Source organism: Rhizobium sp. BG4 (genome assembly GCF_016864575.1).
Taxonomy (GTDB): domain Bacteria; phylum Pseudomonadota; class Alphaproteobacteria; order Rhizobiales; family Rhizobiaceae; genus Rhizobium.
This window is the reverse complement of sequence record NZ_CP044127.1, coordinates 569305-626136: the sequence shown is the minus strand read 5'-3', so window position 1 is coordinate 626136 and position 56832 is coordinate 569305. Positions and strand designations below refer to the sequence as shown.

General features: G+C 58.6%; 48 protein-coding genes and 8 pseudogenes (2 of these 56 cut by a window edge). 30 read left to right on the top strand and 26 right to left on the bottom strand.

Annotation, left to right across the window (positions count from 1 at the left end):
- Window positions 1-90 (bottom strand): annotated as a pseudogene (locus F2982_RS30645) (hypothetical protein) (its annotated part extends 369 nt beyond the left edge of the window); the annotation flags it as partial.
- 808 nt (window positions 91-898) lie between these two features.
- On the opposite strand from F2982_RS30645, the gene F2982_RS30635 reads away from it, so the two are divergent.
- Window positions 899-1315 (top strand): low affinity iron permease family protein, encoded by a 417-nt coding sequence (locus F2982_RS30635; RefSeq protein WP_112716942.1) that lies wholly within the window; start codon window positions 899-901, stop codon window positions 1313-1315.
- 272 nt (window positions 1316-1587) lie between these two features.
- Here the strand turns inward: F2982_RS30635 and F2982_RS30630 are convergent, their stop codons facing one another.
- Together F2982_RS30630 and F2982_RS30625 are read right to left on the bottom strand one after the other, a co-directional pair.
- The gene (locus F2982_RS30630; protein WP_203431305.1) at window positions 1588-2400 is read right to left on the bottom strand and encodes a Ku protein; all 813 of its coding nucleotides are present in this window, start codon (window positions 2398-2400) and stop codon (window positions 1588-1590) included.
- Between the two features lie 11 nt (window positions 2401-2411).
- On the bottom strand, window positions 2412-3329 hold the full coding sequence (locus tag F2982_RS30625) for a Ku protein (RefSeq protein ID WP_203431641.1): 918 nt from the start codon (window positions 3327-3329) through the stop codon (window positions 2412-2414).
- 562 nt (window positions 3330-3891) lie between these two features.
- Here F2982_RS30625 and F2982_RS30620 point away from each other — a divergent pair.
- Window positions 3892-4122 (top strand): annotated as a pseudogene (locus tag F2982_RS30620) (hypothetical protein); the annotation flags it as partial.
- A 1426-nt stretch (window positions 4123-5548) separates the two neighbouring features.
- On the opposite strand, the gene F2982_RS30615 reads toward F2982_RS30620, so the two are convergent.
- Together F2982_RS30615 and F2982_RS30610 are read right to left on the bottom strand one after the other, a co-directional pair.
- Complete coding sequence (locus F2982_RS30615) at window positions 5549-6325, bottom strand: SOS response-associated peptidase (RefSeq protein WP_203431640.1); 777 nt, start codon at window positions 6323-6325, stop codon at window positions 5549-5551.
- A gap of 1428 nt (window positions 6326-7753) precedes the next feature.
- Window positions 7754-7921, bottom strand: coding sequence for a hypothetical protein (locus F2982_RS30610; protein ID WP_203431304.1), 168 nt, complete (start codon window positions 7919-7921; stop codon window positions 7754-7756).
- A gap of 1193 nt (window positions 7922-9114) precedes the next feature.
- On the opposite strand from F2982_RS30610, the gene F2982_RS31950 reads away from it, so the two are divergent.
- The 4 genes and pseudogenes from F2982_RS31950 (at window position 9115) to ligD (ending at window position 11593) form a co-directional block, all read left to right on the top strand.
- Entirely contained in the window at window positions 9115-9378 is a 264-nt protein-coding gene (locus tag F2982_RS31950) for an IS110 family transposase (RefSeq protein WP_246777688.1), read from the top strand.
- Between the two features lie 65 nt (window positions 9379-9443).
- A pseudogene (locus F2982_RS32265) lies at window positions 9444-9581 on the top strand (IS110 family transposase); the annotation flags it as partial.
- A 104-nt stretch (window positions 9582-9685) separates the two neighbouring features.
- Window positions 9686-9859 carry a hypothetical protein gene (locus tag F2982_RS31940; protein WP_246777772.1) on the top strand — a complete coding sequence of 58 codons (174 nt, stop codon included), beginning with the start codon at window positions 9686-9688 and terminating at the stop codon, window positions 9857-9859.
- Window positions 9860-10555: 696 nt separating this feature from the next.
- Window positions 10556-11593, top strand: coding sequence for a non-homologous end-joining DNA ligase (ligD, locus tag F2982_RS30600; protein ID WP_203431303.1), 1038 nt, complete (start codon window positions 10556-10558; stop codon window positions 11591-11593).
- 456 nt (window positions 11594-12049) lie between these two features.
- On the opposite strand, the gene F2982_RS30595 is transcribed toward ligD, so the two are convergent.
- Window positions 12050-13750 carry an adenylate/guanylate cyclase domain-containing protein gene (locus tag F2982_RS30595; RefSeq protein WP_203431302.1) on the bottom strand — a complete coding sequence of 567 codons (1701 nt, stop codon included), beginning with the start codon at window positions 13748-13750 and terminating at the stop codon, window positions 12050-12052.
- A gap of 850 nt (window positions 13751-14600) precedes the next feature.
- Between F2982_RS30595 and F2982_RS30585 the strand changes: the two genes are divergently transcribed.
- The 6 genes from F2982_RS30585 (at window position 14601) to F2982_RS30560 (ending at window position 21555) form a co-directional block, all read left to right on the top strand.
- Complete coding sequence (locus F2982_RS30585) at window positions 14601-15650, top strand: FecR domain-containing protein (protein ID WP_203431300.1); 1050 nt, start codon at window positions 14601-14603, stop codon at window positions 15648-15650.
- A 1091-nt stretch (window positions 15651-16741) separates the two neighbouring features.
- Window positions 16742-17569 carry a transporter substrate-binding domain-containing protein gene (locus tag F2982_RS30580; protein WP_203431299.1) on the top strand — a complete coding sequence of 276 codons (828 nt, stop codon included), beginning with the start codon at window positions 16742-16744 and terminating at the stop codon, window positions 17567-17569.
- Window positions 17570-17638: 69 nt separating this feature from the next.
- The gene (locus tag F2982_RS30575; protein ID WP_112720126.1) at window positions 17639-18919 is read left to right on the top strand and encodes an FAD-binding oxidoreductase; all 1281 of its coding nucleotides are present in this window, start codon (window positions 17639-17641) and stop codon (window positions 18917-18919) included.
- Between the two features lie 26 nt (window positions 18920-18945).
- Entirely contained in the window at window positions 18946-19917 is a 972-nt protein-coding gene (locus F2982_RS30570; RefSeq protein ID WP_112720125.1) for an amino acid ABC transporter permease, read from the top strand.
- Window positions 19907-20791 carry a DMT family transporter gene (locus tag F2982_RS30565; RefSeq protein WP_203431298.1) on the top strand — a complete coding sequence of 295 codons (885 nt, stop codon included), beginning with the start codon at window positions 19907-19909 and terminating at the stop codon, window positions 20789-20791. The genes F2982_RS30570 and F2982_RS30565 overlap by 11 nt, the downstream gene beginning before the upstream one ends.
- A gap of 17 nt (window positions 20792-20808) precedes the next feature.
- Complete coding sequence (locus F2982_RS30560) at window positions 20809-21555, top strand: amino acid ABC transporter ATP-binding protein (RefSeq protein WP_130279657.1); 747 nt, start codon at window positions 20809-20811, stop codon at window positions 21553-21555.
- Between the two features lie 66 nt (window positions 21556-21621).
- Here the strand turns inward: F2982_RS30560 and F2982_RS30555 are convergent, their stop codons facing one another.
- Together F2982_RS30555 and F2982_RS30550 are read right to left on the bottom strand one after the other, a co-directional pair.
- Window positions 21622-22434: a PfkB family carbohydrate kinase gene (locus F2982_RS30555; protein ID WP_203431297.1), complete on the bottom strand. Its 813-nt coding sequence runs from the start codon at window positions 22432-22434 to the stop codon at window positions 21622-21624.
- 84 nt (window positions 22435-22518) lie between these two features.
- Window positions 22519-23532 carry an SIS domain-containing protein gene (locus F2982_RS30550; RefSeq protein WP_203431296.1) on the bottom strand — a complete coding sequence of 338 codons (1014 nt, stop codon included), beginning with the start codon at window positions 23530-23532 and terminating at the stop codon, window positions 22519-22521.
- Window positions 23533-23757: 225 nt separating this feature from the next.
- On the opposite strand from F2982_RS30550, the gene F2982_RS30545 reads away from it, so the two are divergent.
- A complete protein-coding gene (locus tag F2982_RS30545) occupies window positions 23758-24489 on the top strand; it encodes a GntR family transcriptional regulator (RefSeq protein WP_112720120.1) in 732 nt (243 codons plus the stop codon).
- 102 nt (window positions 24490-24591) lie between these two features.
- On the opposite strand, the gene F2982_RS30540 is transcribed toward F2982_RS30545, so the two are convergent.
- Together F2982_RS30540 and F2982_RS30535 are read right to left on the bottom strand one after the other, a co-directional pair.
- On the bottom strand, window positions 24592-24927 hold the full coding sequence (locus F2982_RS30540) for a hypothetical protein (protein ID WP_112720119.1): 336 nt from the start codon (window positions 24925-24927) through the stop codon (window positions 24592-24594).
- Complete coding sequence (locus tag F2982_RS30535; protein WP_203431295.1) at window positions 24924-25283, bottom strand: hypothetical protein; 360 nt, start codon at window positions 25281-25283, stop codon at window positions 24924-24926. The genes F2982_RS30540 and F2982_RS30535 overlap by 4 nt, the downstream gene beginning before the upstream one ends.
- Before the next feature lie 500 nt (window positions 25284-25783).
- On the opposite strand from F2982_RS30535, the gene F2982_RS30530 reads away from it, so the two are divergent.
- From F2982_RS30530 to F2982_RS30520, 4 genes and pseudogenes are all read left to right on the top strand, one after another.
- A complete protein-coding gene (locus tag F2982_RS30530; protein ID WP_348652535.1) occupies window positions 25784-26335 on the top strand; it encodes an AbiEi antitoxin N-terminal domain-containing protein in 552 nt (183 codons plus the stop codon).
- On the top strand, window positions 26227-26574 hold the full coding sequence (locus F2982_RS32260; RefSeq protein ID WP_348652534.1) for a type IV toxin-antitoxin system AbiEi family antitoxin domain-containing protein: 348 nt from the start codon (window positions 26227-26229) through the stop codon (window positions 26572-26574). The genes F2982_RS30530 and F2982_RS32260 overlap by 109 nt, the downstream gene beginning before the upstream one ends.
- Window positions 26561-27427: pseudogene (locus tag F2982_RS30525) on the top strand (nucleotidyl transferase AbiEii/AbiGii toxin family protein). Before F2982_RS32260 ends, F2982_RS30525 begins: the two are co-directional and overlap by 14 nt.
- Before the next feature lie 157 nt (window positions 27428-27584).
- A complete protein-coding gene (locus F2982_RS30520) occupies window positions 27585-27776 on the top strand; it encodes a hypothetical protein (RefSeq protein ID WP_199629809.1) in 192 nt (63 codons plus the stop codon).
- 416 nt (window positions 27777-28192) lie between these two features.
- On the opposite strand, the gene F2982_RS30515 is transcribed toward F2982_RS30520, so the two are convergent.
- The 4 genes and pseudogenes from F2982_RS30515 to F2982_RS30500 form a co-directional block, all read right to left on the bottom strand.
- Window positions 28193-29716, bottom strand: a complete 1524-nt coding sequence (locus F2982_RS30515) for an aldehyde dehydrogenase (NADP(+)) (RefSeq protein WP_203431294.1) — start codon at window positions 29714-29716, stop codon at window positions 28193-28195.
- A 130-nt stretch (window positions 29717-29846) separates the two neighbouring features.
- Window positions 29847-30397 (bottom strand): annotated as a pseudogene (locus F2982_RS30510) (transcriptional regulator).
- A gap of 251 nt (window positions 30398-30648) precedes the next feature.
- Window positions 30649-30861, bottom strand: coding sequence for a hypothetical protein (locus F2982_RS30505; protein ID WP_203431293.1), 213 nt, complete (start codon window positions 30859-30861; stop codon window positions 30649-30651).
- Between the two features lie 158 nt (window positions 30862-31019).
- Window positions 31020-31250, bottom strand: a complete 231-nt coding sequence (locus F2982_RS30500; protein ID WP_203431292.1) for a hypothetical protein — start codon at window positions 31248-31250, stop codon at window positions 31020-31022.
- A 267-nt stretch (window positions 31251-31517) separates the two neighbouring features.
- Between F2982_RS30500 and F2982_RS32255 the strand changes: the two genes are divergently transcribed.
- Complete coding sequence (locus F2982_RS32255) at window positions 31518-31712, top strand: type IV toxin-antitoxin system AbiEi family antitoxin domain-containing protein (RefSeq protein WP_348652533.1); 195 nt, start codon at window positions 31518-31520, stop codon at window positions 31710-31712.
- Window positions 31713-32438: 726 nt separating this feature from the next.
- Complete coding sequence (locus F2982_RS30490; RefSeq protein ID WP_130279647.1) at window positions 32439-32714, top strand: hypothetical protein; 276 nt, start codon at window positions 32439-32441, stop codon at window positions 32712-32714.
- A gap of 455 nt (window positions 32715-33169) precedes the next feature.
- Here F2982_RS30490 and F2982_RS30485 read toward each other — a convergent pair whose 3' ends face one another.
- Window positions 33170-34096, bottom strand: coding sequence for a LysR family transcriptional regulator (locus tag F2982_RS30485; RefSeq protein WP_203431291.1), 927 nt, complete (start codon window positions 34094-34096; stop codon window positions 33170-33172).
- Between the two features lie 114 nt (window positions 34097-34210).
- Between F2982_RS30485 and F2982_RS30480 the strand changes: the two genes are divergently transcribed.
- The 3 genes and pseudogenes from F2982_RS30480 to F2982_RS30475 form a co-directional block, all read left to right on the top strand.
- Window positions 34211-35032 carry an alpha/beta hydrolase gene (locus F2982_RS30480; protein WP_130279645.1) on the top strand — a complete coding sequence of 274 codons (822 nt, stop codon included), beginning with the start codon at window positions 34211-34213 and terminating at the stop codon, window positions 35030-35032.
- Between the two features lie 16 nt (window positions 35033-35048).
- Window positions 35049-35201, top strand: a pseudogene (locus F2982_RS31935) (AraC family transcriptional regulator); the annotation flags it as partial.
- Between the two features lie 315 nt (window positions 35202-35516).
- Window positions 35517-35795, top strand: a pseudogene (locus F2982_RS30475) (DUF1778 domain-containing protein); the annotation flags it as partial.
- Between the two features lie 647 nt (window positions 35796-36442).
- Here the strand turns inward: F2982_RS30475 and F2982_RS30465 are convergent.
- The 4 genes from F2982_RS30465 to F2982_RS30450 all read right to left on the bottom strand — a co-directional run bounded on the left by F2982_RS30465 (window position 36443) and on the right by F2982_RS30450 (window position 40088).
- Window positions 36443-38011 carry a DHA2 family efflux MFS transporter permease subunit gene (locus tag F2982_RS30465; protein WP_203431639.1) on the bottom strand — a complete coding sequence of 523 codons (1569 nt, stop codon included), beginning with the start codon at window positions 38009-38011 and terminating at the stop codon, window positions 36443-36445.
- Window positions 38001-38507, bottom strand: coding sequence for an isoprenylcysteine carboxylmethyltransferase family protein (locus F2982_RS30460; RefSeq protein WP_203431290.1), 507 nt, complete (start codon window positions 38505-38507; stop codon window positions 38001-38003). The genes F2982_RS30465 and F2982_RS30460 overlap by 11 nt, the downstream gene beginning before the upstream one ends.
- On the bottom strand, window positions 38504-39556 hold the full coding sequence (locus F2982_RS30455) for a type III polyketide synthase (protein WP_203431289.1): 1053 nt from the start codon (window positions 39554-39556) through the stop codon (window positions 38504-38506). Before F2982_RS30455 ends, F2982_RS30460 begins: the two co-directional genes overlap by 4 nt.
- 187 nt (window positions 39557-39743) lie before the next feature.
- Window positions 39744-40088, bottom strand: a complete 345-nt coding sequence (locus tag F2982_RS30450; RefSeq protein WP_148195277.1) for a DUF2147 domain-containing protein — start codon at window positions 40086-40088, stop codon at window positions 39744-39746.
- Window positions 40089-40684: 596 nt separating this feature from the next.
- Here F2982_RS30450 and F2982_RS30445 point away from each other — a divergent pair.
- Together F2982_RS30445 and F2982_RS32250 are read left to right on the top strand one after the other, a co-directional pair.
- Window positions 40685-42859, top strand: coding sequence for an EAL domain-containing protein (locus F2982_RS30445; protein ID WP_203431288.1), 2175 nt, complete (start codon window positions 40685-40687; stop codon window positions 42857-42859).
- Window positions 42860-43090: 231 nt separating this feature from the next.
- Window positions 43091-43477: pseudogene (locus F2982_RS32250) on the top strand (type II toxin-antitoxin system HipA family toxin); the annotation flags it as partial.
- Here F2982_RS32250 and F2982_RS30440 read toward each other — a convergent pair.
- The 6 genes from F2982_RS30440 to F2982_RS30415 form a co-directional block, all read right to left on the bottom strand.
- Entirely contained in the window at window positions 43466-43651 is a 186-nt protein-coding gene (locus F2982_RS30440) for a DUF3008 family protein (protein WP_203431287.1), read from the bottom strand. The pseudogene F2982_RS32250 and the gene F2982_RS30440 overlap by 12 nt on opposite strands.
- A gap of 324 nt (window positions 43652-43975) precedes the next feature.
- A complete protein-coding gene (locus tag F2982_RS30435; protein WP_203431286.1) occupies window positions 43976-45436 on the bottom strand; it encodes an aldo/keto reductase in 1461 nt (486 codons plus the stop codon).
- Between the two features lie 4 nt (window positions 45437-45440).
- The gene (locus tag F2982_RS30430) at window positions 45441-46412 is read right to left on the bottom strand and encodes a branched-chain amino acid ABC transporter permease (protein ID WP_199629780.1); all 972 of its coding nucleotides are present in this window, start codon (window positions 46410-46412) and stop codon (window positions 45441-45443) included.
- Window positions 46409-47320, bottom strand: coding sequence for a branched-chain amino acid ABC transporter permease (locus F2982_RS30425; RefSeq protein ID WP_199629779.1), 912 nt, complete (start codon window positions 47318-47320; stop codon window positions 46409-46411). The genes F2982_RS30430 and F2982_RS30425 overlap by 4 nt, the downstream gene beginning before the upstream one ends.
- Window positions 47317-48057 carry an ABC transporter ATP-binding protein gene (locus F2982_RS30420; protein ID WP_148195235.1) on the bottom strand — a complete coding sequence of 247 codons (741 nt, stop codon included), beginning with the start codon at window positions 48055-48057 and terminating at the stop codon, window positions 47317-47319. Before F2982_RS30420 ends, F2982_RS30425 begins: the two co-directional genes overlap by 4 nt.
- Window positions 48054-48830 carry an ABC transporter ATP-binding protein gene (locus F2982_RS30415; protein ID WP_246777687.1) on the bottom strand — a complete coding sequence of 259 codons (777 nt, stop codon included), beginning with the start codon at window positions 48828-48830 and terminating at the stop codon, window positions 48054-48056. The genes F2982_RS30420 and F2982_RS30415 overlap by 4 nt, the downstream gene beginning before the upstream one ends.
- Window positions 48831-48888: 58 nt before the next feature.
- Here F2982_RS30415 and F2982_RS30410 point away from each other — a divergent pair, with 58 nt between their 5' ends.
- Genes F2982_RS30410 through F2982_RS30395 form a run of 4 tightly spaced genes read left to right on the top strand, consistent with a single transcriptional unit; the run spans window position 48889 to window position 52396 of the window.
- On the top strand, window positions 48889-49734 hold the full coding sequence (locus F2982_RS30410) for a GntR family transcriptional regulator (protein WP_246777686.1): 846 nt from the start codon (window positions 48889-48891) through the stop codon (window positions 49732-49734).
- Window positions 49727-50077, top strand: a complete 351-nt coding sequence (locus F2982_RS30405) for a TIGR04076 family protein (protein WP_130279634.1) — start codon at window positions 49727-49729, stop codon at window positions 50075-50077. Before F2982_RS30410 ends, F2982_RS30405 begins: the two co-directional genes overlap by 8 nt.
- A 10-nt stretch (window positions 50078-50087) precedes the next feature.
- Window positions 50088-51140: an aldo/keto reductase gene (locus tag F2982_RS30400; protein WP_203431284.1), complete on the top strand. Its 1053-nt coding sequence runs from the start codon at window positions 50088-50090 to the stop codon at window positions 51138-51140.
- Window positions 51137-52396 carry an ABC transporter substrate-binding protein gene (locus tag F2982_RS30395; RefSeq protein WP_203431283.1) on the top strand — a complete coding sequence of 420 codons (1260 nt, stop codon included), beginning with the start codon at window positions 51137-51139 and terminating at the stop codon, window positions 52394-52396. Before F2982_RS30400 ends, F2982_RS30395 begins: the two co-directional genes overlap by 4 nt.
- A gap of 303 nt (window positions 52397-52699) precedes the next feature.
- On the opposite strand, the gene serA is transcribed toward F2982_RS30395, so the two are convergent.
- Window positions 52700-53938: a phosphoglycerate dehydrogenase gene (gene serA, locus F2982_RS30390; protein WP_203431282.1), complete on the bottom strand. Its 1239-nt coding sequence runs from the start codon at window positions 53936-53938 to the stop codon at window positions 52700-52702.
- A 2102-nt stretch (window positions 53939-56040) separates the two neighbouring features.
- Between serA and F2982_RS31925 the strand changes: the two genes are divergently transcribed.
- A complete protein-coding gene (locus tag F2982_RS31925; protein ID WP_246777685.1) occupies window positions 56041-56388 on the top strand; it encodes a hypothetical protein in 348 nt (115 codons plus the stop codon).
- Between the two features lie 294 nt (window positions 56389-56682).
- Window positions 56683-56832: the 5' portion of a hypothetical protein gene (locus F2982_RS30380; RefSeq protein WP_199629773.1), read on the top strand. Its footprint extends 138 nt past the window's final position; only the first 150 of its 288 coding nucleotides appear in the window; its start codon is at window positions 56683-56685; its stop codon lies beyond the right edge, outside the window.

The following is a 56832-nucleotide window of genomic DNA, read 5'->3' as shown; positions in this document are numbered from 1 at the left end:
GTAAGCGTCGAGGTATTTGTAGAGATCGAGCAAGTCGGGCAGGATCAGCTTGAACGGCTTCTGTGCGAAGAAGGAGGAGCCAGAGTTTTCGCGGACCCGGACTTAACCTGAAGCGCCAGATTCCAAGTGCGCCTGCGAGCTTCCCGAGGTTAAGTCCAGAGGCGACGCCGAAGTGACTGGCTCCGCCAGCACGCTTGCGGACGCGCCCATGAAGGAGACAACGGCATTTGCGAAGCGCAGTACCGACACGATGAAGAAAGCCACCGGCTTCTGGAGTGCGTGCTCGGGTTTGTGGAGCGGAGACTACTCGTGCCCAGCTTCGATATCGCCGTGTGTGACTTTCAGCGGTATGAAGCGCCTGGACGACGCCTGCGAGCGTGGCGTGAGTCACCGACAGGAAGACGGCGTACCACAGAAGAGCCCCAAGCCCGAGATAGGCCCAGATGTACTTCACGCCTGATAGGGTCAGAAACTGTCCTTCACCTTACGAAACAGGAAAAATTGAACATACCATCGCCATCATGGCACGTTCACCTTCACGGATGATTCTAAGGTCATTGCCTCTTTAAAGCAGCAGTGTAAGAAGCCGAATAAATGCGACACGCTTGAAGTTCATCTTGCCGGCAAATGCGAGCTCAAAGCCCTCCTCGTCTGCGCCGCGGGGTCGCCCGTATCGGCAGGGATGCAAAGGGCAAAGAGCTCGCAAAGTACGTCACCCTCAATTCGAGTACCGGGCAAGGGAGTGTGGGGCGTTCCATTCGACGCTGCGCTGGATACGGAGGAACGGTCTGCGACGTCGGGTGGGTCCGAACCCAGACTAAAGTCCCAAGACCTGCTCCAACTGGAACAGCTCTGCTCCTGTTTGCGTTATCATTGGCCGGGCAACAGCGAGATTTCCATGAGCGATAACGTTATATCCAGAGGCTTTTCGAAATTTGCCACCCTGATCGCGGATCTGTCTGGCAAGCCGGCAACGTTCGTACTTGCGGTCGCACTTGTTGTTGTCTGGGCCGCCTCGGGTCCGGTCTTCGACTACAGCGAAAACTGGCAGTTGGTGATCAATACGAGCACTACGATCATCACCTTCCTAATGGTGTTTGTTTTGCAGAACTCGCAGAACCGGGACGGCAAGGCTTTGCAGGCGAAGCTCGATGAATTGATCCTGACATCGCAAGCGCAGAACAAGTTCGTCGGCATCGAGAAGCTGGACGAGCAGCAGCTTAGGGAAATGAGCCAGAAGCTGGCGGAGAGGGCTCAATGCGTCGAGGAAGTCGCAGAGGACAAGGCCGAGGAGCGTGAGCGTCGGCCCGTTTAAAAGAACGGAGCTGCATCAAGAACGCCGACGCTCTCGACGGACGTTTCGCCGGGTCGCTGAGCGCCGGATTCTGGCAATGGTGATGCCAAGACCGCCGACCGTTGCTCCCGCCAGCCCGCCGGAGGCGGCGTCCAGGTCATAGAGCTGTAAGGTGATCATTCCCTCATGAGCCAGAGCAGCACATACTGCCGAGACTGCAATCTTTTGCATTTGGGCCTCCTGAAGCTCCAGAGCGATCTCAGCTCGCTTGGACGTGTTATGAACGCAGGTACCTACCCGGCTGCTTTCCTGCTCTTCAACTCCTCCGCCACCGACTTCTTCAGCGCGTCCATGATGTTGACCACGTTCGACTTCGGAGACGCCTCGGACGTCTTGCCTTTAGCAGACTTCTTCGGCCTCAGCGCCTTCTTTTTCTCCTCGATCAGTTTCAGGAGGCTTTCCTGGATCGGATCGCTGACCATGTCAGGTGACCAATGCGATGTCTGCTGCTTGATCAGCTTCTGCACCAGCGGCACCAGGTCGGGATCGCCTTCGTCTTCGATATCGTCGAAGTAGTTCTCTTCCGGGCGGACCTCATCACCGAACCGGAGCGACCAGAGGACGATGCCTTCGCCGCGCGGCTCCAGGATGACGGCACGCTCCCGGCGGCCCATTACGAGTTTGGAGACCCCGACGACGCCATCGGATTTCATGGCGTCGCGAATGACGGCGAACGCTTCGTTGCCGACCGGGTCGTCAGGCATGAGGTAATTCGGCTTCTCCAGATAGACCCATTCGATGGATTCGGCGGGTACGAACTTCTCGATATCGATCGTCTTGACCGTATCGAGCGTCACGCGGTCAAGGTCGTCGTCTGTCAGTATGACATAGTCGTTCTCGCCACGGGCGTAGCCCTTGGCTTCGTTCTCGTCCTTCACAGGCTTGCCGGTTACGCTGTCGACATACTGGGAGACGACGCGATTTCCCGTCGATTTGTTGAGCGTATGAAACCGGACTTTCTCCGATTCCGATGTCGCAGAGGTCATCGAAACCGGGCAGGTGACCAGCGAAAGCTTCAGATAACCCTTCCAACGATAAGGGGCCATGGTCGATCTCCTCAGCTTGCCTTCCGGTGCGACGTGGATCTCGATGACGGGGCGGCCTTCGAGGCCGTTCCACGGGCAGCCTTTCCGGAAGACCCCTGATTGGCATTGGCCGCCGTGCGCGTCGCCTTGCTTTTGCCGTTGGCGCCGGAGGCTAGCAATCCTGCACTCTCGCGAAGAGCCGCAAGCAGGTCGTTGGGTTTGGAGATCTCGACCTTCTTCGGCTTGGGTAGCGCCTTGCCCTCGATCTTGGCCTTGACCAGTTCGGCAAGGGCGGTTTCGTACCTATCGTTGAAAGTCGCTGGGTCGAACTCGCCTTTCTTGGTGGAGATGATGTGTTTGGCGAGATCCAGCATCTCACCCTCGATTTTCAGCTTGGGCATCTCCTCGAACGCCTTGGCGCTTGAACGCACCTCGTAGTCGTAATTCAGGGTAGTGGCGATCAGGCCCTTGCCGTGGGGACGTATGAGGACGGTCCTCATCCTTCGAAAGAGGACTGCACGCGCAACGGCCGCAACCTTCGACTTTCTCATTGCGTCACGCAGCGCGACGAAGGCGTCTCCGCCCATCTTGTCAGGCGTGAGATAGTAGGGCTTGTCGAAATAGACATCGTCGATCTCATCGCAGGGTATGAAGGCCGCGACTGATAGCGTCTTGTTGCTTTCGGGAATGGTGGCAGCGATCTCTTCCGGATCGATCTGCAAATATTGACCGTTGTCGATCTCGAAGCCCTTGACCTGGTCCTCGCGCGGCACCGGATCTTCAGTCTCGCTGTCCACATAGATGCGGTTGACCTTGTTGCCGGACGCCTTGTTGATCATGTTGAACGAGATCCTGTCCGAGGTGCTGGCCGCGGTGTACAGGGCGACGCCGCAAGAGACCTCGCCAAACTTCAGGAAACCTTTCCATTGGGCACGCTGACCACCCGCCATGACGCCATACTCCGAATCACCCAGTTGCGACTCAAGTCCGAAACGGGTGATTCGTTCCGACTCGAAACGAATCATTTTTCAAAGGCTTAGGGCGTTTCGCTCTGAGATTGATTCATTGGCCTGTCACCGTCTGACAATTTCGAAAGGCTTCCATTAGTGGCGCCTTCGAGCCTGCTTCGGCCTTCATCTCTAAAAGGCCGGCAATCCGCGCAGCTTGCGATGCATCCAGAGCGAGAGGCCAAGTAGGGGACCGAAACCAGCCGAGGACTAGGCCGCCGCCAGGCAGCCAATCGGTAGAGCCGAGCATCTGCGTGAACTGTGATGATGCACTCAGCGGCAAAAGAGGCCAAAGTTGCCGTCATCTGGATCCCGCGGTGAAATAGCCGCGCCGGCCATTCGGCCCCTGCTCGGCATAAAAGTATCGCGATAATGACTGGCGAGCGCCGGGCCCCGTTCGTCGAGCGCACGCGCTTTGTCAAGCAAGCCTGCACTGAATTGGTGGAACCAGCAAAAACTTCCTGCGTTTGCTGACAACCGCTTCACCCGTATCGACGAGGCACCCATGTCCAATGTTCCGGAAGATCACGTCCTGATCTCAAAGGCTGTTAGCGCCTGGTATCGGCACTATGGTGTCGGCTGGGACGATAATGCGTCTTCGTTCCTTTGCGACGCGGCCATCAAGCTTTACGCGAACGGTTGTCGATCCCTCGAAATGCTGGCCGCCACCCTCATCTCAGACGTCGTCGGGATTGCAGCAACCCGTGTGAATGCTACGTCGTCCTATGCCGTCCACTCACGCCTGTTGAGTGCTCGGTTAAAAGCTGCATTCGTTCACTCGCACCGTGAGGCGTTCGGCCGCCGACATCCGCCATCGCCAATAGTCAAGCCGTGATCCGGCATCGATTGCGCGGAGGAGGGATAACGCTCAACCGTTCCGAGGCTTGTTCGAGTTTCCAGACGGCATAGGGCGTCGTCTTTGCCGGCGCCTGTTCAGGGCCGGGGCTCCCTCCGACCACCAGACCGCCCCTCGCTCCCGAGCGAGACCTTTGGGGCATCGATTGTCCTTCTGGCTTCAAGCAGACGCGCCGGGTCAGTAAAGGCTTCTCTCACTTTCCTGCGTGCAGACACAAGCTCCGCCACGAGACGCTTGTGTTCACCTTCAGTCAGATCAGGTCTCGACCTCCGCCAAAGGCGGCCGCGAACGATAATGTAACGGCGGTCGGTGTGGTGAGCGCGTCATTGCTGGTTTTACCGAGCACCTCCCTTGCCGCCCGCTTCCGGTAATGGGACGAAGCATCCGCGCCTCCGTGCCCTCGGCGTACTGCGGGAGTTAAGACCTCAGTCGCCCGCGGCAATAGCCGTGAGGGATGACGGATTTCTCCCATCTGGTTTCGTGTCCGGTGGCGCGATCATGGCATGAGGTCATGGCCGCCGTGCCTAACCGACGTAGTCCCGCACACCCCGTTACCCGGAGACCCCCGGTTGTTGTTACGTCCGTCACTCGGCGCGGGTTTGCACATCAGCACGTGTTAGAAGAAGGCCTCGGAACCACCATTGCCCTAATGGCCCGAAGCCTTCTCATGCACACCATCATTTCGTGTTGTGGGTCTCTCAGGTCCACAACGAGCAAATTGCTAAAATATGAAAGCCCGTTTTGTCAACGCGGATCACAGCCGAATTTTTTGCGAGCCGGTCGAACCTGCTGCTGACATTAAAGTTAAGACGGCGAACGTTGTCGGTAACCCACCGCACGCGTTCAATCTCTTCTCCCTCGACCCATTGCAGAGATCATCAGAGCCGCGCGCCGCCCTCGCGTGGGCTTCTTCATCGCTGTGCTCTCTTAGAATCTGCTCACCGCTCCGGAAACGCGTTGATCAAGATGATGTCTTCCGCCTCACGGAGCGAGAATAAATTACGGCACGAGCCAGAAACAAATCTGTTCCTTTCATCGGTTGCGGGACATCGCATCCATCGCATAGACCGTTTGCCTGATGGTTCTTCGATATTCGCCGCGGAGAGATTCATTACCCGTTTACCCACAAGACCTTCGAGGTTGAGACGGGGTTCAGGGTTCGGCGTGCACTTCACCGCCCGCGAGGGCTTATCAAAAGATTGCTGCCCGCTTTTTCTGTCGTGACTGATCAGAGTTTACTTCGACCCGCGTCAGCAGGATCAACAGCCCATCGGTTACTCATCCTCATGAACGTCGCTCGCGTCCTCTAGCCGAAAAGATCCGGCTCCGTCAGCATTTCGCCGGCCACATCGACGATCGTCGAGCCGTATGGCTCCCTTGCCACGATGCGGATCGCGTCGTTCGGCGCGGGACGTGCCAGGTGCTGGGCTTCGTCCCAGGGTGCGCGCATCCAGACGTCGGTCTCCTCCTTAGTCAGCAGTAAGACCGGCATCGCTTTTTCATGGACTGGAGCGACCACGTTATTGGCAGCGGTTGTTAAGAAGCCGTAGAGATCATCGGTCGTCAGCCCGTCCTTTACCTTGCGAACGCTCTGCCACTGCGGGACATGAATGCCTGCAAAGAACATAAGATCCGTCGTGTCGGCGCGGCCGAACCAGGCATTCGGCGTCTTGCCTCCAGGCTCCTGGCTGATAGGGTCGGGTTCCGCAAAGGTCGTTACAGGAACGAGGCAGCGGTGCTCGGCTCCGAACCATCGCCGCCAATGCGGCAAGTTGAGCTTGCGGACATTGGTGACGCCGCGATCCGGCTCCATCCGGAGCAGTTCGTTCATGTCTACAGGCTTGCCTTTGGCAGCAAGCTTTGCTGCGCGCGTCTCAGCAGCCTTCTTCTGGACGAAGACCGGTGAGGGCAGGCCCCACCTCGCGTGGACAAGCTGCTTCCTTCCGTCGTTGGTGTTGCGGATAATCGGTCCGAGCTGATCCGGGTTCATTTGGTAGGCCGGCATGAGGTTTATCAGGCTCTCAGCATCTGCAGCCCATTTCGAAACCCAATCCCGATCTTCCATGCGATACAAATTGCACATTGCTCGCCATCCTCCTGCACGAGCGGAAACCGTAGTCCAACGGCACTGGTGTGCCAACGTTTCATTCCAACTGGCGGGGCGCAAGCCAGACGATCCCAATCCGTCTTCCGAGGACAGAGCATCAGGGAACGGACATGGTCACGGGCCCCTCCCGCACCCACCATCGATTCCCGTAAGCTCTTGTTGTCGTATCATTTCTTTGGCTTCTAAGTTCCATTTTCAAATTCGGTCTTCCAAGGTGAGATCTCTTGTTCCCGTTACGGTCCGGCATATGAAGCTCCGCGCCGTCGCCGGCAAGCTTCCTTCTTCGCGCAGCGCGGGTGTGCACATCGGCCTGCTAATTCGTCGTCCAGCCGAACCTTCAGCTGATCGCTCGTCGCGCGGTCCTCTGCGGCGATCGAGGCGCCTGCCCGTTGCGGTGTCTTCCATGGATCGTTCTTTGATTTTTGGTCGTGGCCAAAAAAAGCGGCGCCTACCGGTTACGGGAGACGCCGCTGATGGCCGGTCGCAAAGGCGATCGGAGCCTTACAAAAGCCGTACCGCTGTAAGCAGTTGGTTCCCGGCGGGGTGACTTGGAGCCGCCCCACCACCTGGATAGACCCATCCAGCTTAGGGCCCGCTGCCGTGACAGGACGCGGGCCTTTTGCGTTAGCTGTAGAGCAGCTGAACCGTCAGCGCGAGCACGGCGAACAGTCCGGAACTCACAACGCTAGTTTCGATCATGAAGATGACAATCTGCCTCGACGACAGGCCAGGAAAAGTGATTTCATCACAGCAGCTCCAATCCGAAAATTTATTCAATTCGTTGTCTTACCACAGGCTGGTTTGGAATATTTTTTTAATTAGCAAATTGAGATCAATTTAATTCACTCGCCATTGTTCCCTATGTGTGAGCTAGTACTAATCGCCCGGTGCGGCCCGTTCCTGGAGGCCGACCTTCTGAGCTTTTTGGAGCCTGCTTTGTACCCCATAGCGGGCTCCTTCTGTGTTCAACAAAAAAGGGAACCATCCTGGGCGGCCAAGGTTCGACCTCTATGCAACCTCTTGTATCATCCCGAATGATGTCTCTCCTGCGCGGTCTCGATACCCGAGGCTTTACGCACATTCCTCACGGCGTCGGCAGGAAATCAGTGAACATCGCCATGTTCAACGGATGGATTCAAGTCGAGGATCGAAGCTTCAAACCTCGCTGCAAACTCACCCCTGCCGGTGATGCTTACCGGCGAGAACATGACCGCCATCGGTCTCGAAACACGAGCTGATCCTAATCGATGATGGGGCGGCGGGGTGCCGAGATGTTCCCGTAAGGTGGGGAGCTGTTCTGAGATCGTCTGCAACCGTACGCTTTTGGCGATGATGGGGAGGTGGGGTTTTTACGCGAAAATTGGCGGCGTTTGCTCACAAATCTTCGGCGAGCAAGTCGCGTAATCATTGGTGAATAGATCTCCACCGTTCATACCGATCGATTTCCCGATCGGCCTCTAGGATATCACTCACACTGACAAAGCCTTCCCGTTCATCTTTCAGCGTTGCCAAGCGCTTGGTGATCGCCATGATACATTGGTCGACGACCGTGAGATCCAATGCCGCCCCCATTGCGGCCCCTCCAATCCTTATCGAGGAGCAATATATCACACAGGATGGAGAAAGGCAGGCGGCAGAATCAGTGACTACCACTCGACCGTTGCAACTGATTTCCAGAACTTGCCATCCATCCTCTGCCGGCTTGGAGTCATGTCCAATCAGGCCGAGCTTTTCGAGCGCGACGAGATTTGTGGAAACGTTGGGAACGCGTTACCGTTTTCTCGTATCTGCGAGCATATCGAGCAACTCAAGCTGATCCCGTGTCAAATGGATCATCGAGGCCCTTAGCCGGTGGGTCTATCAGTCGAATTCATTCGCTAATCCCTCGGAATTGTGACCACGTGATGTTGCCCGGCGGTAGTTTGGTTCCTGGGGACCGTTCCCGACTGCATCTGAGCTTTATGAGGCCCGCAAAGCAAAGCGTCTTTGCGGGCTTCATCTGCATTGGGAGGGCAGAATGAACAGAATAGACCGCATGCTGAGAGACCAGATCGCCGCAGATTTGAGATCTGGGAAGACACCGCGCGAATCGCTCCAGCGAATAGGACTGCTTCTAAGCTGGCTTGCCGCCGGACCACTTACCAGCGAAGAGGAGGCGCAAGTAAATGATCTGCTTGACCGACGTGAAAAGCGGTGATGTGGGGCCCGGCTTATATATGGCTCGCTCTATCTAGCCGGCGAACAACTGCGGTTGGAGGTCGGTATAGGAACGTGGATGGGCGGGATATTAGTGGACAGTAGATGAGTCGGGTGGACGGCCGATCTCAAATTTCGCTAGAAGTTCGATAGCCTCTAGGACCACCGTAGACGCCGCATCGCAAGTGTCATTAGCGATCTCTGCGCCATCCCGACGTAGCCTCTCGCTGAGCGCGCGCAAGACCTGCGAATCAGGGTCACCGTCGTGATTTGCAATGGAAGCAGAGAAGCTAAGTCGCTCTGATAGAGCGCTGAGTATTGCTTCTCGCTCTTCGACACTCATGTCTGCAACAGTTTTTGCGTTTGGCATTTTATGCTCCCGACAGCGGAGCTTTCCGAAAATGACCGAGAAAACGGCAAACAATCACTGTCCGAAGAGCTAAGTCTTCAGATAGCGTTCGGCACTTCACATTCAATCCCGCCGACCGCCCTGCTTAGGGGTAGCTGATGGCATAGAGCGGATCGTTTACGAACCAACCGGTGCCTACCATAAGGCATTCGAGCGTTTCATGATGGTGCAAGGAGTTGCTCTCTCCAAGGTCAATCCCCGGCTTGCCAGACGTTTTGCAGAGGCCACAGGCAGACTTGCCAAGACAGACAGGATCGATGCCGCACTGTTGGCTCGTTACGGCACGCTTCTTGAACCGCGTCTCCTGCAGGCAAGTGCGCAAATCCACAATGACCTGAAAGAGTTGCATATGGCGCGCCTTGCCCTGATCAAGGACAGGACTGCTGCAAAGAACAGGGAAAGAACCTTTCCAACCCGCTCTTGAAGCGACACAACGGCTACAGGCTCCGGCAGGTCGAGCGGCAAATCAAGGCCGTGGACGACGCCATCATGGCCCTGATTGCCGAAGACGCGAACCTGAAGGCCAGGTTCGATATCCTCGTTTCAATCCCCGGCCTGTCGCAGGTCACGGCCTTCACACTCCTTATCGAAATGCCGGAACTCGGCGAGCTGGATGAGAAGGCCGCAGCAGCCCTTGCCGGTCTTGCCCCCATGAGCCGCCAATCCGGACGATGGACCGGACGAACGCTTTCATCGCTGGCGGAAGGGCCATTGTCCGCCAGGCACTCTACATGCCGGCCCTCGTTGCCTGCCGCTTCAACCCGGATCTCAGCGTCAAATACGACCAACTCAAAACCGCAGGGAAAGCGCCAAAGGTCGCCATAACCGCGATCATGCGTAAGCTCATCGTATTGGCTAACGCACTGCTGCGAAAAAAACAGAAATGGGTCCCGAAGATGGCTTGATCAACACGGATACTCTTGTATGAGCCACTCGTAGAAGAACCAGAACCTGCGCGCCGACGCACCAGTCGGCCCCGCCTCGACGATAGACGCGATGTCGTATTGAGATACCTTCTGGAACAGCCTCTTGAGAATAAGGAGATCAATCTGCTCGTGCCTTAGAGCAAATCCAAGCTGGGCCGCCAGAGTTTGGCGCTTGCTGACGATTTGCGGGGATCCGACTCGACTTAGACCAGTCACGTCCCATGTGACTCTTTTGTATCACCGAAGGGTACTGCGTATGACCAAACCGGATCTGAAAGCCCCAGTCCGTCCGCTTCATGTCCAGATAGACGCAGGGAGGTATCGGCAGGCGTGTCGCGTCCGCGACCTCACCGCGCTCTTTCTTTGTGGCGGGTGGCCGCAAGCCGGAAGGATCGATCCGGTATTCCACGGTGCCCCGCGACCTCACTTGATACGCTGGAGCTGTATGCAGAAACGGCCCGGGGCGCCTGCGAGCGTGGCGCGCCTGCGGCTGGAATGCAGGTGCTTGCCAGCGACATGGCTAAGATGCGCAAGGCCGCTGACCCAAAACGAAGGCCCCGATTGAGCGGGGCAGTTGGAGAGTGGTCCATCCGGGAACGGACGACACTGTTTGAGTGTAGCATTGGCCGCCGCACTGGGCAAATCATGCGTAACCGCCTTCTGGTGTAGGTCCGAATGAGCAAGCGACCGCAGCCTCTCCTAGCCGACGACAAGCCGCTGAAGAGCTCGGCTCACAAGCGACGTGACCCAACGCAGCCGAGCCTGCTTCTGGACCCGATGCCGTTGCGCGTCGAACCGGCTCTGGCGCTGCTGAAGCCCAGTCCGCCTGGCGATCCGCGCTTGATCGCGGAGGTCAAGTTCGACGGCTATCGAGGCGCAATCCACATTGAACCCGGCGGCGTCCGCTTCCTCACAAGGGGAGGCCATGACTGGACTGAGCGCTTCCCGGCCGTTGCCGACGCCGCGCGCCAGCTGGGCGTTGCGAGTGCTATCCTCGACGGCGAAGCCGTTGTCCTGGACGAACAGGGACGATCTGACTTCGGCGCATTGCAGCGTTCGCTGGGCGGCAGGGGTGGCAAGCTGCCCTCGGGCAATTCCGTCTTCTACGCCTTCGACCTGCTCTACCTCGACGGGCATGACCTCCAGAAGATGGAACTGTCGAGCAGGCAGCATCTGTTGGAGGAGCTGCTCGACGGCCGGGAAGGGGCGATCCGGTTTTCCGAGCAGATTGAGGGCGACGCCGTCTCGATCTTTAACGCGGCATGCGAACACGGGCTGGAAGGCGTGATTTTCAAAGACCCGGATAGTCCGTATCGCTCCGGACGGACGGGCGACTGGATCAAGGTGAAGTGCATCCAGTCCGAGAGCTTCTTCATCGTTGGCTACGAGAAGTCGGCCGTCGCCCGTGGCGGCGTCGGAAGCCTTCTGCTGGCCGCGCACAAGGGCAACGGCCTTCAGTACGTCGGTTCGGTCGGTACGGGATTCAAATCCAAGGACGCCGCGGAACTGCGCGAGATGCTCGACAAACTGGCCATGAAGAAGCCGCCCCTCTTTTACGATGGACCACGAAAGAATGTCGCCTGGGCGCGGCCAACCCTGATAGCCGAGATCGAATACCGTTCTTGGACCAACGACGGCAAGCTTCGGCATGCCTCTTACAAAGGCCTGCGCGACGTGCAGGACAACGCAGCCGTTCTCGTGATCGAGGCGTGATCGCAAGGGGTATATGCGCGTGCGATCGACCAATTCGCTGGCAGGCGCGTGCCGTCACATTCGACACGGGTCCGACGTTATGTGGGCGAGCTGGAGGCACGACTGGTGACAGGCCGTGCTCCCGAGAGAGGCTCACCGGCGACCATGTTGCGCTGTGGATCGAAGTCAGCGAGAACCCTGTCAAACGAAGAGGAAGCCATCACGGAGGACTGGACGGTCCGTCTGCCCGACCAGCTGGAGGCATTGAAGACACGTTCGTCTTTGCCGGAGCTGGACCAGGAAGATGGACCGGTTCGGCGGCAGGTGGCTCTCGAGCCATCGGAGAATCGTGTCCGAACCCGGATGTGCGCCCGTTGGCCGTCAGCGGCTGCAGCTATTGGCGAAGCGCTTAAGCTTGGTTTCCCCCGGCATTCTTCTCCCGAGCCCGCAGTTGGGCGCCCAAGGTCAAGACAGCGGCTACTCCGGCAGCCCCGCGAGAAGAAGGCCCTGCCGCAGGTCCTCGCGGTCTTCTTCTCGCTCCAAGAGAATGGTCGAGCGCATGAAGCCGGATACGGAAAAATCCTTGTTCGCGGCACGAACCTTTGCCGCCTCGACAGCAGCTTCAGCACTTCGGCCAAGCTTGCCCAAGGACGCCGCGGCGCGGAATGACCATCCTCCCTGGTGAGGCATCTTCCGGGTCTCCGACAGGCAGCGCTCGTATCGACCGAGCGTGTAGTACGCACCGGCGATCTGGGCATGGTACCAAGGAGGATGAAATGGGTTCAGACGAACCGCCTGCTCCATAAAAGCTAGCGCCTTCTCCGCGCTTCCCCTCTGCACCAGCAGGTAGCCCAGCGACATGAGGCAGTCGGAGTCGTTCGGGTTCAACTGAACGGCGCGCATGGAGTGGTATTCGGCGAGATCGTATTGGCGGTCGTACAGGAGGACGTGACCAAGGATGCGCTGGCAGGTGGCGTCCTGCGGGCTAATTTCCAGAGCCTTGCGCGCTAGCTCGATCGCGACGCTTCGCGTCTCAGGGCTGGCGCCTCCGTAGCCTTCGAGGGCCAGCAATGCGAGTGCGAGAAATGAGTGCGGATGGGCATAGTGTGGATCGAGCGAGATAGCAGTGCGAAATAGCACCACCGCGTCCGCATTGGACGAAGCATCGTATGCGCGAAAACGGGCAAGTCCCTGTAGATGAACGTCATATGCCAGGAGGCTGGTTGGCGGCTTACGCAGCGACATCTCGGTTCGGGAGCTCTCGATCCTGCCAGCCAGCGTACCAACGAGCGTGCTGACAATTTCGTCCTGGAGCTCGAAGAGGTCGACTATCGCGCGATCATAGCGCTCGGCCCAGATCGTGGAGTCGGACGCTGCCTCCACAAGTCGGACCGAAATTCTGATCCTGTCCGACGACTTCCGAAGGCTTCCTTCGACCAGGAAGTAGACCCCGAGCTTTCGAGCGATCGCAGAGCTGCTTTCCTTGCTGTCGCGGAAGGTGAATGAAGAAGACCGACTACTGACAAATAGCGACGTGAATCGAGCCAGGCCGACAATAACGTCTTCTGTAATTCCGTCGCACATCGTCTCGTCCTCTGTGCTGCAGAGGAAGGGAAGAACAGCCACGGATGGTCGCGACGCCTGTGATGGATCATTCGCTCGCTTGGGAATGCCGCCGTGGAACCATGTACGAACCGGCTTTGGTATGTTCTTGAGCTGAATTTCGCCCCCATCTGTCCAGTCAAGGTCGAACTTGCCGGCGACGTCGTCGTGGACCCTGTCAGATATCGCGACTCCGCTTGGAGCAGCGATGCCCTCCAGTCTCACGGCGATATTGATGCTGTCCCCAAAGACGTCGCCATTTTCTTCGACGAGTTCGCCCTGGTGAACGCCGGCTCTAAACTTGATCTGCTCCGCGAGCGACCGTCCGACGTTTCTATCGCGGACCCATTCCTGAAACTGATGGGCGCAAAGCACGGCCTCCACCGTGCTCGGCACTTCTGCCAGCACGCTGTCGCCTGCGGTATTGATGATGCGACCGGATATGGCATCCAGGCCGCTCCTCAGCTTCTCGCGGCACTCCCGCAGGGAGGTCAGCGTTGCCGTCTCGGCCTCGCTAATCTTTCTGCTGTAGCCGACCACGTCCACTGCCAACACTGCTGCTAAACGACGTTCCACGGTTGCCTCCGCGGCGCTATGTTACCAACAGTGCGAGGGGCGGCAAAGAGGACCCGGTCAATTGAAGCTGCCGTGCAGGCCCCAGGCCTGCGAGCGATCCAAGACTAAAGGCCGATAGGCCGCTCATAAGTCGTGTCAACCGGATTGAGGACGTTTGAATGACGCGGCCGCGGAGGTTACTGTGTTCCCACCGTCAGCCTCCTAGTGAGGCGGCGTTTTTAACAGAAGCGCGTCGTGAGATCGCCATGGAGCAAAACGACATAAGTGGGCGCTGCCTCTGCGGAACAGTGAGGTTCAAGTCGAGCGGACAGGTTCTGGCGCGTCGATCATGCTGGTGCCGGGATTGCCAGTATCTCGCGTGCGGGAATGCGTCCGTCAACATCATCGTCGAAGCGGTTGGTATTGCGGTCGAAGGTGATCTTGCCACCTACGAGAGCAGAAGCGACAGTGGAAACGTGATCCGGCGTAGTTTCTGTCCAAACTGCGGGACGCCCATGTTTTGCGAAGCCGTTGGAGAGCCAGATTATCGGGTCATCCGCGTCGGGGCGCTCGATGATCGGGATAATTTGGGCTCAAACATCGTGATATGGACAGCGTCTGCGCCTTCGTGGGCTTTATTTGGCCATGATGCCGAAATCTTTGTCGGGCAGCCTTAGAGTTTGCAGCTTTTCCGTCATCGAGGACTGGGTGAGCGCCTGGGCTGTCGTCGATGTTTCGGCTGACCGCGGCTCTCGCCTATGCTCTGTCTGGTATCGTACCAAGGGTCAACATTCCTCCAAATGACATGGCGATTTAAAACCATTCTTAAGTTCGGTCGTGATTAGGTACCCTTAATATCTGGGGGGTCTCCATGTCTTTCTTCGCTCGAATGCTACTCTTCGTCTTTCTTCTGGCACCGTTTGGCGCCCATGCGTCCGGGGATGACTGGCAGGTTGCCAAGGCCACGAGCCAGGTTCGGTATACCATTGACCAGAAACAGTGGACCGACCTGCGTGCTGGTGATGTGGTGCCGAATAAAGCTTGGATCTCCACAGGCCCCCGCGGGCGTGCTCAGCTCGTGCGTGGGGTCGAGAGTATCGGGTTCCAGCCGAACTCAATGGCTGCGATCACGACCAAGCCGGGCGGCTTCCTGTCACCTCGTAAAACCGAGATCTTCCAGCAGGTCGGCGCGCTCGATCTTGAGATTGAAAAGCGGAGCCAGCCGCATACAACAGTTCAGACGCCATACCTGGCTGCCGTCGTGAAGGGTACGATCTTCCATGTCACGGTTGGCAAGAGCAAGGCATCGGTCGCCGTCGACCGCGGGCTTGTACAGGTCACGTCTTTCGCAAGCGGCCAACAAGCCAATGTTGGACCCCGACAGAGCGCGACTGTGGACAGGAAAGCCGGTATGGACGTCGCGGGAGCGGTATCGAAGCCATCCATAACGTCCGTCGCGCCATCCGTTGCGGTTGTCCCAGCTATCGGGGCCACGAAGCTGTCCGGCCAACCGGATGCCGCGCCTGACGACAAGGGCAAATCGAAAAAGGGCGCTGACGACACCAGTGCAAACACTGCCGATGACAGCAAGGGCAAGGGCAATTCTGGCAAGGGTGGCAACTCCAACGGGAATGGAGATGGCGGCGGAAACGGCAACGGCGGTGGAAAAGGAAACGGCGGTGGAAACGGGAATGGTGGTGGCAAGGGCAATGGCGGTGGAAACGGCAATGGCGGTGGAAACGGCAACGGCGGCGGAAATGGGAATGGCGGCGGAAATGGCAATGGTGGTGGCAAGGGCAATGGCGGTGGAAATGGCAACGGTGGTGGCAATGGTAACGGCGGCAATGGCGGTGGTAACGGGAACGGGGAAAGGGTGGCGGTAAGTAACGCCCAGGCAGGCTACGCTGCTATTGCCGCATGAAGACCGCGAACTCTAACACGGCTCCGATAGACGTTGCTTTCTGGCTCCACTGTCGCGCGGCGAATTTGGCTTCCGGAGACGGTCGATGCCTTGTGACGGCACAATGTGGCGCTGGCGTCGCGACAGTATCCGAGGACCTGGCCGAGAAGCAGCGCCTGAGGACGGCGAGGTTCAGGTTGCTGAGAATGTCGATAAGAACGAGACTGTAATCGGGTTCGTTTTATCGTCGCCCCGATGAAATGACGGCATCGCAGTTGTTCGCCGGTCAAGCGCATACGAAGGCCGCGTTTCTTGGGTGGTAGCCGTATTTCGGGTGGTGATCGCTGCCTCGTTATCAAGCCTGCGCAGTTAGCCGGCGGGTTCTCAAAAAATGCGGCGCAGTTCTATGGCTCAAAAAAACCCCACGTGAGGGTCAAGCGTACGCGCCAACCTGCAGCAGAACCGGCTCAGACCTTCTCGAATGGGCCCACCTCATATCGACGATTTGCCGGGCATCGTCATAAACGGCTGGCCCCCTGAAAGGCGCCAAGCACACCGACCGCGTCACCGTACACGGACACACTCTCGGAGGACAACATCCCCGAGCGCCGACTGGCTCAGGTTACGCCTTTTTGCTGCAAGAAGTGTATGCCCGAAATATGGAAGACACTCAAGGTCATGCAAAAAATCCGCGTCAGACGCCGGCACATGTGGACCTTCTCTCGAGGGTGTTTTGCGCTTTTGAGCTACAAGCTCCTACCTCGCTACAATCTTACGGTTGCTCGAATTGTCGAGGAACCCGTTAATCGTCGCCGGCGAGCAACATCCGATCGAATGCATTACGATGCGGCCTGGGCCAGGCGGACTACGGCCGCATATCGACATTAGCCGTCGAGGTAATCTGCAGAAGGCGGCGGTTGTCCGATGACCGGACATATGGCCTCGGTGACCAACATCGGGGTGTGCATTCTCATTCGTAAGCGACATGGGGTAGTGCTCAAGATTCATCAACTCGGGGAAGGGAGGTCTTGACACCCCATAACCGATGCCATCTAGTGGTGTTGTCAGACATCTTACATAAACGGAACGAGGGCTGACGTCTTGGAGGAAATATGAAAAAATCGTTGAAGAGAATGGCGATCGGCGCGGCCGCGCTCGCCATTGCTTCCGTTGCTCATGCCGGTGCGACGCTCGACCGCGTTATGTCGAAGAAGGCAATGGTCGTTGCCACTAACAGCGGCTGGCCCCCGCAAAGCTATCTTGATGATAACAATCAGATGGTTGGCTTCGACATCGACGTGTCGCACGAAATTGCCAAGCGCCTTGGCGTCGAGGTCAGTTTTGACACGCCCGATTGGGCGACGCTTACCGGTGGACATTGGCAGGGGAGGTATGACGTCGGCGTTGGCTCCGTTACCCCGACCAAGGCGCGCGCCCAGGTCATCGACTTTGCCGGCATCTACTACTACAGCCCCTATGTCTACGTTGTCCACAAGGACAGTCCGGTCAAGACCGTGTCTGACCTCAATGGCAAGGTGATCGGTGTCGAAACCGCCACCACTTCCGAAGACTTCATGCGTCACCAGTTGCAGATCGATGCCCCCGGCTTGCCGCCGATCGAGTACAAGGTCACTGCTGGCGAGATCCGCACGTTCGCCGATTCCATGCTGCCCTTCGATGACCTGCGCCTTGGACCTGGCGTACGTATCGACGCCGTGGTAGCGCCGGAGCAGACGGCGAAGAACGCCATCAAGAACGGCTACCCACTGCGCGTCATTGAAGGCGAGTACGCGTTCCGCGAGCCGCTCGTCGTGATTGCCGAAAAGGGCGACGCCGAATGGACCGCCAAAATAGGCGAAATCATCAAGGCGATGAAGGCCGACGGCACGCTCGGCACCTTGACCAAGAAGTGGTACGGCGCCGACTACAGTGCTGACTAAGCGAGACTGGGCCCGGGCGATCTTGCTGCCCGGGCCCCTCCATTTGCCGTTCGTCCTGAAAGAGCCACCATGTCCTACCCTGACACCTACTACCGCCGCACCATGACAGACACCACCGTTCGCCCTGCGCTGAGCGGCCCGACAGAGTGCGACACGGTGATCGTAGGCGCGGGCCTTGCCGGCCTCACCACGGCGCTGCAGCTTGCGCGCGCTGGCGTTTCTGTCCTGGTGCTCGAAGCTGAATCCGTGGGCTTCGGTGCTTCCGGTCGCAACGGTGGTTTCGTCAGCGCTGGGTTTGCCACAGACAATTCAGCGATTGCGCGCGTCGTCGGCGACGAGGCCGCCAAGAATATCCATCGTCTATCTGTCGAAGGCGTCGAGTTCGTTCGTGACACCATCTGCGATCTCGACATCATCGATGCCAACCCGCAGCGCGGCATCATCAGCGCACTGCGCTACGACGGCGGCGAAAGCCTCAAGCTGTATGCCGAGGAAATGAACCGCGACTACGGCAGCGAACTGGAATTCATGGATCGCGATCAGGTTCGCACCATGCTGAAGTCTGAGCGTTACTTCCAGGCATTGCGCAGCGAGAAATCCTTCCACATGCATCCGCTCAATTATCTGAGGGCCGTGGCGGCGGAAATCGAGCGGCTGGGCGGGCGCATTTATGAGAACTCGGCCGCAATTGACTGTCAGCTTGCCAGCGCCGAAAAGATTGTAACGACGGCCGGCGGGCGGGTCAGGGCGCGTCGGACCGTTCTGACCACCGGCGGCTATACGGGTCGCCTCGTGGGCAGGCTCAAGCGCTCATTCCTGCCGATTGCAACCTACGTGATGATCTCCGAGGAAAACCCGGAACTGATCTCCACGGCAATCGCCACGTCCTGCGCAGTGGGCGACAATCGCCGCGCTGGAGACTACTACCGGCTCGTGGACGGAGGCAAGCGTCTGCTGTGGGGCGGTCGCATCACAACGCGCGCCGCATCGCCTGGCGCCCTCGCGCGTCAATTGCGCCACGAGATGGTCGGCACCTATCCGCAGCTGAGCGGACTGAAGACAGAGCTCGCCTGGTCGGGCCTGATGTCCTATGCCCGCCACCTGATGCCCCAGATCGGCGAGATGATGCCAGGGGTCTGGCATTGTACCGCGTTTGGGGGCCATGGCCTCAACACCACGGCAATCGGCGGCAAGGTGGTCGCCGAGGGCATTCTCGGGCAATCCGACCGGTACCGCCTCTTCCAGCCCTTCGGACTCGTCTGGGCCGGCGGCGTTGCGGGGCTGGCGGCGGCACAGCTTACCTATTGGAAATTGCAGGCGCAGGACTGGTGGCGAGAGAGAGCCGCCTGAAGAAAACGCCGCGGGAGAAAATCCGAATGTTTGGAAGATTGATACTGAACTATCCGGATGCCACGAGACGCACGGGCATCCTTCTCATGCTGGCGCTGCTGTCAGCACTTTTCTATGCGCTCGGCGTCAGCTCGGCCTGGATCGGCAAGCTCCTTCCGGTCGCCATCGGCTGGGTCTCTGACAGCCCTCAGACAAGCCGCGTCGTTTCGGCAGTCCTGCTCTCGCTCATTATCGCCGTCAACGTCAGGCTTCTGCGGCTTCTTTCTCGGCGCCACCAGATCGTCGGTGTCTGGGTAGAGCTTTTCGCTCTGCTGATGATGTTCTTTTACTCCTTCGATCTGTCCTTTGCTTTCATCGCCAAGAAGATTGGCTTCCTGATCACCCAGGGCGTCACGACAACACTCTACATCTCGGCGATCTCGATCGTTATCGCTACGGTCATTGCGCTTGCCGGTGCGATCGCAAAACTCTCGAAGAACGGCGTTGTCTATGGTCTTGCGACCTTCTACACCTCACTCTTTCGCGGCCTGCCGCTCCTGATGCAGATCTATATCATCTATCTCGGCCTGCCGCAGGTCGGATATGTCATCGGCGCCGTTCCAGCCGGCATTCTGGCGCTCTCGCTTTGCTACGGCGCCTATATGACGGAGATCTTCCGCGCCGGCATCGAGAGCATTCCGCGCGGCCAGTCGGAAGGTGCTACCGCCCTTGGCCTAAGTCCCAACCAGACGATGTTTCTCGTTATCCTGCCGCAGGCGATGCGCGTCATCATTCCGCCGACGGGCAACCAGTTCATCGCCATGCTGAAGGACTCGTCGCTGGTTTCCGTCGTCGGTGTGTGGGAAATCATGTATCTCGCCCGCACCCAAGGCCAAACGGAATTCCGCCACATCGAAATGCTGATCACCGCCTCGATGATCTACTGGCTCCTGTCGATTAGCCTTGAGTTCCTCCAGGCCAGGATCGAAGAACGTTTTGGCCGCTTCAATGTCCGATAGCATCCGGTCGGCGTCGGCAGTTGGGACCGGCGCCAACGCCAACCTGCGGGCCGCAGCCATTGTCATCACCGCCTTTGCAGCCTTTTCCGGCACCGACGCGCTCGTCAAACTCCTGAGCGCCGAGTTCCGGGTTCCGCAAGTCACCTTCCTCATCACCCTGGCGGCGCTCCTCCTCGTCAGCGGCCGCGCAGTATTCACCCGCCGGCTGGGCGAACTCGTACCCCGGCAGCCGGGACTGGCGCTGATACGCGCGCTGTTGCTTGCCGGTGATACGCTGCTGATCCACTACGCGTTTGCAGCGCTGCCTCTAGCTGAAGCTTATGTCCTTGCTTTCCTCTCTCCGGTTCTTGTTGCCATTCTGGCCGTCGTCTTTCTTGGCGAACGGCTGTCGCTGATCGGATGGCTTGGTGTGGGGCTCGGCTTTGCAGGCGTCGCGGTGGCGCTGCGACCGGGTGCCGTTGCGCTCAATTTTGGCCACATGGCGGCAATCGGCTCCGCTCTTCTCTTTGCGCTCTCGCTCGCGTTGTTGCGGAAGACGAGATCCGAGGAATCCGACGATGCGCTCGTTGCAACAATGCTGGTGATGCTGACCGTCACGGCCTTCATTGTTGCGATGGCGACCGGCGGGTTCGATGCCATCGGACCGGGCGCGCTGCTGGTCGCTGTTCTCGCTGGAACCCTGCTTTACGTCGGCCATGCTCTTTTGGTGCGGGCCTTCCGTATCGGCGACGCGTCGGTCGTTGCAGCCTTCCAATACAGCCAGATTGTCTGGGGCTGCCTCTACGGAGCAGTGCTGTTTGGTGCTCCGATTGAAACTTACACCATCGTCGGAGGTGTCATCATCATCTTCTCCGGCTGGCTTGTGCTCAAATAGTCTAGGGAGAATATGACTTGACGTTCAATCCGCGGCCTGAAATCGAGCTTACCGGTGTCAACAAATGGTACGGCGAATACCACGCTCTGAACGAGATCAACCTGACGATCCGCAAGGGTGAGCGCGTTGTTATCTGTGGCCCCTCGGGGTCGGGCAAGTCGACGCTGATCCGCTGCATCAATCGTCTTGAGGTGCATCAGCGAGGTCGTATCGTCGTCGCAGGTACCGAGCTTTCGGAAAACGAGAGGAATATCGGCGACATCCGCCGCGAAGTCGGGATGGTATTCCAACACTTCAACCTCTTCCCGCACCTCACGATACTTGAGAACTGCATTCTGGCTCCCGTCTGGGTTCGGAAGATGGACAAGAAGAAGGCGACGGAAATCGCCATGCACTATCTCGAGCGTGTGCGCATTCCCGAGCAGGCGGGCAAATATCCGGGCCAGCTTTCCGGCGGTCAACAGCAGCGCGTCGCCATTGCCCGGGCTCTCTGCATGCAGCCGAAGGTCATGTTGTTCGACGAGCCGACCTCGGCGCTTGATCCGGAGATGGTCAAGGAAGTGCTTGAGACCATGGTGTCACTCGCCGAAACGGGAATGACCATGGTCTGCGTCACCCACGAGATGGGTTTTGCCCGTCAGGTCGCCGACAGAGTGATCTTCATGGACCGCGGTGCGATCGTGGAGGAGGCAGCGCCTGCCGAGTTCTTCGACAACCCGCAAAACGACCGCAGCAAGCTCTTCCTCAGCCAGATCCTGCACTGAACCTGAAAGGTGCGGCAGATCGAATGACCTGCCGCCTTCTTGTTGTTGTCGCTGTTTGCGGAGAAGCTATAGCGGCAGCGGTTGCTGGGGAAATCCACCAACATGGGTGCAAGTGATGGCCGCGCAGTCGCGGCCTTGTTCCAGGCAGGCGACGAGCGGCTGCTGTGCCACGAAGGCCGCCAGAAATCCGGCGATGAAGCTGTCGCCCGCGCCGGTCGTATCCACGACCGTGACCGGCGCGATTGAGGATTCCCCGAATTCCTCTCCGCGACGCGCCAGCGCACCGTCGCTCCCGCAGGTTACGACCGCACAAGCGGCGCCATTCGCAAGCAGATAGGAGAGCAAGCTTTCGGCCGGCGCGCCGCGCGCGCCAGCCGAGGCAAAGGCCACGGTCAGGCCAGCGACGCCGAGGTTCTCCGGGTTAGCGTTGACGGAAATATCTTGGGACAGGCTCACACCTTCGCTCGAAAGTCTGCGCCGTAATTCACCGGCGTCATCCAGCCAGCCGAGATGCACGTGGTCCATGGTCTTGAGGACAGCGATGTCCTCCTCGCTCGGCCTGTAACCGGCGCATGTGCCGAAATCTTCATAGGCAATGATCCGGTCGCCAGAGGCGGTTTGCTCGATGTTGGTATAGGCAGTGTTGCCTGGACGCAGCTGCAAACACGACGTTTCGACACCATTATCTTTCAATGCCCTCGTCGTGCGCTCACCATCAACGTCTTTGCCAACCGCTCCAAAATAAAAGGAACTGTGTCCAAGACGAGCAAGCTGTAGTGCGACGTTCACGGCATTGCCGCCGATCAGCGACTGGTTGATCGGCGCCTGGAAACGGTCCACGCAATTGTCGCCAACGGCTGCGAAACGAAAATGCCCCATTCTAGGTCTACCTTTGATGCTTGGCTTTACACGGACGCAAGCCGCGAACACGATCGTGTCGCGGCTTGCGCTGAGCTTAGCAGATCAATATGCGACGCGCTTGTAGTAGCGGCGCGTCGTCAACGGGTGATTGCGCATGACTTCGAGATGCGCGCTTATCCGTTCCAAAACGGTTGCAAGCAGGATCGGCGATACGAGCGCCCTGACGTCCGCCGATATGCCCGGGAGCTCGAATTCGGCGGTATCCAGAACAGTCAGTTTATCCGTGTAGTTGGGCACGAAATTTTCGACGCGTTCTGCCAACGCACGATAGGCATCCTCGCCCTTGAAGAGGATGACGCTGACATCCTTCTCGACCAGCTCCAGCGTGCCGTGGAAGAAATCGGAGGCGTGGACCGGGCGGGTACGGATCCACTGCATTTCTTCCAGAATGCACATGCCGTAATAGAAGGCTTCAGGCCAGACATTTCCTGCGCCGGTGACGATGTGGTAGTCCGAGCCGGCGAAGGCTTTGGCGTAAGCCTCCGCCTTGCTCTCGAAGGTCCGCTTCACTTCCAGAAGCAAGGCTGGCAGCTGCGTCAGTTCTGCTTTGAGCTGATCATAATTGGCGATCTCGCCACGGTGTTTCATGATTGATAGCGCGATGAAGAGCGACTGCAGATAAAAGGATTCGCAGGAAGTATCGTCCTCGGCGAAGTTCACGAAAACATGGTCCCCACCCTTGCCGAGAGGCGTCTCCTCGTGGCCGACCATCGTCAGCACCGTCGCACCCACCTCCTTCAGCTTGGCCAGCAGCGCGACACTTTCCTTCGTCGTACCCGAAAGCGAAGGCATGACGACGATAGATTGTTTGGTGAGATTTGCCGACCCGCCGACGAAGAGTTCGGCGGTGAGATCAAGGAATGCTGGGAAGCGCGACCTGCGCTGTAGCAGCTGGGCAGCCGGTTGCATCAGGATGCCCGCGCCCCCAGTGCCTAGGAAGAAGATGTTGTCGGCTCCAGCCTCAAGGCAGGAGGAGATCACATCGTCGATGCGGGGGGCCAGGCCTACAGCGCCAGACTGGATACGCAGGAACCGCTGCTCGTCGAAATTTAACATGTAACTCTCATCGGTTGATGACGCCGTATGGCGTCGTTTCGGAAGCACGCTTTCAATGTTGTAAGACAACTGACATCTTCCGTTGCGGGTGTCAAGCGAGCTCCAGGGTCAGGTCAGCCGCATTAAAGTGATTGGCAGCCCGCGCGGCTCGACAGGAACGCCTTGACCTGGCAAAATTCGTCAGACAAGAAAAAGGACCATAATGGAACCAAGTGAGGCATTGGATTGGACGATTCCATTCGCGATACGCGCACCATTGTCATCCAGCTGCGCGACCGCATCGCCGAGCTTATCCGTGACAAGGGCTTGAAGCCCGGTGACAGATTGCCGACCGAAGCCCAGCTGACGGCGCGTTTCAATGTCTCACGGCCAGCCCTTCGGGAAGCTTTAAAGCTGCTCGAACAGGAAGGGGAGATATACGTCGAGCATGGCCGCGGCCGCTTCGTTTCAGCGATCTCCGCAGTTCAGGTTGACCGTCCGATCACGGTCTTTGAAAGCGTCACCGACATGACGCGAGCCTATGGCTATAAGACGATCAATAAGGTCCTGTCGATTTCGGAGGAGGAGCCGCAAGCGACAACCGCAAAGCACCTGCAAATTGGCGACAAGGATCGCGTCATCCGTATCGAACGCCTGCGCCTCGAAAATGATGAGCCCATCATGTACTGCGTCGACTACGTGCCTCGCAGCATCATTCCGATGCGTCTCTATGACATCGACTGGAGCGGCTCGTTGCTGTCGCTGCTCGATCAATACAAGCAGCGTCCCCGCATGTCCTCGGCTTCGGTTAGTGCCGTCATGCTTCCCGAACATGTCATCGAACGCCACGATCTGAGGGATTTCGGGCCTGCGCTGCTGATCACCGAGACATGCTTCAACGCTTCCGGCGTGCCGGTGATCTACGCGATTGACTATCACCGGGGCAGCCACTTTTCCTTTAGCCTCGTGCGAAAGTAGACAAGCTCTTTCGAAGATCACCCGGGCATGTCGACATCGTCCAGCCGGTTTTTTGCTTTGTCTCCTGCAAGGGTTTCCCAGACCTTGCGCGCGGCAAATGTTTCAGCCTCTCGCGCCTTCGAACCAGTCGGCGTAAGGGGTGTTCTTGACCAAATGTCGATTTAAGTCCGGCGCTCCATCTGTCCACCAGACGGGTCCGCGCTCCCCTAGCGCAATCTTTGCGGCGTTAACTGCTGTCCTTGCGGTGTGAAGCTCATCGGCTCGTCCGACTGCTTCCTTAACGGCCCTCCTTGCCGACATCAGTTTTGACACGAGGAGCTTTCGCTCTTCTTCAGGCAGACGGGGATTTGTCTTTCTCCAGAGGCGTCCGCGAACGATGATGTAACGGCCGTCGGGCGTCTCAAGGAACGCCTTCTCATGAACCTGTTTTGCCGTCATCCGTCTTGTCCGCGAAGATCGACGCAGCGCAGCCGGTAGCCTCCAGTGACCATCGTTCCGAAGACTTCGGTTTCGTCGGCGCGCCTGAAACGGTCGACGCTAGACTGCGTTCGCAGACCATCGCGCCAGTTTCTATGTGCGGTGAAAGCATTGGCGTCATCCCACGTGCGCGGTATGCCGTCTGAACGGACAAGAACCACTTCCTGGCAGCAGAACTCAACGGGCCCGACGTGTAGACGATCGTCGATCATGTGAACTCCGGCAAGAAGAGGTGAGGCGATGCCGGACAGGTGGGGCGCTCGTCTGCCATTTCGTTGGCCATCACGGGAAATCGGAAAAACCGTGATGTTCACCATCCCTGTCACGTCCGATTGACACGGCCCGCGCTCGGAAAGGGGAATGTCGATGAGCCGACATGGTTCCGATGAAAACAATTTCCACGGGCAAGAAACAAGGAAGGGCCCTCAGGGTCACCCATGACCGTGAGCGCTCATATGTTTCATTCGGACGCCCCGAGTGGTCCACGTCTTCGGCACCAAGCGGCTACGACCGAAATGGTTACACGACTTCATCCCGTGCCTCAGAACCCGCTAACAGCAATCGCAGTTGGCTCGTGACAGCGGGCACTCGGTCGGTAAGATGCAGAGTTTAACGGGTCTTGAGAGAACCTTTAGTTGACTTTGCTCTCCTCGCGTATAACGGCTTGTAAGCGGCCCGGCTCGGTCGGCTCGCTTGTTTCTCGTCGGCCGTGCATTGCTAGTTTGAATGTTAGGTTTTTTTGCCTACCGTTGATGGGTCGAAAATGCGAAACTTCGAACTTGCTCGCAGTTTGGACTCATGCTAATTTTACCTACTAATGGTAGGTCAAAAAAACGAAAAGATAAACCAACTTCGCCGCCTGGTCCCCGAGGGGCTGCTGGTTGACACCGCGTGGCTGGAAAAACACGGATACCGTCGGCAGTGGCGCGAAAAATACGTGGCGCAGGGCTGGCTGGAAGGTGTCGTTCGTGGCGTCTATCAGCGACCGACCGGCAACGTTGATCAGGCGATAGCCTGGCAGCGCGTGATCATCTCGCTCCAGCGACTTCTGGGCAAATCCGTGCACGTAGGCGGCCGCAGTGCCCTCGAGCTACAAGGCCTGACGCACTACCTCCGCTTTTCAGGCAAGCCAGAAATCCACCTCTATGCCTATGGCAGTCTGCCTGGCTGGGTAGAGCGGATACCGACCGACGCTCAGTTCGTCGAACATAAGGCAGACAAGCTCTTTGATGCCGACGCACCTGGAAGGACGCGCCTGGCATGGGGACACTGGGGTGGGAGCTTCATGTCTCCGCGCCGGAGCGAGCATTTTGCGAGCTTCTCGACCTGCTCCCATCCCGGGAGACGTTCCATCAAGCGGACGTTCTAATGGAGTCGGTTCGCACTCTAAGCCCGAAGCGGGTTCAGGCCGTGCTGGAAGCGTGCCGCAGCGTAAAGGTGAAGCGGCTGTTCCTCTGGTTTGCCGAGCGGCACGCCCATCCATGGCTCGGCCGGCTCGATCTCAAACGTATCGACCTCGGTCGTGGCAAGCGCCAGATCGTGGTCGGCGGGCGGCTGGACAGCAAGTATCAGATCACTGTGCCGGAGACACTCGATGCCGGCGTCTGAAGCCTATCGCGCGCAAGTCAGCCTCCTTGTTCGAGTTCTTCCGCTCGTTGCAGAGGAAAACGTCTTTGCATTGAAGGGTGGCACGGCCATCAATCTTTTCGTTAGAGACCTTCCACGTCTATCGGTCGATATCGATCTGACCTATCTGCCGGTCGAAGATCGCGCGACTTCTCTCGCCAATATCGATGCCGCCATACGGCGGATTGCTGCCAGAATATCCGATGCAACAAAGGTGCTGGTTACCTCCGACGGCGTACAGATCAAAATCGAGGTGACGTCTGTCATTCGTGGCTGCGTCTACTCTCCCGAGACACGGGCGGTTTGCGACCGGGTCGAAGAGCTCTTCGGATATGCCGAGGTGCCTGTTGTGTCCTTCCCGGACCTCTACGCCGGCAAGATCGTCGCAGCCTTGGATCGGCAGCATCCACGAGATCTGTTCGATATCAGGCGTCTGCTCGCGAATGAGGGAATATCCGATGAGCTGCGGCGTGCCTTCATTGTCTACATCCTGAGCCACAACAGGCCGATGGGCGAGGTCTTGGCGCCGACGCGCAAGGATTTGCGCCACGAGTTTGACGCGGGGTTTGCCGGCATGACGGAAGAGCCCGTGACCCTGGAGGCGCTATACGATGCTCGTTAAGCTCTAATCGCAGAGGTCGTTGGCAAGATGGCTGCCGAGCACCGGCGCTTTCTTCTCTCCTTCAAGGCCCGCGAGCCAGAGTGGGACTTGCTAGGCGTGCCTGGAGCCGCGGACTTGCCGGCGGTGCGCTGGAAAGTCGACAACTTGGCCAAACTTTCGGAGGGCCGACGCGAAAAGCTGTTGTCTGATCTCGGGCGGGTGCTTGCGACATGAGATACGGAGGAGGGATGGGGACGCCGAAGTGAAAAGGAACAAGACCACGATCTGCAAGCTATGCTCTGCAGTAGCTGGCTCTCGGGCTGCAGCACTGACGATGTGGATTGCCAGAACGTCATAGCTTGCAAACACAGCCGAGATGAGAGGATAATCCTTGGTCCGTCTCTTCGTCGGCGTTACGGACAAGGCCTGGTTCGATCAGTTGAGCGCCTCTGTTCCGCATGACGAAGTCGGACAAGCGGTTGAAGATCCGTTGATTGCCTCCCTCAATCTCGCTGACAACGTTTCAAAGCTTTCGTTCAGCGAAATACTTAGTGCGGCGGCTAGAGTCCTAGCCCGGAAATGACAGATGGTTTGCGCGATCTGATATTTGCGAATAGGTAGCGAACTCCTCGCCCGAGCAAGAACTCCGCTATGTGCTGCACGATCACTCCGCGGCCTTGCGGTCGTTCATTGGCAAACTCGACCGAGCTTAATCACCTTCGGGCCATACCTCTGCATGGTGGGCAATTGCAATTAACCGCGGATCTCGACCTGTCGAGCGCAGCCTCGTCCTTCTACGCTTTTCGATCCCGTCCTCTCTCAAAGCAGATCTTCCCCAGGGCAAGCAGAATGGTACCGCGCCGACCTTGGTGAAGTCTCCACGACGATGGACTGCGCATTCTTAACCATGGGTCACGATAATTTGTCTGCGCGTCCCGCGCCACAGCAGAGCGCTTCAGAAGGTTGGCGCGCGGTCCCACGGGGACCGCGCGCAGATCGTTACCGCAAGGCGATCGGGCGGATCGCTTCTGGAAAGTCTTGATAGGACACCGGTCGCAGAAACCGATAAATTGCGAGTGTTCCGACCGAGGTAGAACGGCCATCGGCCGTCGCCGGATAGGGGCCGCCGTGCACCATGGCAGGCGACACCTCAACCCCGGTGCCGAAGCCATTGACGAGCAGCCGCCCCGCCAGCATCTCAAGCTTCGGAACAAGACGTCGAGCGTCGTCGATATCGCTATCGTCGACATGCAACGCGACGGTGAGCTGGCCCTCGAGAGCGTCAATCACCTTCTCCAGCTCATCGAAATCCTTGCAGCGCACGACTAGCCCGGCCGCGCCGAAGACTTCGTCCTGCAGTTCGTGATGTGCGAGGAGCGAGGCGGCCGACGTTTCAAAGAGCGCGGCCACTCCGTCGTACTTGCCGCCGGACTTTCCCTTGGCGAGCATGGAAACCTCGGCATGTCGTTCGAGGCGGCCGACGCCCTCTCGAAACGCCTTGGCGATGGCCGGTGTCAGCATCGTCTGCGCCCCGGTCTCCGGCAGCAGTTCCCTGGCCCTCGCGATAAAGGCGTCGAGCCCCTTACCGTGTACGGCCAGGATGAGACCGGGGTTCGTGCAGAATTGGCCGGCGCCGAGCGCCAGTGACGAGACAAAAGATGTCGCGATCTCCTCGGCGCGATTAGCAAGCGCTCCCGGAAACAGGATGACCGGGTTGATGCTGCTCATCTCGGCGTAGACGGGGATCGGCTGCTTGCGTTCGGATGCGATCTTCATAAGTGCGGTCCCACCTTTGCGGGAGCCGGTAAAGCCGACCGCGCGGATCCTCGGGTCGGCGACCAGCTGCTGCCCCACGTCGAAGCCCGTGTCGAACAGAAGAGCGAACGTACCAACGGGCAGGTTGGCTTTCTGGACGGCACGCTGTACTGCGCGCCCCACGAGTTCGGACGTTGCTGGATGCGCCGAGTGGGCCTTTACGACGACCGGGCAGCCGGCGGCCAAGGCTGAGGCTGTGTCGCCGCCCGCAACCGAAAAGGCCAAAGGGAAGTTCGAGGCGCCGAAGACGGCGACAGGCCCGATGGGAATGTTGCGCAGGCGAAGGTCCGGCTTGGGCACCGGCTTTCGCGAGGCATCGCCCGCGTCGAAGCGGAGCTCCTGAAACCGGCCTTCGCGGACCTCCTTTGCGAACAGCCGAAGCTGGGCGGTCGTACGGGCTCGCTCCCCCTCCAGCCTCCCGCGCGGAAGGCCAGTCTCGGCCATAGCGCGCTCGACCAGCTCATCGCCGACGCCTTCGATCTCGGTCGCTATCGTCTCGAGGAATGAGGCTCGCGCTTCGAGGTCCGTTTCGCGATAGATGCTGAAGGCCTCCCACGCCAGACGGGTAGCATCCTCGACGTCGGCAGGCGCGGCGCCCCCGAAAGAAACGGCCAGGGACCTTCCGGTCGCAGCTTCGATCCCCGAAAACTCGCCGCTCGAGCCGCGCTTTTCTGATCCTGCGATCAAAAGGTTCCCTTTAATTGCCATTGTAAACACCTCCGATGAAAAGTATGACTTTTCATATAGTCTCGCTCATTGGACATTTCGACCCGCTTCGATCATTGGAGGGTGTTTTCCGGGAATTTGCGGTATCCGGTTTTTTCCATGTCAAGGCGTTTCAGGTGCGCGCCTGCGCGATAGCCAAGCTCTCGATAGCCTCCCGCATCAGACGCAATCTTTCAAGTTCTAGGGCGGCGTCCTGAAGCGCGCGGTGGGCCGGTCTAGCAGGCTCGCTCCGCGCAATGACTTTTGCGACGAGCGCAGCGGCGTCAACGCCACGCACATTTCTGTCTTCAATCAGCATCAAGGCAACCTCCACGAAGAGATCGTCGGACTTTCGCACCCGCAGACTGTGTCTCGGAACCCCCCGGCGCGAAGCAGGACGCTGAGCCATTTTCCGTCCCATGACGGCGAACTCGCGTAGAGATCATGATCGGACAGCGTTGCCATCATCTCTTGGACCACCAACGAAACCGGGACGCCTTGATCAGCAAGCTTTTCTCGGGAAATGCCATGAATGCCTTCTGCGGTTTCCGACCAGTCCGTCCAGTTCGGCTCCGGAGCGATGAGCAGAGACCGCGACCGGCCGTCCTCGAACACCCAAGCAATTTCGATCGGATAGCTATGCTTGCTGAGCGAGGAAGCTTCGAAATCCAGGAATACGATCATGGTCGATCTCTAGTCGAAGTCGCCAGTTCTCCCAGCCCGGAAGACGACCACGGGGTCGCCCTCTTCTCCGACTGCGGGACGGCCGTCTCGCCGCACGACTAACACTCCAGCGTGGCGGCTCGCAGCTTCTTTTGCCTCGGCAATGGCCTCTTCTTCTGTGCCGCTGACGACGGTCTCCCATGCTTGTATGGGCTCGCCTCGGTCATCGAGATCGTAGGCGAATATGCTCAATGCAGAAAACGTCCCCGGCATCATGCGGTGCCGTGTTTCGGTCTGGCAAGCTGCGCCGCAGTTTCGCGGACGTCATCCTTGCGTTCTTCGTCGTCTGAGGTGCCAAGCTTAGCCCTTATTCGGAGCGCCTCCTCCTCTGTGGCTCCGATAGGCTGGCCGGGATCATCAGGAAGACCTGCGCCGCTCTGTTTGATTCTATCCTTCGGGGCGTCGTTGGTATCGATCTTGGACATCTCCTTTTCCTAATCGTAGGTGGCGGGACGATCCGTCAGAGGATACGTCTCCCCATGCCGGTGGACGAACGTCATTTCCCTAAGGACGGCCTCGGGTAGATCTGATGGTCCGCCTGCAGTCGTTGGTGTTCGTGTAACGCTTACGCAACTACACGAGACTATTCCCGGTTGGCGGTCTGCGGGGCAGGGATGCGGTCCTTCGCATCAGCACGGCCTGTGGTGGGATCGGCGTCCGTCACGCCGTCACCGGCCTCGCGGCTGCTGCCCATATTTACCGGCGGCGCGCGGCGGTCGTCGGCGTTTGTCTCCGGCAGTTCGTTGTCATGGGTGTCTTCGCTCAAAGCCTTCGGCGGAAGCTTTGCAGAGCTTGGGATTGAATTGTTGGTCATGCTCTTACTCCTTATGGAACGGAACTCGCAGGCGCGGAGCAAGTTCCCGGTAATGGCGTCGTTGTGCTTCATTCTTGTTTACGATCACAACACGCCCGTTCAATGCAGATGACGGTTCTTCACTCTCGCTGCTGGCGGCGAATGAATCGAAAAGACATTCCAGCAGAGGATCCGAGCTCGCTGGAGGCGTTTTCTATCGTTCGCCAATGCGGGATGATGAGTGACAAAACCTCTGATAAGATTGCGAACCGTTAGAGGATTTGTAACATGCCATCAGTGCAAGAGTCTCAAAGAGCAAAACTCAGAAGCCTGCTCGCTGCGCGCAGCATGATGCATGCACATGAACTGCGCGAGGCCGGCATCAGCGGACAAACGATCGCGCGCGCCGTCGAGGGCGGTGAAATCGACTGTATCTCGCGCGGCGTTTATCAGAAGCGTGACGTGGAAATCGAAGAGAACTAGATCCTCGCTGAAGCGATCATGCTTGCGCCAAAAGGCGTGATCGCTCGGGTGTCGGCGCTCGCCTTCCACGGACTGACCCATCAGATGCCGCGGCGGGTCTGGATAGCGATCGGGACCAGCGATTGGGCGCCCGTGCAGTCCTATCCACCGCTGCGTACGGCCCGCTTCAGACACCGTATCTGCAACAGGGCATTGAACATCAGGTAATCGCCGGGGTGACGTTCCGGTGTATTCGATCCCGAAAACCCTTGCTGATCTGTTCCGAAACCCAAACTGTTGGACCGATCGGTTGCTGTCGAAGGCCTGCGTGCTGCTCTCCAGCAACGCAAGGCAACTCCAAGCGCGATCGCCCAAGCCGCGAAGGCCGGCGGCGCCTGGAAGGTCATCCAACCCTGTCTCGAGGCGCTAACCTCCAATGGCTAACGCACTAGCGAACACGGCGAAGTCGGTCAAAGATCGGCTGCCCGCTGTATGAGCCCTGCGTCCTCAGCGCGAATGACTGTCTTCAGTCCCACATTCGTTGGAATGGAGCGATAGGGACGGTCACTCATCGAGTTGAAGGGCATTATAAGTCGGAGAGATTTCGTAGCCATTTTCGCAAAACGACCGGTTTGCCTCACGGTTCCCTATGTGGTGGCTCGCGGCTTGATATCGGGGGCGACCGCCTAGTTACCGAAGAAGAGGTCTTTTCCAAGCTCCTCGGCCCAATGCTTCCGAGGAGCCATCATGGCGGACCTGAAACGACTCGACGACATGAGCACGGAGGAACGCGTCGCTTTCCTAGAGACCCTGGCTGAAAGCCTCCTGATGTCGGCCTCAATCGCGAAACATGAAGATGATCCTCTCTGGGAAGATCTGGCTAAACTCGGCAATCGCCTTCAGATGGATGCCGAGACCATCGCGACAGACGACCCGGAGAGAGCCGAGTCTGTGGTTCGAGATGCTATCCATCTTCTTGCCAAGTTCGAGCATGGGAGCGGAGGGAGCCACACTATTCACTGATCACAAGCGGTGTCTTCCACAGCGGTCTCGGGCAGCCGGTCGTCCTGGGTGTCCTCGCCCAAAGACTTCGTGTGGTGGGGAAGCCCAGCGCCGCCGGCCGAAAACGTCACAAAGCTACATAAATGATCCTTATTTTTTCCGGCAAAGGTTCTCGAGCGCATGGATGCAGATGTCAGCTTGATGACACCGATCCTCTGTACATGCGAAAACTAAGTGCCCGGTGATCAAAGGCTGTACGAGACTCGGGCCCATGCACGGTTACTGATCTCCCTGGTCTAAAGCGCGGTCACCATGGTGGGTGATCGAGCATGGGATTCGGGGTTTTCATTCACCGCACGGATTCGATCTATGACGACATCTGGCGAGCAATATCGTTTCAAGAGCAATTGGGAACTCAACAAAACCAGAACCCTAACGCATCAGATAGACGCAAGTATCCGACTCACGCCGCATGCCTATTGCGAGGTGTCTGCGTATTGAATGACGCTCTGATTACGAACACTTTCGGTCAATTCATCGACACGAGACAGAAGCCCCTGTAGCAACGGTGACGAATTCGCCTCATTGTATCCGAGCGTGAGCTCGACCGTAGGAGGCACACCATCGAGCGCCCTCGCGACGACATTTGGGCTCAAGATATTCTGCGCATATAGCGGGACCAGTGTCACTCCGCCCGTCGAGGCGACAAGCGACATTGCCGACGAAATGTTTTCACCTTCATATCTTGCCTTGAGAGCGATCCCCGCTTTCGACGCATAGTCGAGTATTACGTCCTGAAGGACTGGTGAGGTCCGCGCTGAGCTGACATAGACCTCGGATGCAAGATCCTTGGGCGAGATCTTCTTGCGTGACGCCAGCCGGTGACCTGCTGGCAGCACTGCGATCAATGGTTCTTCGGTAAGCAGCTTAAACTTGAGGCCCATGCTATGTTGTTCGCGGCGAAGAAATGCGACATCCAATTTCCCTCGCACCAGCGCAACAGCGAGCTCCGGAGACGACAGGCTGCACAAGGTGACTTCGATGTCCGGTGTGTCCTCTCGCAGGATGCGCAATAAATGAGGAAGCCATGTAACCTCCAAACCTACGAGGAAACCTATTGAGAGCGAGGGTCTCTGCGGCTCAGCCGCGCGACGGGCTCCATCGACAGCTGCCTCTACCTGTAGGAGCGCGAAGCGTACGTGATCAAGGAAAACACGTCCCGCCGGCGTGAGCGAGACACCCCGGGCTTGCCGGTCAAACAGCTGTGCACCAACCTCGAGTTCCAGGTCTCGGATTTGCCGACTTAACGAGGGCTGGGACGTATTGAGCCGACGTTGGGCTGCTGTCAACAAACTGCCCTCTTCAGCCACTGCAACGAAATAACGCAAATGCCGAAGCTCCATCGTGCCCTCGCTATACCTTTCAAGCATAGGCGGAGCCTACAAGGTCTTTGTCACGCCGCAAAGAAGAACCTACGGTCCAGCTGCAAATAGCGGGCAGCCCGAAGGAGCGGATCGATGCCAACGATTACAACGAAGGATGGCGTAAACATTTTCTACAAGGATTGGGGATCAGGTCAGCCGATCGTTTTCAGCCACGGCTGGCCGCTGACAGCGGACGACTGGGATGTCCAGATGATGTTTTTCCTTCATCATGGATATAGGGTGATCGCACATGACCGCCGCGGCCACGGCCGGTCCGATCAGCCGAGCACCGGAAACGATATGGACACATGGGTTGCAGACCTTGCGGCGCTAACGGAACATCTCGACTTGCATGAAGCGATCCATATCGGTCACTCGACAGGCGGGGGCGAGGTTGCTCGTTATGTAGCTCGTCACCAGGAACGTGTCGCCAAAGCGGTACTGGTCGCATCATTGACGCCAAACATGTACCGGAGCGAGGAAAACCCGACGGGCCAGGCGCCGGAATGGTTCGAAGCGATCAGGGCAGGCGTATTGGGCAACCGGTCGCAATTCTACCGTTTCGTCGCTGAGAATCCGTTCTACGGCTATAAACTCGATGGTACCAAACCCTCGGAAGCCGTCATTGCGAACTGGTGGCGCCAGAGCATGGCTGGCGGCGCTCTTGCCCATTACGCGACAGTCGACTCCTGGCTCGAAGACTATTCCGAGGATCTTAAAAAGATCACCGTGCCGGTGCTGGTGATGCATGGCGAGGCTGATGAGGTCGTCCCGTTCGCGAGTTCAGTGCCGCGCGCCGTCAACCTGCTCAAGAACGGCTCGCTAAAAACCTATCCAGGCTACCCCCACGGCATGCTAACCACGCATGCGGATGTTCTCAACCCCGACCTGCTCTCGTTCATCAGGTCCCAATAATGGCCCGAGGCCAGAAGGGCTTATGTCGAGCTTCAGCCGTTGACGACGCCACCTCCATCTCGTCATCGGGCTCCGGCGTGCGACGGTTCATCGGGTGGCAGGCGACCTGGGGTATGAATCGACGACGGCCTTCATCGTCGTGTTCAAGAAGGCGCTAGGTATCACGCCTGCCGCGACCATGCCAGTCGATTTTTGGGTGCCGACAGCGTCTAAGGCCCTTGGCCTATTCGAAGATCAAGTGCAAAAATGCAAGGAGCTGGGCAGGTTCTACGCAACTCAGGAAGTATTCCTTGATTGGGGGGCCTGTTCTTGCCCAGCGAATGCCGTTCGACCTTGCTTGGTCGAATCCAACGCTTGGACTATCTGCAGACTTCACGCCCTGAGGTAAGCCAAGAAGATATAGAAATGCGCGTGGGTGACCTGTACGCCTTGAAGGCGCACAGCATTGGCGACGAGAAGATTTTCGCCTATATTCCGTCGAAAGATGGAGGCTGACGTGCCTAGCATAGCAAACGAGAACAGTGAGCGTATGAGTTTGAGGGTGGCTGCCACGGCCAAGGCTAAACTCGTGCGTGCTGCGGCGCTTCGTAATACCGATCTGAGGGATTTCGTGACGCAATCCGCCCTGCGAGAAGCAGAGGCTGTGATCGAGGAAGCCGAGACGATAAAAGTGTCGAAGCGCGATCATGTTTGCATCCTTGAGCTTCTGGAAAATCCGCCTAAACCTAACGCCAAGCTGCGCGCGGCGATTGCCGGTTTGCCTGGCAACCGATGGCTTTACCTCATGGCATGGGAACCGATCGCTAAGTCACAGGGTCGGGCAGTCTTCGATTGCGGCGACCGTCAGATGAACGAGTTTCTGCTCCGTTTTGCCCGACAGAGCCACGGACAGAATGCCTCAAAAACCTTCTGTGCTACCGACGATTCGGTGCCGACAATATTCTTACATTCTATACGATCGCGCCTTCGGCAGTCGAGCATGCGGCTGTGCCTGATGCACTGACACGCGGTCTTGCGAGCCATGGTGTGCTGGCTTCAGACTTGCTCGAGTTGGCTACCGATCGCGCGGTTGCTGGACAGGGACTGAGAGGCCGGGTTCTTCCCCCCGCAGCGCTTTGCTGCCCGTGTCTTACAGGAGAGGGCGGGGGCTTCCATTGATCATCTTGAGGATGAGCTATACCACCAGGGAACATATAAGGAGCCGGCGCCCGCGGAGGCCCGGCTAGAGAGGAAAAGGCCGAAGCGGCCTTCATCAGCCATTCCGGCGAAATGAACGACCCGATTGCCGAGTTCAGGACTGCTCAGCCGTCATTCTGTTCAAAACGAAATGCCACCTCACAAGCCGCGAACCGAGGTGGATGAGCCGGCGACCTCGGAGTAATGCTCGCAATCTGGCTCTGACCACCATGATCAAACCCTCTCAAGGTGGTTCGAGCTTGCATTAGGAGGTGATGCAACGCTTCTCGCGAAGGGTATAATCAAAATAGCTACGACAGTAATCAGGGCAATCATTGCCCAAGCTTCGTTGAGCGCTTCGACCGTCGCGGCGGTTTGAACGAGCGGATCGAGCGTTGATGTCGCCTGTTCGTCAAAGGACCCGTTATGGCCCGCTATCATGGCGGTCGGTACGCCGACGAATTGCGCAACTGAGAGATTTCCTTTCTCCAGACCGTTCCAGATCTTCTGACCGAGCAGTTCCGATCGGGTGTAAATTACGGTGTCTATCAGCGCGATACCGATCGCGCCGCCAAGGTTGCGCATGAGGTTGAATAGTCCGCTGGCGTCTGGGACGTGGTCCGCTGAAAGGTTGCCGAGTGCTAGCCTGGTGGGGGGTAAAAGGCAGAACATGATGGAGACTCCTCTCACCACCTGAGGCCAGAACATCGCATCGAAGTCCGATGTCGGATCCTGAAATGCGCTCGCACCTATTCCGACGGCAAAGAGGGTGAAGCCTGCAGCGGAAAGCAGCCTCGGATCCATTCGTTTTTCCAGGGCGACTGCGATTGGGGCGGTGAAAAGCTGCGCAATACCGGTTACCAGCATCGTCATACCGATTTCCAGAGAATTGTGTCCCCTGACAAAGGCAAGAAAGACAGGCATCAGATACACGGACCCAAACAGTCCGATGCCGAGCACGAAGCTCAGCGCCGAACCGATTAAAAAGTTTCGATCCTCAAAATTCCGTAGCTCTACCAAGGGAGAGGCAATGCGGAGCGACCGCCAGATAAAAAACGCGGCAGAAATCGAAGCGACAACAAACAGCCCGCCGCTGGTTAATGAGAGCCATCCACTGGTAGGCGCTTCCTTCAATCCGATTTCCAGACAGATCAGCGCTGTAGCCATGGAAGCCAGTCCCGGAGCGTCAAACCCTTTTATTGGCGCAACGGAGGTGCGCTCGCGGGGAAGCGATCTGGCAGCTACACCGGCAGCGAGGATGCCGGGGATGACGTTGATCAAGAAAAGCCAGTGCCAGGAATAGCTTTCAGTCAGCCAGCCCCCGACGATCGGCCCGACCGTTGGTGCAAGCACCGCCAGCACGCCGGCGATTGTCGTCGCCAGCGCCTGCCGATTGTCCGGGAAGAGCAGGAACACCGCGGAGAACACGGACGGGATCAGCGTGCCGCCTGCAAAGCCCTGGAGGACCCGCCACGCGACGAGTTGGCCAAAGCTGATGCTCGCCGCACATCCTGCCGAGGCGATCACGAAAACCGCCAGCGAGACCACAAACAACCAGCGCATGGTCAGAACCCGTGTCAGAAAGCCGGTCAGAGGGATCGCGATGACCTCCGCAATGAGATAGGCCGTCTGGATCCAGCTCATCTGATCCGGATCAATATCGAGCGCAGACTGGATGGACGGCAAAGAGGTCGCCACGACCTGCACGTCCAGGATAGCCATGAACATGCCCACGCACATGGCGATAAAACCTGCCCAGACCAAGCGCGGACGAGCTTTGATGGGATCAGCGTTAGACTGCATCGGCACGCGGCAACCCTCTGAGGGCGGCATTTTCCGCCTTGATACGGATGGTCAGAACGATGACATTGGCGACCGAAAATACCAATGCGTAAAGTGGCATGCCGAAACATAAAGGCAGGACCGCGATTTCCCCGATCACGACGACGTAGTTAGGGTGTCGCAGGAAGCGATAGGGGCCCGCGGATACGAGTTGTTCTCCGGGTACGACGATGATGCGTGTCGTCCACCGCCGGCCAAGCGTCGCAAGTGTCCAGCACCGGAGGATTTGGAGAAAAGCAAAGACGCTCAACCAAGCGAGGGATACTTGCTCATCCCACGCAAGCATCCACAATCCGACAAGCCAGAGCCCATGCAGAAGGACGATCATTGGGTAATGCTCGCCTGCGACCTCGCTGGCGCCCTTCGCCAACAGCCGCCTCGTATTGCGCTTCGCCAACCATAGTTCACCAAGCCGCTCAAACGTGACCGCCGCTAGCAGAAGGATGGAAACGATCATGCGGCCGCCTTTAAAGATACGCAGCTTGCCGTAAAGCCGGGTCCCATAGCTGTCAGTATAGTGCGAGCGGGAAGTCCCGCGGCAATCAAGCGTTCGAGGACAAATAGGGCCGTCGGTGCGGACATGTTGCCGTAGTCAGACAACACTTCTCGTTCGTGATTGAGTGTTCCCTGACGCAGTTCAAGGGCGGATTCGAAAGCGTCGATCACCTTGGCGCCGCCGGGATGGCAGGCGAACCGATCGATGTCCGACAGTGATAGACCTGATTGAGCTAGGATAGCGCTGATTGCCGGTTTAATGTTAGCCTCGGCGAAGGGCGGGATGGCCCGGTCGAAGATGACGCCCAGGCCCTCAGGGTCGACGCTCCATCCCATGATGTCGAGCGTGTCGGGCCAGCTATGCTGGCCACTCATCTCGACCTCGGCGATACCGTCACGGGCAGCGCTGATGACGCAGGCTGCGGCGCCATCACCGAATAGTGCGGTCGCCACGATATTGGCCTTGGTCAACTTATCCATCCGAAAAGCGAGTGTGCAGGTCTCTACGGCCACCATCAGCACGACGCAGCCCGGCTTTGAAGACGCCAGCTGCGACGCAATAGCTAAACCGGACACCCCGCCCGCACAGCCCAACCCAAATACCGGCACCCTCACTACATTGTTACGAAAACCGAGCCTGGTGCTGACGCGAGCATCGAGACTGGGTGTGGCAATACCGGTCGATGAGACTGTTACGACAAAATCGACCTGCGATGCGGCCAGGTTCGCGGCCTCCAAGGCCTTGCCGGCCGAGTCGAAGAAGAGCTCGCTGGCACCCTCGATGTAGGCGGCGTTTCTGTCCTGCCAGCCGGACGTTTTCAGATACCAATCTATCGGCCGAACTCCGTAGCGGCGTTTGATCCCGGCGCTCTCGAACACTTTCGAAAGCCGATCGAAGTCGCCGAAGCGTGAGGCAAAAGCTCCATGTGAGGCGACAGCGGCGTCGTGCTGGTCGATGACATATGGAGGAACGGCTGTTCCGATGGATATCAGCTTGACGGTTTCAGACATGAAGGCTTTCAAAAATTTGAGTACGAAAGCCCACGCCAACACGGGTCGAGCCACGATTTAGAACGTATCTGAGGAAGACTTAGTTTCGTGGCGGTCCCATCATTTCAAAATTCAGATGTCAGAAACATCGGACCTACACGCGAAAAGAAGCAGGGCGTAGCGCGGAGGAGGACTAACCCTCGGAGCACTATTGGGAAGCGCGCGTCCAAGTCTCAGTCTTGCACAGGACACTCGTTGCACAGCCTTGAAGTTTCAACCTGTCGCCCGAGACTGCCAGTTTGCCGCTGTAGGTTGCGTTGTTTCGCGGGTCAGTAAGTCGACCCTTGTACGAATCGCCATCGGGCTGAAACGACCCCAGCTTTTGACCGGCATATTTGCCCGATTTGGCGACGATGCAGTATTGAGAGCCGCAACGATCGATGACGGAGAGTTCGCCATTCTGCGTTTTCCAGCTGCCCACTATTGGATCGGCGCCCATTGCCGCACCGGAAAGAGCTAAAGATACGGCTGCGACCGTAAACGCGCGAAACATAATACGCTCCTTGTTGTCGACCAACCAAGTATGTAGCAGCAACGAGCCAAGGCAAGGCCGGAGTGTCAGGCCTGGTAACAGGTCGACAGAAGATATGAGGGTTGCGCTGATCGGGATAGCGCACGGCTTCGCGAACTGGTCAGCGAAACCGTTCGGTGCTGGTTGGAAAATTGATGACTTTGCAACGGCTGAACTTGGCCCGGTTGGCGCTTGGCGATCACGATTAGGATTTACTCCTCCTCGATCACGGCCTTCCAGGAGCCCCCTGGCGAAAGGTATTGCCTGAACATCGCCGCCTCGAAGGCAACCAGCATCAGGATCAGAGGTAGCAGATCACGAGAATGGGGACGCCAGCTTGTTGGACACCCAGCAGTCCAGGGGATAAGCGGCCCCCACTGAGAATGGTCCGTTCTTCGATTGGTCGATCAATTCCGGTTCGAAAGTCGACAGGAGAGCAATTGTTTTGAGGCTATGCGCGACGGCAATCGGGTTCCCGGGTGCGGTACTTGGGTACGGTATCATACATGCGGCTTTTTTCATGTTTTAACCCGCGTCGGCTATCATTCTGGGTCGTACCCATCGTGCTGGAACATTAAATGCCCCACCTGAAGCCTTCTCTCCCGTTCAAGATCATCTTCGCTACCCTGTTCGCAGCGATCATTATCGGCACCGTATACGGGACCATGATGTACGCCGTGGTGCAGTCGGATCGGTCGACCGTTGAGCGGCAAGACAGCCTGCTTGCGCTTGTCGTCGGCAAGATGCAGGAGTCGATCGCGCATGACCAAGAGAGCGCCACCGTCTGGGACGACGCTGTCACGCATGTTGCTGCGGGTGATCGAGATTGGATGGCTGCCAATCTCGGGCGGTGGATGAACAGCTACTTCGGTCACGACGCCGCATTCGTGTTGGGTCCGACAGACCAGCTGGCGTATGGGTACTCGGCAACGGAGGCGAACGACCAAGTTGCTTTCGCCTTCGTCGCCGCCGATGCGCTTAAACTGGTGAAGAAGCTGCGAAAGCGGCTGGCGGACGGGGATACTGCCGGAGTGTCAGACAAAAGTCTGACCATTGGCGAAAGCGACATTGTCAAGATCCGCGACCGGCCTGCGATATTGAGCGTCAAGCCTATAGTTTCGGACAGTGGGGAGATTGCTGTCGATGAACAGCATCAGTTTGTTCATATCGCTTTGCGCTATCTTGACGGTGATTTCGCCCATACGCTGGCGTCCGAATACCTCTTCAACGATCTCCGATTTGAATGGAAGAAAGACGGGCAGGCGGGGCGAAGTGTATTTCCTTTAGCCTCACGATCGGGTCAGGTCTTTGGCTACTTCAGCTGGGTGCCTTTCCGGCCTGGCACTGAAGTGCTGCGGGCAACAGAGCCCGTCCTCGCCGTAGGCGGGCTTCTCGTGCTGGCTGCCATGTCGGCTTTTGTATTGCTTCTTCAAGGGAGGTCCAGTCGGCTGCGAGAAAGCCAAAGCCGTCTGCAGCATCTCGCTCATCACGATGTGCTGAGTGGCTTGCCGAACCGAGCTGCCTTCAATGCCGCCGTGGAAGAAACCTTGGCGAAGTCTCAGGCGGCGGTCCTTTTTGTTGATCTCGACCGCTTCAAGAATGTCAACGATACGCTCGGTCATCCCGTCGGCGATAAATTAATCGCTGAGGTGGGCAGCCGATTGCGTTCTGCTGCAGGCACTGGCGTCTTGGTGGCCCGTATCGGGGGTGACGAATTTACGATCATAATCCCCGACCCCAAGATGAACCTCGTCGAGAAGTTGGCCGAGAACATCGTCGCTGCGATACGCAGTCCGTTCGAAATCGATGGGCAACCGATCCTTATCGGTGCAAGTATCGGCATTGCCGTGTCATCAAGCGGCTCAGATGCTCAGGACCTCGTCCGACGGGCTGATATCGCGCTCTATCACGCCAAGGAAGCAGGCAGAAACCAGTTTGCGATTTTCGGGCAACACATGGACGACCTGATACGAACACGTCGAGACCTTGAGCGCGATCTTAGAACTGCCTTGCAGACCGGTGATGAAATCGCCGTACACTATCAGCCAATTTACGCTTCCAACGCCCGATTGATCGGCGTGGAAGCTTTAACAAGGTGGCGTCATCCTACCAGAGGTCTTGTCCAACCCGAAACATTCATTTCCATTGCGGAAGAGGCGGGTCTGATCGACAGGTTGGGCGAAATTGTCATGAGCACCGCGCTAACCGATGCAAAAAAATGGCCAGAGCTGATCGTGGCCGTCAATGCCTCTCCGGTAGAGCTTCGATCAGAAACCTACGCCCTGAGGGTGATCGGCTTGCTGGACAAGTTCGATTTCGACCCGCGCCAACTGGAAATCGAAATCACCGAGAGTGCCGTTCTGGAAAATGAAGAGGCGTGTCGCCGAAACATTCGGGCTCTTCGAGAGATTGGGGTCCAGTTCGCGCTTGATGATTTCGGCACAGGCTTCTCGTCGTTCGGACGCTTGCAAAAGCTGGATGTCGATCGGATCAAGATAGATCGCTGCTTCGTGGGCGAATACGGCAAGCCGGGCAGCAATGCTGGCATTGTCCAGGCCATGATTGAGCTAGCTCATGCCGGTGGAATGAGAGCAACGGCCGAGGGCGTCGAGACCCCTGAACAGCAGGCTTGGCTCATCGACGCCGGGTGCGACGAACTCCAAGGATTTTTCCTTTCACGGCCCGTCGTGGCATCCGAAATCGAACGTTTGAGATCGGGCGCTTTTCGTGAGGGCGGAGCAGCAGCAAGTTGATAGACGATAATCCAGCTCCGGTGAAGAATAGCTTCCCGCAGTGGCTTCAAGTGAGTTCAGACAATCTCCAGCGGAGGACCTACGGTTGGCCCTTGGCCGGCTTTCCTACGGCGGGGCAGCCGCGATCTACAGTTTTCCGCCAATCTGGCGGTTGCGCCGCGATGGATAGAACTGATCAAAAGAGGTCCGCCCGCTGCGCACCGCGCTCTCTTGCATTTTGCAAGATTGTCTGCCAGCTATCGCCGCCGTAAGAGCGCGATCCCCATCTATGAGCCGGATCTCCCCCTCATGAAGTCGTTATCACGCCTATCGACCTCCTGACCTGGCCAGCTGCATTAACCACGGCCCGCCGGATGCCTGGGCCGCCGGGTCATAATCAACAGGCTGACGGGCAAAAAGCGCGACGCCAGCGGCGTGCCCGGGATCATCGAGCTGACCTTCCTGCTCCAGTCTGGTTCCGACCGCATCGGCACCCTGGATTTCCAGGCGTCCACCCAATACGTCCCCCGCTTTGCTGCTCCTTGGGCGATCATGGACGCGGCCGCTCTTATCGAACAGGGCGTGCCCCTGACCGCGGCACTTGATCAGGCTCTTGATCACAGTAGATTAGTTGGCGGCGTGCTGGGGCTTGCCCTTTCGCTTGGTCGACGCGAACTCCTCTAGTTGCTTCTCGGACATGGATTCGACCATGTTCTTCGATGCGCCCTTAAGCTTGCTCTTTGGCGTGTCGCCGCGTTTTGCAGACAAGGCAGCTCCGGCGGCCTTTTGTTGTGCCTTTGACTTTGCTGGCATGACAGTTCTCCTTTCCAACAAAACTCCACGGCGCTCCCGGTAGTTCCATGGTCCTTTGTCTCTCCCACCACAGAGAGGAGGTGACTGGCCATCTCGCAAGGTCAGGTTGGGTGATCACTGGCCCAGAAGCAGGTGGATCCGGACCGATCACTTCCGATCGCCGCGCCAAGGAGAGTTCTCGGCCGCGCCCGGAACTTCACCACGCCGCCGTGGGGATCATTCCGGGTTTCTAAATGGATCATCCAGCAGTTTGATCACGACACCCTGCACTGCAGCGGCATCCGCGGCAGGCGCAAAGGCTTGCCCAGCCTGCTGTTGCTGCGGTCAATCGCAGACCGCTTCCGCCTCGATTTCGACCTCATAGTCTCCGATGAGGCCTCCGGCCTCGATAAGCGTATTGGCGGGCAGAATGGCTGCAAAGGCGCGGCCGTGGGCCCGGGAAACCGGTTCCCACTTATCTGCGTCACGCAGATAGATGCGCGTGCGGATCACGTCTTCCATGCGGCCGCCAAGCGCGGAGATCGATGCCGCGATCTTGTCAAGAATGTAAGTGGCTTGCGCACCTGCATTGCCCGGCGCGACGCAGCGGTTTGCACCATGAGTCGCGGTGGTGCCGGAGACGACAATACGGTTGCCGATCCGCACGGCGCGGCTATAGCCGGCGATCGGCTCCCAAACGCTGCCGGACGAGACACGCAGCCGGCCCGGACGACCAGGAACGGGCTGAGCACTGTAGACAGAGGCAATGGCACCGAGATGGTGGCTGAGATCGCCGGAGGCGGTAAGGAAAGGCGGCTTGCGATATTCATCTCCGCAGTCGCCAGGAATGGGCTGCGTCCTGGCGAAGGCGGCACTCAATGCAGCGTGATCCTCGGCGTCGAGCGCGAAGGAGAAGACGTTCAGGTTGTCGCCGCGATGCTCGTTTTCGCCGATGCGCGCGCCGACGATTGTGGCCGCAACCGACTGATGTTCCAGAACCCAGCGGCTCGCGACGTTGGAGATCGAAACACCATGTTTGGCCGCAATGGTTGAAGCAGCGCTCAGGATGCCCTGAAAGGGGCCCCATCCGCCGGCGGTATCGATGAAGCGCTTATATTTCGAGCGGCTCCAGTCCGCGACCGATACCGGCTCGGGCTTGCCCAGCCACTTTTCAGAGAGAAAGCCGCCGCACAGCGTCCCATAGGCGAGAAGCTTGACGCCGCTTTCGGCACACAGCGTCGAGAGCGCACCCGCAGCCCGGCGGTCGACCAGCGAAAACGAAACCTGGTTGCTGGCGATCTCGATGCCATCGGCAATCGCCAGCGCCAGATGTCCGGCGTCGAAGTTGGTGACGCCGAGCGCGCCGATCAACCCTTCCTCGCGCAGTCTCTGCATCTCGTGCAGGGCATCGAGCCATGCCGGATGCTCGAAGCTCCACCAATGAAATTGCAGGAGATCGACCTTGGCGACACCAAGCCGCGTCAGCCGCTCCTCGACGCCGCGACGCACGACCTCAGCCGACATCGGTCCCGGCTCCGGGCACCATTTGGTAAAGGCGGCCGGCCGCTGACCAATCTGATAGCGCGACAGCAGTCGCCCGGCGATGAGCTCGGCCGAACCGTAGTGGTCTGCCATGTCGAACGTGTCAAAGCCGTCGCGCGCATAGGCCTGCAATATGTCGGCGCCGCTGTCCGGGTCTATCACTGTGCCGTTCTTTTCGATGTCGGCCACCTGCCAGAGACCGCAGACGATGCGGCTGATGGAAAGGTCCTTGGTGAGGGCAACGCGTGGGGGCTTGGTGGACATGATGTTATTTCCCAAAGATCTGGTGGCGCTTGCCTCGAAGCGAGGCCAGCGCGTTGGAAGCGCCGAGAATGCCGCGGGGGCGCAGGAGAAGGATGAGGCAAAGCCCGACGCCGATCATGACGATCTGCAGCGACGACGCACGCGCCTGCTGTTCGGGCGGCACGAAGGCTGAGACGCCGGCTGCCGACAACGCCCATAAACCCCAGACCACCACCGCACCAAGGATGGCGCCGCGATTGTTGCCGGAGCCACCGACGATCAGCATGGCCCAGACCTGGAAGGTCAGGATCGGGAGATAGTTGTCGGGCGCGATGAAGCCGATGAAATGTCCCTGCGCGGCACCCGCCAACCCCATAATGGCCCCGCCGATGGTAAAGGCCTGCAGGCGAAAGTGGGTCGGTCGCTTGCCGAGCGCTTGTGCTGCGCTTTCATCTTCGCGGATGGCGCGTAAAACACGGCCCCAGGGGCTGTTGGCAAGATGCTGAAGGCCAATATAGAGCCCGAGCACCACGGCCGCCATCAGAGCAAGATTGGAAAGCGAAAATGCTAGCGGACTGCCGGCGAGGCCTGCGAAGGGACGCGGAATGAAGCCGATGCCGAAAGCGCCGCCGGTCAGCGGCTCCAGGTTGAGAACGCAAAGCTGCACGGTGACCGCAACGCCGAAGGTGGCAATGGCGAGATAATCGGATCGCAACCGTATGGTCAAAGCGCCGACCAGCCAAGCGGCCATTCCCGCAAACAGAGCGCCGCCAAGCCAGCCGATGGCGATAGGGAGGCCGAAGCCGCCGAAGCGGCCGGGTGCATCCGGGGTTGTCAAAAGTGCCGAAACGTAGGCGCCGATCGCGACGAAAGCGGCGACACCGACGTTGAAGAGGCCGGTCTGGCCCCACTGCACGTTGAGCCCAAGGCACATGATGGCATAGGTCAGTGCCATGGTGAGGAAGAAGGCGGCGTAGGAGATCAGATCAAGGCTCATGCCGCCCTCCCGAATAGGCCCCGCGGGCGAAGAAGCAGAACCGCCACCAGAATGACGAAAGAGACGGCGGCTCGCCACTCTGCGCCGACGATCTGCACGGCCGCTGCCTCTGATAGGCCGACGATCATCCCAGCGATCATCGCGCCGGGGACGCTGCCGATGCCGCCAAGGATCGCCGCAGCAAAGAGCGGCAGCAGCAGGTCGTGGCCGAGATAGGGGCGGATTTGCACCAAGAGGCCGGTCATGATGCCGGCAATGCAGGCAAGGGCGGCACCGACGAACCAGACGACGCGGATCACGCGCCTGACGTCGACGCCGGCGATGCCCGCCAAGGCCGGGTTTTCGCTGACGGCGCGCATCGAGCGGCCGATATCGGTCCGTGTCATCAGCAGGTGGACGGCGACAACCGCCACCGCCGAAAGGGCGAGCGACAAGAGCTGATCAGGTGTCGCCCGCAGCCCGGCGCCGATTTTCACGGCGATCTGCAGCGTTTTGGTGTAATAGGCGGGTTTGGACGTGAAGATGAATTCGAGGAGGCTTCGCAGCGCAAGTGAGGCGCCGAAACTCGCCATCACCAGGATGATGATTGCACCGCCGCGCGCGCGCAGGCGCCCGAACAGCGCTCTATCCACTCCGAGCGCCAGCAACCCGGTCAGCAGGATCGCGACGGCGGCTGCGATCGGCAGCGACCAGCCGAAGGAGAAGGGTCCGATTGGCTTCGTCAATGACGTCGACACGAGCCCGAGGCCGCCGCTGACGGCGAGGGCCAGGTAGGCGCCCCAGGACAGCATTTCGCCATGCGCAAAGTTGGCAAAGCGCAGGATTGAATAGGTCAGCGTCACGCCAATGGCGCCAAGGCCGATCATGGCGCCGGCAATCAGGCCATCCATCAGAAATTGCGGGTTCATGATGCTTTCGGCGCCTCATTGGTGGTGCCGAGATAGAGCTTTGCGATCAGCGGGTCGCCGAGCAGCATAGAGGCCTCGCCCTCGTGCCTGATCCTGCCTTCGACAAGAATGACGGCGCGGCCGGCTATCGCCAGCGCCGCCTTGACGTTCTGCTCAACGAGGATGACGGTAACGCCGCTGGCGTTGATCTTCTTCAGCATCGAGAACACCTCGCCGACAATCTTCGGCGAAAGACCGGCGGACGGTTCATCGAGGATGAGCACGGAGGGATCGACGATCAGCGCGCGGGCAACCGCCAGCATCTGCCGCTGTCCGCCAGACAACGTCCCGGCGAGGCGCGACGGCTTGCTGGCGAGATCGGGAAAGCGACCATAGAGTGCTGCTATCCTGTCGGCTCGCTCCTTTTTTGGCAGGACGGCTGCGGCAAGCTGCAGGTTCTCGTGAATGGTCATCGTCGCGAAAATGTTTTCTGTCTGCGGCACGAAGGCCAGGCCTTCGCCGATCTTGCGGTGGGGCGCGACGTTGGTGATGTCCCGCTCTCCGAGTGTGACGCTTCCCGAGTGGATGGGAACCACGCCAGCGACCGCCTTGACGAAGGTCGACTTGCCGGCTCCGTTTGGCCCGAGCAGCACCAGCAGTTCTCCCGGCGCCACCGAGAGATCGACGCCGCGCACGATCGGCAGGTCAGGCTCGTACCCGGCGATGAGGGCACGGGTTTGAAGTGCTGGTGCGGTCATGCCGCCGCTCCGAGATAGGCTTCGATGACATCGGGGTTGGAGGCGACGGCGGCAGGTGTGCCCTCGGCAAGCGGCTTTCCGAGCGCCATGGCGACGACACGCGAACACAGCCGCGATACCATATCCATATTGTGCTCGATCAGCAGGATCGACTTGCCTTGCGCATTGAGCTCCAGCACGCGTTCGATGATCGTTTCCAGGAGTGCCGGGTTGACGCCGGCGGCCGGTTCATCGAGCAGGATCGCCTGCGGATCGGCCATCAGGATGCGCGCGAGTTCGAGCAGCTTGCGCTGTCCGCCCGACAGCACCTTGGCCGGCTGTTTTTCGAGACCCGACAAGGTGACGAACTCCAAGAGCGCGCGCGCCTTGTCGACCGCCAGACGTTCCTGCCGCCTGACATGACCAAAGCGCAGGAAGTTGGCAAACAGCCGTTCGCCGTCCTGCGCCTGTGCGCCGACGAGCACATTCTCCAGCACGGTCATCTCGGGAAAGGGTTTCGGAATCTGGAAGGTGCGGCCGACGCCGCGGCCGATCCTCTGTTCCGGGTTTTCCTTCGAAACCTCACGGCCGCCGATCCAGATTTCGCCCGATGTCGGCCTCAGGCTGCCGGCGATCAGATTGAAGAGCGTGGTCTTGCCGGCTCCATTCGGGCCGATAAGCCCGAGCATCTCGCCTTCAGCCAGCCTAAGCGACATGCCGGAGACGGCGACGTTGCCCTGGAACGACTTGATCAGAGCGCGCGCGTCAATCACCGCTTCAGCGGATTTTGCCATTTTCGATCGGGCGTCTGGCACTGGCAAAGGCATGGAAGTAAGAAGTCTCTTGATTTGATTGGTGATGTTTGATCAAACTTTACTGCATGATGAAAAGCAACCCAAAAAAACGCAGTCGTCTGGGGCCGGCGGGATGGTAGTCTCATCTGCGCGGGTCCAAGCCGGCCGGTCAACCGATGGTGGCCACGATCGCGACGATCAGTTGTCGCCGGTTGGGCGCGAAACGCTGCACGACAGGGTCTACGCACAATTGCGCAATTCGCTGATCAACGGCATGTTCGATGCAGGCGATGTTCTGCGCATCGTCGATCTGGCCGAACGCCTGCAGACCAGCACAATGCCGGTGCGCGAGGCGCTTGGCCGGCTGGTGTCCGAGCAGGCGCTGGAACCGCTTCCGAACCGATCGGTACGGGTGCCGCTGATCACGCGCGAGCGTCTTGATGATCTTGCCCGCGCCCGGATCCTGATCGAGGGCCAGATGGTTGCGCTGGCACTGCCCAGGTTGACGGATAACGATTTTGCCGTCCTGAGGCAGATCAATGTCGATTGCGATCTGGCTTTCGAGGAGCACGGCAAGGATATCGGCCATGTGACCTCGGCGCTGAACCAGCGGTTTCATTTCCATATCTATCATGCGGCGCGCTCGCAGGTGCTGATCCCAATCGTTGAAAGCCTTTGGCTGCAATCGGGTGCGATCATCCGCAAGGCCGCCCATATTCACGACGAACAGGGCGGACTTGCCGCTACCAATCATCATTGGGCGCTGATCGAGGCGCTTGAAAAACGCGACACCGAGGGGGCGATGCGGTCGCTGTCGAACGACATCGGCCGTTCCTTCGATCTCATTCGCGGGCGCCTGGATGGCGGCACTGAAGCCACCGCGTCGGGAGACATCGATGGCTGAGCTCAAAGACGACGGCTTCGACCTCTTTGATCTCAGGGTCGACGTGATCATTCCGGAGGGCGGCGCCGTCTATTGCGGCGCCAAGCCCGGCGATCATTTCGAGCTCAGGGGCGAGATGCTGCACCTGCCGGACGGGCAGGGGATATCGATCTACTCGCTCTCTTCGGTGCTGCCGCTGCTCGCGGCCAAGCAGCGTGCGACGGATCGCAACGACTGGATGACGACGGACGCCGACATCGCTTGCCCTGATCCCAACTGCTCGACACGGCTCAGGATCACCCGCACGGGTTTGCGCCGTTTCAGCCATGCCGCCACCACGGCGGTTCCCTTGACCGACGAATAGGCACAACGACATGCAGCGCATCGCCATCGCCCCCGATTATGAAATCTCCCGCGTCATTCGCGGCGGCTGGCAGCTGGCGGGCGGGCATGGCGCAATCGATGGCGACAGTGCCGTCGAGGACATGATCGCCTTTGCCGATGCCGGCATCACCACGTTCGACTGCGCCGACATCTATACCGGCGTCGAAGAGCTGATCGGCCGCTTCCGCGTTAGCTATGGGAACCTGCGCGGGCAAGAGGCGCTGTCGCGTATTCGCGTCCACACCAAGTTCGTGCCGGATCTTGCCATGCTGCCAAGGATCAGCAAGGCTTATGTCGAGGGCGTCATCGACACCTCGCGCAAACGGCTCAACCTCGATTGCCTCGACCTCGTTCAGTTCCACTGGTGGGCCTGTGATATCGAGGGCTGGTTGCAAACAGCAGGCTGGCTGAAGGAACTGCACGAGGCCGGCAAGATCGGCAAGATCAGTGGCACGAACTTCGACACCGAACACGTTCATGAGATTATTGGCTCTGGCGTGCCCTTCACCTCGCTTCAGTTGCAATACTCGCTGCTCGACCGGCGTCCGGAAAAGCGCATGGTGGCTCTTTCTCAGGAGAAGAGTTTCGCCTTGCTTTGCTATGGCACGGTGGCCGGCGGCTTCCTCGGTGATCGATGGCTCGGCCAAAGCGAGCCGGAGCACCCGCTCGAAAACCGATCGCTCACGAAATACAAGCTTATCATCGATGATTTCGGGGGATGGGATTTGTTCCAGGCCCTGCTTTCAACGTTGCGCCGCATTGCCGACCGGCACGGCACCGATATCGCGACCATCGCGAGCGCCGCCATGCTGACCAAGCCCGGGGTCGCGGCCGTGATCGTCGGCGCTCGCAACAGGGATCACTTGCGTTCAAATCTCGCCATAGCCGATACCGCGCTCAGCCAAGGCGATATGGCCGAAATCGATGCGATCCTCGCGCAATCAAAACCGATCGAGGGCGACGTCTATGCGTTGGAGCGGGACAGGGAAGGCCGCCACGGCAGCATCATGAAGTACAATCTCAACAAAGGGGAACAAAAATGAGAACGACAGTCCTGCTTTCCGCCATGGTCGCGGCGCTTGCTGCGTCCACGGTGCCGACATTTGCCGCCGACTGCGACATTACCGTCGGCCTGGTCATGGAGCTGACCGGTCCGGCCGGTGAATATGGCCAGGCGGGTGCAAAATCCGTCGAGATGGCTTTCCGTGACTTCAACGATGCCGGTGGCATCAATGGTTGTAAGATTGTAGCGGACACCCGCGACAGCCAGAGCCAGGGCAACGTTGCCGTTGATCAAGCCACACAGCTCGTCAATATCAAGAAGGTTCCCGTCATCATCGGTGGCATCATCTCCTCGGTCTCGATTCCAATCCTGACATCGGTGACGGCGCCGGCCGGCGTCGTGCAGGTATCGCCCGCATCCTCGTCACCGACGCTGACCGAGCTCGGCCGTAGCGGCAAGACGAACGGCGTGTTTTTCCGCACCATCACCTCGGATGCTCTGCAAGGTACGGCGGCCGCAAAGTTTGCCATGGATCAGGGCTTGAAGAGGATCGCCATCATCAACGTCAACAACGATTTCGGCGTAAACATGGTCAAGGAGTTTGCCACGGCCTATCAAAAGCTCGGTGGCACGATAACCTCGACTACGCCCTATAACGAGAAGCAATCGAGCTACACCTCGGAAGCCAGCGCTGCTATGGCCGGCGACCCCGACGCACTCTATCTCGTCAGTACGCCTGTGGATGGAGCCACCATTGCTCGCGCCTGGGTTTCCGGCGGCGGCAAGCAGACATTCCTGCTAAACGACGGCATGAACTCCAAGGACTTCATCGAGAGCGTCGGCGCTCAGTATCTGGAGAACGCCTATGGCACCTCCTCCGGCACCAGTCCGACGGCGTCCACGGAATATTTCAACGGCAACTATGAAGCCTTCTCCGGCGGCATCTCGCCTTCTGCTCCGGCTGCCGACCGCTCCTACGATGCCGGTGCGATCGTCGCACTCGCCATTGCCAAGGCGGGCAAAGCGGATGCCGCCGCCATCAAGGCTGCGATGCCGGAAGTGGTGGCCGATGGCGGTACGCCGATCCATGCGGGAAAGGAAGAATTTGCCAAGGCCCTGCAGCTCATCAAGGAGGGCAAACCTGTGAAGTATGAGGGGGTCATCGGTCCAGTCAGCTTCGACCCGTACGGTGATATTACCGGTCCTTTTCGTCTCTGGAAGATCAGCAATGGTGAAGTGACGACCGTCGGCGAGCTGAGCGCCGAAGAGGTCAACAAGATCAAGACTGCGAAATAGGCGAAAGGGCTCGGGACCCAAACCCGAGCCTTGCTACCTGTTGCTGGGTTCGCAGCCTTTCGCTTGACGCCCGGATACTCGTGAGCCTGGAAGGTCAAAGCTGCGTTGCAAAACAGCGTCCTACTCTAGGACTGGATCGTTCCGCCATCCATCGTCCAGGCAGGCCGGCAGCTTCCACGATCGCTCCAGGCGGACCGAATGACGGGCTTCACAGGACCTAGACGCCCGGCTCTCCATAACGAATATTGTGACGGAGGGCGCTGGCGCTGCCATCGGGGTAGCCGGCCGCAATCGCTTGCGCTGTTAGTAGACCAGTCTCGTCCGTATTGTTCCTGGTATCGCGCGCAGCGCATGGAGGATCTCGTCCGCCGTCTTGGAAGCGCCTTCGGCTTCGATGACGACATAGCCGGTATCACCGTGGGTTTGCAGAAACTCGGCGACGATGTTCAACCCGCGCGAGGCAAAGATCTCATTCAGCTGGATAAGGATCCCGGGGCGATTTTCGTGAACGTGCATGAAGCGGGTGCCATTTGGGCGCTCGGGTAACTGAACCTGCGGGAAGTTTACAGCACCCATGGTCGAACCGATATCGGAATACTCGACCAGCTTCCTCGACACTTCGCCGCCGATGCGCTCCTGGGCCTCCTCGGTCGAGCCGCCGATATGCGGCGTGAGAATGACATTACTGAGACCCTGCAGGGGTGTTTCGAAACGCTCACTGTTGGATGCCGGCTCCCTGGGAAAAACGTCGATGGCGGCACCCGCAAGATGACCGTCCTTGAGAACCCTTGCGAGTGCCTCGAGATCGACCACGGTTCCCCGCGAGTTATTGATGAAGATTGCGCCTTTCTTCATGCGACGCAGTTCCGGTTCGGAAATCATGTTGTTGGTCGATGCGGTCTCAGGGACATGCATCGTCACATAGTCAGAGATCTCAAGCAGTTCGCCGAGTGAAGCCATCGATTCCGAGTTTCCGCGACGCAGCCGGTCTGAAAGGTCGAAATAGCGTACGACCATTCCCATGCTCTCGGCCAGGGCGCTCAGTTGCGAACCAATGTTGCCGTAGCCGACGATGCCGAGGGTCTTTCCACGGACCTCGCGGCTGCCGACAGCCGATTTCTCCCAGCCGCCCTGATGCGCGGACGCTGAACGCGGGAAGATCTGCCGGGTCAACATGATGATTTCGCCAATGACGAGCTCTGCGACCGAGCGGGTATTTGAATAGGGCGCGTTGAATACCGGGATCCCGCGCCGGCGAGCAGCTTCAAGATCGACCTGGTTCGTACCGACAGAAAAGCAGCCAACGGCGATGAGTTTCTTGGCGGCGTCAAAAATCTTTTCGGTCAGCTGCGTGCGAGACCGGATGCCGATGATGTGGGCCTCGGCGATATGTCTTTTGAGCTCGGCATCGTCGAGTGCCTTGGGCAAATGAACAAGGTTCGTGTAGCCGCTGGTCGAAAAATAATCCACGGCGCTCTGGCTGATGCCCTCAAGGAGAAGGACGGAGATTCGGTCGCGCGGAAGGGAAAGGTGTGGTGTCATGTGGGTTTCACTTTGTTAGCCAGGCCGGGTCGAAATCCAGTCCCATCATGGGCTTTCCAGCACAGACGTTATCTGTATCACCTGAACGGGTTTTCTGCATCCGCCCGGTGTTTGCTGGTATCGAGCTGTCATCGGGCTTCGCTCAAACATTGACAGCTGTCAAGGTTTGCCCAGGCCTTCGTCGTCCTGGTTCTCACGGCCCTCGTTGGGATCATAAAGTCATGCGCTGGGCGAACGGCTGGTCCCTACTCGACCTAAGGTCGAACCCTGACGAAGCACAAGCCACCATGGGAAGCGTTCGATCAGCTCTTATCCTTGAAGGGGGACCAACCAATAACCGGAGCCGTCCTGGGGCTTCGACATGCCCGGCCATATGCCCAGGGCGCTGTCGCCGCATTCGAAACGTTGATCGATAAGGTCGTGAACAGGCAACCGCTGGAGCTCGAACATTTCAGGAGCCGCTTCGGCGGGGCAGGCCGTTGCTATCCGCCGAGCTGGGCGCAGCTCGACCATTGGGAAACGTGTAGGCGCCAGGAAGCATCCTGAGTTTGACGATGAGAATTTTTGGCTGTCCCTTGATATTGGCGATCTGCCTGTCGCTCCTCATGTGGGGCGGCATTATTTCCGGCGCGGTCTGGATGTTGAGCGACGGAACCGACTACGGATTCACTGCCGGCACAAAGTGATATGACCGTTGTCCACTGCACTTGCGGTGCCCGTGGGAGCGAGGTCGTCCTCCTGATGGAAGCGGTACCCGGTGCATTTCATCAGGAAGCCACCCAATCAGCCGACGGCAAGTGCCTGGACAGCATTGACACCGTCAAATTGGTCTAAGATCGCTCCGATTTCGAACTCCAGCGCCGCCAACTGGAGGCTTGTCGTGGTGGATAACATGCAAAGGTGCATAAGTTCCCGTGAAGATGTTCGCCACCCCGCCAGCCCTGCATGCTATTCGTAAAACGACGGGAGCCGGAGAGTTTGATTACTCCCCGGCTCCGTGAGGCCAACTTGGCTTCGGTTAGCGGCAAACCTTGGTCGTCCGCGAAACTCGCTCGCCATCCCGATAGGTTACAACTCGTTTCGTGAAGCAACCCGCCGGGTGTCGACGATAATCTTCCCGTACCAGCCGTGCTCTCCGATTATTATCCCAGCCACGGTGGTGGCCACGTTCCCAGCCGCGATGCAGTCGAGGACCGTCATCAGTGCGAATGACGACGGTGTCAGCATAAGAAGCTGCCGGGACCGCAATAATGGACGAGAAAGCGACAGCGACAGCAAGAATAATTTTCTTCATGGGGCCTTACCTCAAGTGTTCAGACCGCAATAAAATGATTGTCAGGTTTTTAGGTTCCACAAGAAATCTCATATAAGACTTCAGTCTGAGCAGGCGTCAGACCATTGGCGGACCTTCGATTGAGCGAATGGCGCTCCTGTTTCCTTTTGCTGATTTGCAATGTTTCGAACCACTTGCGGCGATCCCAGTTCCCGCGTGATGATGAGCGTCAACGGAACTGCGATATGGGCTTTTTGTAGCAGGCGTTTGCAAAGCCGGCTGACACGGCCATGCCCATAAGTTTGCATCCGACCGTGCCATCATCATCTGTGCGCGGTTTCTTCAGCCAATGAAACCCGATGCATCAGTGCAGCGGGCCCCGCAAGAACTCGCGGCGTTCGCGCGCTGCTCCTGTGATTTCCGCAGCTTTGGCTCGAGCATCGGCCAACGGCTTAGGGACCCAGTAAGCTGCCACCTTTGCTGCGGGCCAGCTTCGCACAGACTTCAAGATGATGAACAAAGGGGCGCCTCATTCAATCCTCTAATGTGACTTCCCAGCACATGGCTAATATATCAGGAATGAAGCCTTTGGCGTGATGCGTCCGTGACAGTCATTCACCGGACTAGCCCACCGCCGCAGCCCTTTGTCCCTTCCGACCGTGAAGGTGACGTACACTTCGCGATCCTCGATAAGTCATATGCCGATTGATCAGGAGATAGAGATGCTGGAAATGCTCGCAGGAAAACGCGGGCCCGAGTCAAACTTCTGTTCGCGGCTCTGCTTTCGGCGGGGTAGATCGACGCCGACCATGGGCTTACGGAGCGTGGCTTGGCCGCATTGGAGGATGACGAACCGACGGGCAAGGAGACTAAAGGCCGTAACGAAGGGCGCTTCGCCGCCATCATTCGGCGTATCAGATGTGATCCGCGAGAAGTGGGTTTTGACACGGTAAACAATCAAGAATATTTCACGAGCATGACGCATCGTGGCAGACCAAAAATGGATCTGGAACAGCTTATGGTCCGGCTTTTCGCCGGTCAGAAGGAGCGCATCGACGCCGCCGTCGGAACGAACAGGCGCTCGGAATTCATCAGAAAGACCATCGAGGCAGAATTGCAGCGGCTCGAAGCTCGCCGGCAGGATGCGAAACCTCGTCAGCGTACAACCATCAAATAACGTGATAGAAAATGGCCCCCAGCTTTACCAATTTGCCGATCGAACAGCTCACGGAGTATTGCCAGTTCATCTCTGCGATTAGGTCGCACAAAATTCGAAGCATCAGGTGAAAGTTCGATCGAGAGAACATGAGCAATGACACCAAAATTACCCTGCTCCGGCATAAGATGAAGCTTTCGCAGATCTGGATAGAGCAAATTGATCTCGGCGTTTTGTCCGGTGATAGCGACCTTCGCAGCCTATACAAACATCATTTCGTCCATCTCAAGAAACCTCAGTTGTAGGAGGCGTTCCATGACCGACGTCGTTAAGGTCCCATCCATTTATGATCGCGATCACAACGATTGCTGCGTTGTAAAGCACCCGTATCCGGATCTGCACGCTGAATGGCTTGCGGTTTACAATGAGAGAACCGGCAAGTTCAAGTTGGACGACAAGGGCAAG

What these genes read in the sequence shown, in the direction of transcription:
- F2982_RS30550 (WP_203431296.1), bottom strand. Translation starts at nt 23,532, where the DNA reads ATGTTAAATTTCGACGAGCAGCGGTTCCTGCGTATCCAGTCTGGCGCT.
- F2982_RS30580 (WP_203431299.1), top strand. Translation starts at nt 16,742, where the DNA reads ATGAAAAAATCGTTGAAGAGAATGGCGATCGGCGCGGCCGCGCTCGCC.
- ligD (WP_203431303.1), top strand. Translation starts at nt 10,556, where the DNA reads ATGAGCAAGCGACCGCAGCCTCTCCTAGCCGACGACAAGCCGCTGAAG.
- F2982_RS30565 (WP_203431298.1), top strand. Translation starts at nt 19,907, where the DNA reads ATGTCCGATAGCATCCGGTCGGCGTCGGCAGTTGGGACCGGCGCCAAC.
- F2982_RS30530 (WP_348652535.1), top strand. Translation starts at nt 25,784, where the DNA reads ATGGTAGGTCAAAAAAACGAAAAGATAAACCAACTTCGCCGCCTGGTC.
- F2982_RS31950 (WP_246777688.1), top strand. Translation starts at nt 9,115, where the DNA reads ATGATGGTGCAAGGAGTTGCTCTCTCCAAGGTCAATCCCCGGCTTGCC.
- F2982_RS30570 (WP_112720125.1), top strand. Translation starts at nt 18,946, where the DNA reads ATGTTTGGAAGATTGATACTGAACTATCCGGATGCCACGAGACGCACG.
- F2982_RS30480 (WP_130279645.1), top strand. Translation starts at nt 34,211, where the DNA reads ATGCCAACGATTACAACGAAGGATGGCGTAAACATTTTCTACAAGGAT.
- F2982_RS30440 (WP_203431287.1), bottom strand. Translation starts at nt 43,651, where the DNA reads ATGCCAGCAAAGTCAAAGGCACAACAAAAGGCCGCCGGAGCTGCCTTG.
- F2982_RS30615 (WP_203431640.1), bottom strand. Translation starts at nt 6,325, where the DNA reads ATGTGCAATTTGTATCGCATGGAAGATCGGGATTGGGTTTCGAAATGG.
- F2982_RS30500 (WP_203431292.1), bottom strand. Translation starts at nt 31,250, where the DNA reads ATGACCAACAATTCAATCCCAAGCTCTGCAAAGCTTCCGCCGAAGGCT.
- F2982_RS30465 (WP_203431639.1), bottom strand. Translation starts at nt 38,011, where the DNA reads ATGCAGTCTAACGCTGATCCCATCAAAGCTCGTCCGCGCTTGGTCTGG.
- F2982_RS30535 (WP_203431295.1), bottom strand. Translation starts at nt 25,283, where the DNA reads ATGGTGAACATCACGGTTTTTCCGATTTCCCGTGATGGCCAACGAAAT.
- F2982_RS30610 (WP_203431304.1), bottom strand. Translation starts at nt 7,921, where the DNA reads ATGGGGGCGGCATTGGATCTCACGGTCGTCGACCAATGTATCATGGCG.
- F2982_RS30425 (WP_199629779.1), bottom strand. Translation starts at nt 47,320, where the DNA reads ATGAACCCGCAATTTCTGATGGATGGCCTGATTGCCGGCGCCATGATC.
- F2982_RS30460 (WP_203431290.1), bottom strand. Translation starts at nt 38,507, where the DNA reads ATGATCGTTTCCATCCTTCTGCTAGCGGCGGTCACGTTTGAGCGGCTT.
- F2982_RS30555 (WP_203431297.1), bottom strand. Translation starts at nt 22,434, where the DNA reads ATGGGGCATTTTCGTTTCGCAGCCGTTGGCGACAATTGCGTGGACCGT.
- F2982_RS32255 (WP_348652533.1), top strand. Translation starts at nt 31,518, where the DNA reads ATGCCATCAGTGCAAGAGTCTCAAAGAGCAAAACTCAGAAGCCTGCTC.
- F2982_RS30400 (WP_203431284.1), top strand. Translation starts at nt 50,088, where the DNA reads ATGCAGCGCATCGCCATCGCCCCCGATTATGAAATCTCCCGCGTCATT.
- F2982_RS30405 (WP_130279634.1), top strand. Translation starts at nt 49,727, where the DNA reads ATGGCTGAGCTCAAAGACGACGGCTTCGACCTCTTTGATCTCAGGGTC.
- F2982_RS30445 (WP_203431288.1), top strand. Translation starts at nt 40,685, where the DNA reads ATGCCCCACCTGAAGCCTTCTCTCCCGTTCAAGATCATCTTCGCTACC.
- F2982_RS30515 (WP_203431294.1), bottom strand. Translation starts at nt 29,716, where the DNA reads ATGGCAATTAAAGGGAACCTTTTGATCGCAGGATCAGAAAAGCGCGGC.
- F2982_RS30455 (WP_203431289.1), bottom strand. Translation starts at nt 39,556, where the DNA reads ATGTCTGAAACCGTCAAGCTGATATCCATCGGAACAGCCGTTCCTCCA.
- F2982_RS30415 (WP_246777687.1), bottom strand. Translation starts at nt 48,830, where the DNA reads ATGGCAAAATCCGCTGAAGCGGTGATTGACGCGCGCGCTCTGATCAAG.
- F2982_RS30420 (WP_148195235.1), bottom strand. Translation starts at nt 48,057, where the DNA reads ATGACCGCACCAGCACTTCAAACCCGTGCCCTCATCGCCGGGTACGAG.
- F2982_RS30575 (WP_112720126.1), top strand. Translation starts at nt 17,639, where the DNA reads ATGTCCTACCCTGACACCTACTACCGCCGCACCATGACAGACACCACC.
- F2982_RS30490 (WP_130279647.1), top strand. Translation starts at nt 32,439, where the DNA reads ATGGCGGACCTGAAACGACTCGACGACATGAGCACGGAGGAACGCGTC.
- F2982_RS30540 (WP_112720119.1), bottom strand. Translation starts at nt 24,927, where the DNA reads ATGACGGCAAAACAGGTTCATGAGAAGGCGTTCCTTGAGACGCCCGAC.
- F2982_RS30395 (WP_203431283.1), top strand. Translation starts at nt 51,137, where the DNA reads ATGAGAACGACAGTCCTGCTTTCCGCCATGGTCGCGGCGCTTGCTGCG.
- F2982_RS32260 (WP_348652534.1), top strand. Translation starts at nt 26,227, where the DNA reads ATGGGGACACTGGGGTGGGAGCTTCATGTCTCCGCGCCGGAGCGAGCA.
- F2982_RS30630 (WP_203431305.1), bottom strand. Translation starts at nt 2,400, where the DNA reads ATGGCCCCTTATCGTTGGAAGGGTTATCTGAAGCTTTCGCTGGTCACC.
- F2982_RS30625 (WP_203431641.1), bottom strand. Translation starts at nt 3,329, where the DNA reads ATGGCGGGTGGTCAGCGTGCCCAATGGAAAGGTTTCCTGAAGTTTGGC.
- F2982_RS30485 (WP_203431291.1), bottom strand. Translation starts at nt 34,096, where the DNA reads ATGGAGCTTCGGCATTTGCGTTATTTCGTTGCAGTGGCTGAAGAGGGC.
- F2982_RS30585 (WP_203431300.1), top strand. Translation starts at nt 14,601, where the DNA reads ATGTCTTTCTTCGCTCGAATGCTACTCTTCGTCTTTCTTCTGGCACCG.
- F2982_RS30450 (WP_148195277.1), bottom strand. Translation starts at nt 40,088, where the DNA reads ATGTTTCGCGCGTTTACGGTCGCAGCCGTATCTTTAGCTCTTTCCGGT.
- serA (WP_203431282.1), bottom strand. Translation starts at nt 53,938, where the DNA reads ATGACACCACACCTTTCCCTTCCGCGCGACCGAATCTCCGTCCTTCTC.
- F2982_RS30505 (WP_203431293.1), bottom strand. Translation starts at nt 30,861, where the DNA reads ATGTCCAAGATCGATACCAACGACGCCCCGAAGGATAGAATCAAACAG.
- F2982_RS30435 (WP_203431286.1), bottom strand. Translation starts at nt 45,436, where the DNA reads ATGTCCACCAAGCCCCCACGCGTTGCCCTCACCAAGGACCTTTCCATC.
- F2982_RS30635 (WP_112716942.1), top strand. Translation starts at nt 899, where the DNA reads ATGAGCGATAACGTTATATCCAGAGGCTTTTCGAAATTTGCCACCCTG.
- F2982_RS31940 (WP_246777772.1), top strand. Translation starts at nt 9,686, where the DNA reads ATGCCGGCCCTCGTTGCCTGCCGCTTCAACCCGGATCTCAGCGTCAAA.
- F2982_RS30430 (WP_199629780.1), bottom strand. Translation starts at nt 46,412, where the DNA reads ATGAGCCTTGATCTGATCTCCTACGCCGCCTTCTTCCTCACCATGGCA.